Source organism: Rhizobium sp. NXC14 (genome assembly GCF_002117485.1).
In the GTDB taxonomy this organism is placed as follows: domain Bacteria; phylum Pseudomonadota; class Alphaproteobacteria; order Rhizobiales; family Rhizobiaceae; genus Rhizobium.
Genome location: NZ_CP021033.1, coordinates 341521 through 397477, shown reverse-complemented (window position 1 = coordinate 397477; position 55957 = coordinate 341521). Strand labels below are relative to the sequence as shown.

58 protein-coding genes (2 of these 58 running past the window's edge) are annotated in these 55957 nt (G+C 59.9%); 36 read left to right on the top strand and 22 right to left on the bottom strand.

Annotated features, from left to right (window positions below):
• The 5 genes from NXC14_RS29910 to NXC14_RS29890 form a co-directional block, all read right to left on the bottom strand.
• Positions 1-6: the beginning of a metalloregulator ArsR/SmtB family transcription factor gene (locus tag NXC14_RS29910; RefSeq protein WP_085781639.1), read on the bottom strand. The gene continues 348 nt to the left of window position 1, outside the view; 6 of the gene's 354 nt are visible here — the first part of the coding sequence; it begins with the start codon at positions 4-6; its stop codon lies beyond the left edge, outside the window.
• Positions 7-187: 181 nt separating this feature from the next.
• The gene (locus tag NXC14_RS29905) at positions 188-880 is read right to left on the bottom strand and encodes a response regulator transcription factor (protein ID WP_085781638.1); all 693 of its coding nucleotides are present in this window, start codon (positions 878-880) and stop codon (positions 188-190) included.
• A gap of 1 nt (position 881) precedes the next feature.
• Positions 882-1259 carry a response regulator gene (locus tag NXC14_RS29900; RefSeq protein WP_085781637.1) on the bottom strand — a complete coding sequence of 126 codons (378 nt, stop codon included), beginning with the start codon at positions 1257-1259 and terminating at the stop codon, positions 882-884.
• Between the two features lie 2 nt (positions 1260-1261).
• A complete protein-coding gene (locus NXC14_RS29895; protein ID WP_085781636.1) occupies positions 1262-1903 on the bottom strand; it encodes a response regulator in 642 nt (213 codons plus the stop codon).
• A complete protein-coding gene (locus tag NXC14_RS29890) occupies positions 1900-5538 on the bottom strand; it encodes a PAS domain-containing protein (protein ID WP_085781635.1) in 3639 nt (1212 codons plus the stop codon). The genes NXC14_RS29895 and NXC14_RS29890 overlap by 4 nt, the downstream gene beginning before the upstream one ends.
• Positions 5539-6029: 491 nt before the next feature.
• On the opposite strand from NXC14_RS29890, the gene NXC14_RS29885 reads away from it, so the two are divergent.
• Together NXC14_RS29885 and NXC14_RS29880 are read left to right on the top strand one after the other, a co-directional pair.
• On the top strand, positions 6030-6263 hold the full coding sequence (locus tag NXC14_RS29885) for an AbrB/MazE/SpoVT family DNA-binding domain-containing protein (protein ID WP_064693019.1): 234 nt from the start codon (positions 6030-6032) through the stop codon (positions 6261-6263).
• On the top strand, positions 6260-6664 hold the full coding sequence (locus NXC14_RS29880) for a type II toxin-antitoxin system VapC family toxin (protein ID WP_085781634.1): 405 nt from the start codon (positions 6260-6262) through the stop codon (positions 6662-6664). The genes NXC14_RS29885 and NXC14_RS29880 overlap by 4 nt, the downstream gene beginning before the upstream one ends.
• A 199-nt stretch (positions 6665-6863) precedes the next feature.
• Here the strand turns inward: NXC14_RS29880 and NXC14_RS29875 are convergent, their stop codons facing one another.
• Positions 6864-7967, bottom strand: a complete 1104-nt coding sequence (locus tag NXC14_RS29875) for a LacI family DNA-binding transcriptional regulator (RefSeq protein ID WP_085781633.1) — start codon at positions 7965-7967, stop codon at positions 6864-6866.
• Between the two features lie 324 nt (positions 7968-8291).
• Here NXC14_RS29875 and NXC14_RS29870 point away from each other — a divergent pair, with 324 nt between their 5' ends.
• The 6 genes from NXC14_RS29870 to repC all read left to right on the top strand — a co-directional run bounded on the left by NXC14_RS29870 (position 8292) and on the right by repC (position 16106).
• Positions 8292-9254, top strand: coding sequence for a sugar-binding protein (locus NXC14_RS29870; protein WP_085781632.1), 963 nt, complete (start codon positions 8292-8294; stop codon positions 9252-9254).
• Between the two features lie 73 nt (positions 9255-9327).
• Positions 9328-10869 carry a sugar ABC transporter ATP-binding protein gene (locus NXC14_RS29865; protein WP_085781631.1) on the top strand — a complete coding sequence of 514 codons (1542 nt, stop codon included), beginning with the start codon at positions 9328-9330 and terminating at the stop codon, positions 10867-10869.
• Between the two features lie 38 nt (positions 10870-10907).
• The gene (locus NXC14_RS29860) at positions 10908-11933 is read left to right on the top strand and encodes an ABC transporter permease (protein ID WP_085781630.1); all 1026 of its coding nucleotides are present in this window, start codon (positions 10908-10910) and stop codon (positions 11931-11933) included.
• A gap of 517 nt (positions 11934-12450) precedes the next feature.
• Positions 12451-13644 (top strand): plasmid partitioning protein RepA, encoded by a 1194-nt coding sequence (gene repA / locus NXC14_RS29855; protein WP_085781629.1) that lies wholly within the window; start codon positions 12451-12453, stop codon positions 13642-13644.
• A gap of 1 nt (position 13645) precedes the next feature.
• Positions 13646-14647, top strand: a complete 1002-nt coding sequence (repB, locus tag NXC14_RS29850; protein WP_085781628.1) for a plasmid partitioning protein RepB — start codon at positions 13646-13648, stop codon at positions 14645-14647.
• 154 nt (positions 14648-14801) lie between these two features.
• A complete protein-coding gene (gene repC, locus NXC14_RS29845; protein ID WP_085781627.1) occupies positions 14802-16106 on the top strand; it encodes a plasmid replication protein RepC in 1305 nt (434 codons plus the stop codon).
• 44 nt (positions 16107-16150) lie between these two features.
• On the opposite strand, the gene NXC14_RS29840 is transcribed toward repC, so the two are convergent.
• Entirely contained in the window at positions 16151-17164 is a 1014-nt protein-coding gene (locus NXC14_RS29840) for a substrate-binding domain-containing protein (protein ID WP_085781626.1), read from the bottom strand.
• Between the two features lie 269 nt (positions 17165-17433).
• Between NXC14_RS29840 and NXC14_RS29835 the strand changes: the two genes are divergently transcribed.
• From NXC14_RS29835 to NXC14_RS29810, 6 genes are all read left to right on the top strand, one after another.
• Positions 17434-18696, top strand: a complete 1263-nt coding sequence (locus tag NXC14_RS29835; RefSeq protein ID WP_085781625.1) for an ABC transporter substrate-binding protein — start codon at positions 17434-17436, stop codon at positions 18694-18696.
• Between the two features lie 66 nt (positions 18697-18762).
• Entirely contained in the window at positions 18763-19749 is a 987-nt protein-coding gene (locus tag NXC14_RS29830; protein WP_085781624.1) for a sugar ABC transporter permease, read from the top strand.
• Complete coding sequence (locus NXC14_RS29825; RefSeq protein ID WP_085781623.1) at positions 19749-20579, top strand: carbohydrate ABC transporter permease; 831 nt, start codon at positions 19749-19751, stop codon at positions 20577-20579. The genes NXC14_RS29830 and NXC14_RS29825 overlap by 1 nt, the downstream gene beginning before the upstream one ends.
• A gap of 11 nt (positions 20580-20590) precedes the next feature.
• Entirely contained in the window at positions 20591-21616 is a 1026-nt protein-coding gene (locus tag NXC14_RS29820) for an ATP-binding cassette domain-containing protein (protein WP_085781622.1), read from the top strand.
• Positions 21617-21678: 62 nt separating this feature from the next.
• Entirely contained in the window at positions 21679-22464 is a 786-nt protein-coding gene (locus tag NXC14_RS29815; RefSeq protein WP_085781621.1) for a ThuA domain-containing protein, read from the top strand.
• A 27-nt stretch (positions 22465-22491) separates the two neighbouring features.
• Positions 22492-23529: a Gfo/Idh/MocA family oxidoreductase gene (locus NXC14_RS29810; protein ID WP_085781620.1), complete on the top strand. Its 1038-nt coding sequence runs from the start codon at positions 22492-22494 to the stop codon at positions 23527-23529.
• Between the two features lie 28 nt (positions 23530-23557).
• On the opposite strand, the gene NXC14_RS29805 is transcribed toward NXC14_RS29810, so the two are convergent.
• Both NXC14_RS29805 and NXC14_RS29800 read right to left on the bottom strand, forming a co-directional pair.
• A complete protein-coding gene (locus tag NXC14_RS29805) occupies positions 23558-23950 on the bottom strand; it encodes a DUF4112 domain-containing protein (RefSeq protein ID WP_085781619.1) in 393 nt (130 codons plus the stop codon).
• A 144-nt stretch (positions 23951-24094) separates the two neighbouring features.
• Positions 24095-25912, bottom strand: a complete 1818-nt coding sequence (locus NXC14_RS29800; RefSeq protein WP_085781618.1) for a HAMP domain-containing methyl-accepting chemotaxis protein — start codon at positions 25910-25912, stop codon at positions 24095-24097.
• A gap of 243 nt (positions 25913-26155) precedes the next feature.
• Between NXC14_RS29800 and NXC14_RS29795 the strand changes: the two genes are divergently transcribed.
• Complete coding sequence (locus NXC14_RS29795; protein ID WP_085781617.1) at positions 26156-26404, top strand: type II toxin-antitoxin system VapB family antitoxin; 249 nt, start codon at positions 26156-26158, stop codon at positions 26402-26404.
• Positions 26401-26814, top strand: a complete 414-nt coding sequence (locus NXC14_RS29790; protein ID WP_085781616.1) for a type II toxin-antitoxin system VapC family toxin — start codon at positions 26401-26403, stop codon at positions 26812-26814. Before NXC14_RS29795 ends, NXC14_RS29790 begins: the two co-directional genes overlap by 4 nt.
• A 105-nt stretch (positions 26815-26919) precedes the next feature.
• Here NXC14_RS29790 and NXC14_RS29785 read toward each other — a convergent pair whose 3' ends face one another.
• From NXC14_RS29785 to NXC14_RS29750, 8 genes are all read right to left on the bottom strand, one after another.
• Positions 26920-27168: a hypothetical protein gene (locus NXC14_RS29785; protein ID WP_085781615.1), complete on the bottom strand. Its 249-nt coding sequence runs from the start codon at positions 27166-27168 to the stop codon at positions 26920-26922.
• A 242-nt stretch (positions 27169-27410) separates the two neighbouring features.
• Entirely contained in the window at positions 27411-28514 is a 1104-nt protein-coding gene (locus NXC14_RS29780) for a DUF5666 domain-containing protein (RefSeq protein WP_085781614.1), read from the bottom strand.
• Positions 28511-29404, bottom strand: a complete 894-nt coding sequence (locus NXC14_RS29775) for a DUF6502 family protein (RefSeq protein ID WP_085781613.1) — start codon at positions 29402-29404, stop codon at positions 28511-28513. Before NXC14_RS29775 ends, NXC14_RS29780 begins: the two co-directional genes overlap by 4 nt.
• A 152-nt stretch (positions 29405-29556) precedes the next feature.
• Positions 29557-29931 (bottom strand): hypothetical protein, encoded by a 375-nt coding sequence (locus tag NXC14_RS29770; protein ID WP_085781612.1) that lies wholly within the window; start codon positions 29929-29931, stop codon positions 29557-29559.
• A gap of 10 nt (positions 29932-29941) precedes the next feature.
• Complete coding sequence (locus NXC14_RS29765; RefSeq protein WP_085781611.1) at positions 29942-30988, bottom strand: flagellar hook-associated family protein; 1047 nt, start codon at positions 30986-30988, stop codon at positions 29942-29944.
• Positions 30989-30990: 2 nt separating this feature from the next.
• Positions 30991-32451, bottom strand: coding sequence for a flagellar hook-associated protein FlgK (gene flgK, locus NXC14_RS29760; protein ID WP_085781610.1), 1461 nt, complete (start codon positions 32449-32451; stop codon positions 30991-30993).
• A gap of 13 nt (positions 32452-32464) precedes the next feature.
• The gene (locus NXC14_RS29755) at positions 32465-33757 is read right to left on the bottom strand and encodes a flagellar hook protein FlgE (protein ID WP_085781609.1); all 1293 of its coding nucleotides are present in this window, start codon (positions 33755-33757) and stop codon (positions 32465-32467) included.
• Positions 33758-34074: 317 nt separating this feature from the next.
• Positions 34075-34938: an EF-hand domain-containing protein gene (locus NXC14_RS29750; RefSeq protein WP_085781608.1), complete on the bottom strand. Its 864-nt coding sequence runs from the start codon at positions 34936-34938 to the stop codon at positions 34075-34077.
• 161 nt (positions 34939-35099) lie between these two features.
• On the opposite strand from NXC14_RS29750, the gene NXC14_RS29745 reads away from it, so the two are divergent.
• From NXC14_RS29745 to NXC14_RS29695, 11 genes are all read left to right on the top strand, one after another.
• Positions 35100-35747, top strand: a complete 648-nt coding sequence (locus tag NXC14_RS29745) for a TetR/AcrR family transcriptional regulator (RefSeq protein WP_085781607.1) — start codon at positions 35100-35102, stop codon at positions 35745-35747.
• A gap of 208 nt (positions 35748-35955) precedes the next feature.
• Positions 35956-38139 carry a DUF1217 domain-containing protein gene (locus NXC14_RS29740; RefSeq protein ID WP_085781606.1) on the top strand — a complete coding sequence of 728 codons (2184 nt, stop codon included), beginning with the start codon at positions 35956-35958 and terminating at the stop codon, positions 38137-38139.
• 357 nt (positions 38140-38496) lie between these two features.
• Positions 38497-39336, top strand: coding sequence for a transporter substrate-binding domain-containing protein (locus NXC14_RS29735; RefSeq protein ID WP_085782050.1), 840 nt, complete (start codon positions 38497-38499; stop codon positions 39334-39336).
• Positions 39337-39499: 163 nt separating this feature from the next.
• Positions 39500-40162 (top strand): amino acid ABC transporter permease, encoded by a 663-nt coding sequence (locus NXC14_RS29730; RefSeq protein WP_085781605.1) that lies wholly within the window; start codon positions 39500-39502, stop codon positions 40160-40162.
• Positions 40163-40167: 5 nt separating this feature from the next.
• Positions 40168-40827, top strand: a complete 660-nt coding sequence (locus NXC14_RS29725; RefSeq protein ID WP_085781604.1) for an amino acid ABC transporter permease — start codon at positions 40168-40170, stop codon at positions 40825-40827.
• A gap of 11 nt (positions 40828-40838) precedes the next feature.
• Positions 40839-41609 carry an amino acid ABC transporter ATP-binding protein gene (locus tag NXC14_RS29720; RefSeq protein ID WP_085781603.1) on the top strand — a complete coding sequence of 257 codons (771 nt, stop codon included), beginning with the start codon at positions 40839-40841 and terminating at the stop codon, positions 41607-41609.
• 156 nt (positions 41610-41765) lie between these two features.
• Entirely contained in the window at positions 41766-42515 is a 750-nt protein-coding gene (locus NXC14_RS29715) for a GntR family transcriptional regulator (protein ID WP_085781602.1), read from the top strand.
• Between the two features lie 4 nt (positions 42516-42519).
• A complete protein-coding gene (locus NXC14_RS29710; RefSeq protein WP_085781601.1) occupies positions 42520-43305 on the top strand; it encodes a transporter substrate-binding domain-containing protein in 786 nt (261 codons plus the stop codon).
• Between the two features lie 77 nt (positions 43306-43382).
• The gene (locus NXC14_RS29705; RefSeq protein ID WP_085781600.1) at positions 43383-44054 is read left to right on the top strand and encodes an amino acid ABC transporter permease; all 672 of its coding nucleotides are present in this window, start codon (positions 43383-43385) and stop codon (positions 44052-44054) included.
• Positions 44051-44710 carry an amino acid ABC transporter permease gene (locus NXC14_RS29700; protein WP_085781599.1) on the top strand — a complete coding sequence of 220 codons (660 nt, stop codon included), beginning with the start codon at positions 44051-44053 and terminating at the stop codon, positions 44708-44710. Before NXC14_RS29705 ends, NXC14_RS29700 begins: the two co-directional genes overlap by 4 nt.
• Positions 44688-45413, top strand: a complete 726-nt coding sequence (locus NXC14_RS29695) for an amino acid ABC transporter ATP-binding protein (protein WP_085781598.1) — start codon at positions 44688-44690, stop codon at positions 45411-45413. Before NXC14_RS29700 ends, NXC14_RS29695 begins: the two co-directional genes overlap by 23 nt.
• Positions 45414-45655: 242 nt before the next feature.
• Here NXC14_RS29695 and NXC14_RS29690 read toward each other — a convergent pair whose 3' ends face one another.
• Positions 45656-46393, bottom strand: coding sequence for a PspA/IM30 family protein (locus NXC14_RS29690; RefSeq protein ID WP_085781597.1), 738 nt, complete (start codon positions 46391-46393; stop codon positions 45656-45658).
• The gene (locus NXC14_RS29685) at positions 46390-46836 is read right to left on the bottom strand and encodes a YjfI family protein (RefSeq protein ID WP_085781596.1); all 447 of its coding nucleotides are present in this window, start codon (positions 46834-46836) and stop codon (positions 46390-46392) included. The genes NXC14_RS29690 and NXC14_RS29685 overlap by 4 nt, the downstream gene beginning before the upstream one ends.
• Positions 46837-46940: 104 nt before the next feature.
• On the opposite strand from NXC14_RS29685, the gene NXC14_RS29680 reads away from it, so the two are divergent.
• The 5 genes from NXC14_RS29680 to NXC14_RS29660 are packed head-to-tail and all read left to right on the top strand — an operon-like array spanning position 46941 to position 50863.
• Positions 46941-47996: an ion channel gene (locus NXC14_RS29680; RefSeq protein ID WP_085781595.1), complete on the top strand. Its 1056-nt coding sequence runs from the start codon at positions 46941-46943 to the stop codon at positions 47994-47996.
• A complete protein-coding gene (locus NXC14_RS29675) occupies positions 47993-48652 on the top strand; it encodes a YjfK family protein (RefSeq protein ID WP_085781594.1) in 660 nt (219 codons plus the stop codon). The genes NXC14_RS29680 and NXC14_RS29675 overlap by 4 nt, the downstream gene beginning before the upstream one ends.
• A gap of 33 nt (positions 48653-48685) precedes the next feature.
• Positions 48686-49087, top strand: a complete 402-nt coding sequence (locus NXC14_RS29670; RefSeq protein WP_085781593.1) for a DUF350 domain-containing protein — start codon at positions 48686-48688, stop codon at positions 49085-49087.
• A gap of 11 nt (positions 49088-49098) precedes the next feature.
• Positions 49099-49704, top strand: a complete 606-nt coding sequence (locus tag NXC14_RS29665) for a DUF1190 domain-containing protein (protein WP_085781592.1) — start codon at positions 49099-49101, stop codon at positions 49702-49704.
• A 1-nt stretch (position 49705) separates the two neighbouring features.
• On the top strand, positions 49706-50863 hold the full coding sequence (locus NXC14_RS29660; protein ID WP_085781591.1) for a glutathionylspermidine synthase family protein: 1158 nt from the start codon (positions 49706-49708) through the stop codon (positions 50861-50863).
• A 41-nt stretch (positions 50864-50904) separates the two neighbouring features.
• Here the strand turns inward: NXC14_RS29660 and NXC14_RS29655 are convergent, their stop codons facing one another.
• The 3 genes from NXC14_RS29655 to NXC14_RS29645 form a co-directional block, all read right to left on the bottom strand.
• On the bottom strand, positions 50905-51237 hold the full coding sequence (locus tag NXC14_RS29655; RefSeq protein WP_085781590.1) for a type II toxin-antitoxin system RelE/ParE family toxin: 333 nt from the start codon (positions 51235-51237) through the stop codon (positions 50905-50907).
• Positions 51234-51473: a type II toxin-antitoxin system ParD family antitoxin gene (locus tag NXC14_RS29650; protein ID WP_085781589.1), complete on the bottom strand. Its 240-nt coding sequence runs from the start codon at positions 51471-51473 to the stop codon at positions 51234-51236. The genes NXC14_RS29655 and NXC14_RS29650 overlap by 4 nt, the downstream gene beginning before the upstream one ends.
• 136 nt (positions 51474-51609) lie before the next feature.
• A complete protein-coding gene (locus NXC14_RS29645; RefSeq protein WP_085781588.1) occupies positions 51610-52062 on the bottom strand; it encodes a helix-turn-helix domain-containing protein in 453 nt (150 codons plus the stop codon).
• 342 nt (positions 52063-52404) lie between these two features.
• Between NXC14_RS29645 and NXC14_RS29640 the strand changes: the two genes are divergently transcribed.
• The 4 genes from NXC14_RS29640 to NXC14_RS29625 form a co-directional block, all read left to right on the top strand.
• Complete coding sequence (locus NXC14_RS29640; protein WP_085781587.1) at positions 52405-53607, top strand: MFS transporter; 1203 nt, start codon at positions 52405-52407, stop codon at positions 53605-53607.
• A 290-nt stretch (positions 53608-53897) separates the two neighbouring features.
• Entirely contained in the window at positions 53898-54737 is an 840-nt protein-coding gene (locus tag NXC14_RS29635; protein ID WP_085782049.1) for a MetQ/NlpA family lipoprotein, read from the top strand.
• A gap of 88 nt (positions 54738-54825) precedes the next feature.
• Positions 54826-55911: a methionine ABC transporter ATP-binding protein gene (locus NXC14_RS29630; RefSeq protein ID WP_085781586.1), complete on the top strand. Its 1086-nt coding sequence runs from the start codon at positions 54826-54828 to the stop codon at positions 55909-55911.
• Positions 55892-55957 carry the start of a methionine ABC transporter permease gene (locus NXC14_RS29625; RefSeq protein WP_085781585.1) on the top strand. It continues 588 nt past the right edge of the window, so 66 of the gene's 654 nt are visible here — the first part of the coding sequence; the start codon lies at positions 55892-55894; its stop codon lies beyond the right edge, outside the window. Before NXC14_RS29630 ends, NXC14_RS29625 begins: the two co-directional genes overlap by 20 nt.

Below are 55957 nucleotides of genomic sequence, written 5' to 3'. Positions count from 1 at the left end.
GTTCAAGGCGAGATCTCCTATGGGGAACCGAAGCGGTACGGTGTCATATCCCCGAACTTTAATTTAGAGATAACGCAAGCGTGCGGGGCCGAAACCCATTGATGGCGCCGAATCGTCTTTTTTGGCGTGAATCGGATACGGCGTGCATCAAATGGACAGCCGGCGTTCTTGGCGCCTTGATTAAAAGCTAACGCGCCCCCGCCTGACGCATCTGCACTGGCAATGTTTCCCAGGCCCGGATCAGCTCGCCGATAGAGGCGGCCTCCATCTTGTGCATGACGTTGCTGCGATGCAGCTTGACCGTCACTTCGCTGATGCCAAGGTCGAAGGCGATCTGCTTGTTTAGGCGCCCGCGTGCCACTTCGTGCAGAACCTCCCGTTCGCGCTGCGTCAGCGTCTCCAGCCGTTCGATATTGCGATTGGCGATCGCCGCTTCCGCTCGTCGTTCGCCGTCCATTGAAATGGCGGCGGTTACGGCATCAAGCAGCGTCTGATCCCGCGCAGGCTTGGTGAGGAAATCCACGGCGCCGGCTTTCATCGCCTGGACGGTCATCGGGATATCTCCATGGCCGGTCAGGAAGATGATCGGCTTGGCAATGCCGTTCTCGGCCAGATGGCTCTGCAGATGGAGACCGCTTGCCCCCGGCATGCGCACATCGAGGATCAGGCAGCCGGGTCTGTTCAATATATCCGCGTCGAGCAGTTCGCGCGTCGAAGCAAAGCTGACCGGCTGAAAACCGGCCGACAGGATCAGCTCCGACAGCGCCTCGCGAATGGATGCGTCGTCGTCCACGATCATGACGAGCGGCTGATCCTCTTCACGTTCACGCTGCGCTGACAAGGGCGCCGATCTACGAACAAACGGCTGGTCAACCCTCATGTCACCCTCCATTTCTCGATTTGTGTAAGGCATTGGCGATGGCCGCGATCAGGGCCTGGGCATCGAATGGCTTGCGGAAGAATCCGCCGGCGCCTTGAGCGCGGCCCTGATCTGCGATCTCGTGGCGGCCCGTAATCAGGAAAACCGGCAGCTCCGGGCGTGACTTCCTGACGAGATCGCGGAGTTCGAAGCCGTCGATGCCGGGCATTCCGATATCGGTGATGAGCAGATCGAGGTCCGACAGCCCGTTGACGAGCAGCGAGCCTGCCGACGAGAAGCCGCGGGCGACATAGCCCGCCGATTCCAGAAGGTCGCTCATCGATTCAAGAAGTCTTGGATCGTCATCGACAATTGCCACGACATGTCTTGTCTTGTTCATGTTCAATTCCCTCCCACCCGGCGCGAGTGGGTTATCGGTATTTCCAGTTTCTCCGCGATGCGCACGAGGTCGGCGAGCGATGCCGCCGCCATCTTCTGCATCACGTTTCTTCTGTGGATCTGCAGCGTGACTTCGCTGATCCCCAGTTCTGCCGCCGCCTGCTTGTTGAGAAGGCCGCTGACGACGAGCGGCAACACCTCGCGTTCACGCGGTGTCAGGTCGAGATAGTGTTGCCTCAGCATGCCGAGTTCGGCGCGCTCGGTCCTCTTTTCCCGATCCTCGGCAATCGCTGCCTGGATTGCTGTCATCAGGTGCTCGTCGCTGAACGGCTTCGTCAGGAAATCCACTGCGCCGCGCTTGATGGCGCGCACGGAGGAGGGGATATCGCCATGTCCGGTGATGAAAACGATCGGCGGATGATCGCCGTCGGCTATCTGCCTCTGCAGGTCGAGGCCGTTGATATCGGGAAGTTCGATATCGAGGATGAGGCAGGCGGGAACATCCGGCTTGTCCGCTTTCACATAGTTGCAGGCCGACTCGAAGGCGATGGCGCGTATGCCATGCGAGTCCAGCAGCTCGCCGAGCGCCTCGCGAATGCGTTCATCGTCATCGACGATGAAGACAATATGGTCGTCCGCCGTCATGACGCCACCTGTGTTTCAATGGGCAATGTGAAGATCAACGTTGCCCCGCGCGGATTGTTCTGCTCCGCCCACAACCGTCCGCCATGCAGTTCGACAATCGAGCGGCAGATCGCCAGGCCCATGCCCATGCCGTCTTCCTTGGTCGTGAAGAACGGCTCGAACATTTTTTCGGGAAACTCAATCCCCTGGCCATGATCGCTGACTTCCGTCTGTACGGCATTGCCGATGTGACGCACGCGCACCTCGATCACCCTGTCGCCGGCAATGGCCTCCATTGCCTCCATGCCATTACGGATGAGATTGATTAGAACCTGTTGGATCTGGGTGCGATCGACGGAGATCGGCGGGAGGTTGCCGTCGATCTGCAAAACCATGCGGGCGTGACGGCGCGCCATCTCGTCAGCCATGAGGTTGCGCCCTTCGTTGACGATGTCTGGCATCGTCGTATGAACCCTCCTGTCTGCGGATTGTTTGAACAGGGCGCGGATGCGGCTGACGACATCCGCGGCCGAGTTGGCGTCCCGAATGATGCGCTCGATTGTCCTTTGGGCACGCTCCATGTTCGGCGGTTCGGCCATGAGCCAGCGTTGGCAGGCGTGTGAGTTTGCCACGACGGCAGCGAGCGGCTGGTTCACCTCGTGGGCGATGGAGGCCGAAAGCTCGGCAAGGCTCGCGACCTGGCTCGCTCGCGCGAGACCCTCTCGCGCCTGACGCAGATCTTCCTCCGCCCGAACCTCGCCGTCGATATCGAGGCAGATGACATTCCATTGGACGATGGCGCCTTCGGCATTGCGCATCGGCGCAGCGCGCGTCTCGACCCAGCGATATTCGCCATCGAACCGCCGCAGGCGATGCCTGCGCGCATAGGGCTCACCGGTGCGCAATGAATGGGCGTAGTTCTCCTTGACCCCTGCCACGTCGTCGGGATGGACGCCGGCATCGAGCGTGCCGTCCAGCCGGCTTTTTCCCGTTCCATCAAGCGCTTCGAGCCTGTATCCGAGGAAGTCGCGCAGCTGAGGATTGCGATAGACCGGCTCCCCATCCGGCGCCGCGCAATCGATCATTGCCGGCAGCGTTTCAACGATCTGCCAAAGCGAACGCTCTCTCTCGCGCAACTCTTGCTCGATGCGCAATTGATCGTCGATGTCATGCGTCAGGCCATACCACTGAATGATCTGCCCGCTCTCGTCCCTGAGCGGCTCGGCGCTGCCTCTGACCCAGCGATAGACGCCGTCAGCGCGCCGCAGGCGATATTGCTTCGAGAAACGCTCGCCGGTGGCGAAGGAATGCTTCAGCGCCTCGGAAAGGCTCTCCGCATCGTCGGGATGGATGGCGGCTTCTATTATGGCGGACAGCCGGTTCATGCCGGGCTTTTCTGGGTTTGCAATGTCCGGGCCGAGAAAATTGATCAGCCGCTTATTGAAGAAAGTTGGCTCGCCATCCGCATTCAAGCGCCAGAGAAGGCTCGGGACGATGTCGACGAGCTGCGACAGCTCCCGTTCCCGCTCGCGCAGTGCCTGTTGCGCTCGCACCTCGTCATCGATATCGACCGCAGCGGCATACCATTGCACGATAGTTCCATTTTGATCCCGCAACGGCTCTGCGCGCCCCTCCATCCACCGATACGCACCGTCGGCGTGGCGTCGGCGATACTTTATCGTATAGGGCTCGCCGGTCGCGAGCGCACGACCGAGCACCTCGCGCATGCGAGGTCCATCGTCGGGATGCACGGTTGCTCCGATGAGCACCGCCAAACGGCTGAGATCGGGTTTGTCCCAGGCTGCGACATCATCCATCCCGATGGATTGCAGGGTGCGCCTGCTGAAGAAGGTTGGCTCGCCATTCGGCGCCATGCGGGCAATGTGAACCGGAACCATGTCGACGAGCTGTGACAGTTCGCGCTCGCGGTCACGTAGTGCCTCGAGCGCACGCACTTCTTCGTCGACATCGAGGGAAACGCCGTACCATTGCACGACCTTGCCGTCGTCGTCCCGCCGCGGCTCCACCCTGCATTCCGCCCAGCGATAGACGCCGTCCTTTTCAAGCCAGCGAAACCGCATCGCGGTGCCGCTGCCGCTTTCGAAGCATTTGCGCAGCGTGCGCTGAACGTCGGGCGCCTCATCGGGATGGATCAGTTGCTGCAGCAACTCGTCGATGCGGGGTTCGCCGTCGGCGTCGAAATCGGCGATGACGGCGCGGAAGTGATCCTGATAGCGTTTGTTGAAGTAGATTGATCCGCCCGCCGGCTCCACGCTCCAGATGCGGACAGGAACGGCGTCGATCATCTGCTGCAACTGCTGTTCGCTCCGGCGCAGCGTCTCTTCGGCATGGACTTGATCGTCGATATCGTGACAAAGCCCGTACCACTGAACGATGCTTCCCGCCTGATCGCGCATCGGCTCGGCGCGACTCGACATCCAGCGATAGACGCCGTCGGCGCGGCGCAGCCGATACCGCATGGCGAAATTCTCGCCCGTGACGAGGCAATGGCTGAGCGACTCTCTCAACGCCGCGGTGTCATCGGGATGAATGATGGCTTGAAGGACTGCTTCCAGCCGGCTCATATCCGGCTTGTCGGCATCGGCCACGTCAAGGCCGAGGAAATCAACCATGCGCTTGTTGAAGAAGGTCGGCTCGCCCGCGGGCGTCAGACGCCAGACGTGGCTCGGAACCATGTCCACCAGTTGCGATAGCTCGCTCTCCCGTTCGCGCAATGCGTCAACGCTTTGTCGCAACGAAAGCGACGCCAGTTGATGCTGGCGGGATATGGCCGCGACGATGAGCGCCGAAAGCGCCGAGATGGCCAGAAAAAGCTGCAGCATGATCTGCTTGTGCTTCTGGGACTCCGGATCGCCCGCGAATTGACCGGCGCCGGTTATCGTGAAGACCGCCGTAATCAGTGCCAGCAGAACGAGCGATATTGCCGCGCCCTTGAACTCGAAGCGGACCGCCGCCCACAGAAGAGGCGGCATGATGATATAGGCGAACGGAAGGTAGCCGCTCAGGGAAAGCGCGGCGATGGCGAGAAAGATGAGGCCGAGAACGCAAGCCTCCATCCATTGCGTGGTCGACAGCTGCAGTCTGCCCCGCCAGCTGTGGAGCACGACGAGCGCCAGCGGCGCCACGATGAGAACGCCGGTCGCATCGCCGATCCACCAGAGAGGCCATGCCGTCGCAAAGGATTGCGAGAGGATGCTAAACCACGCCAGCGTTGCGCTTCCGATGGTCGCGCTGACGATCGGAGCAATCCCGGCGCCGAGCGCGACGAAAGCGAGCACTTCCTGCAGGCTTTCCAGCCGCACCGGCCGCTGCAGCGTGCGGTTCACGAGCCAGGCTCCCACCACCGCTTCCAGAGCGTTGCCGATATAGATCAGGAATGCGGCGAGCGGTGGACTGTGAAACCACAGGACATTGCTGAACATCTCCGCCAGGCAGCCGCCCAGAACCCACCAGGGCCAGCTGTATCCGGAACTGAGAATGAGCGTTGCGATGAAAAGCCCGCTCGCCGGCCAGATGGAAATGCCGGTTCCAGGCACGATCGCCAGAGCTTGGGCGAAGCCGCAGGCGAGCACATAGGCGAGGAAGAAAAGCCCGAGACGCGGGAATGGCGGGCGGTGCAACCAGACCCTCTCCATCAACCGCTCCGGCCGGACAGGCAAAGCCTGGGGATCGTCAGTGTTTCCTACAGCAGTTGTTTTCCATTTCGGGGCCGGCGCGCTCATATTGAAACCGTAATCTTGCCGCACCACAACCGCAACTCATGGAAATCCATGCATTGCGCGGGAATGGAGCCGATTTTTCGGACCCCGGCGTAGTCTTTGGTGTTTCCGATGAGGCATCCTAAACTTTGGGCTGGCTTCACTATGCCTTGCGTCTCGGACGTTCGACCTCAGGCATGATGGGATGCGCTCGGCGGTCAGGTCATTCTCCGTCGGCGCAAGCACGAGGATGACGCAAAGAGGAGGCCGCCACGACGACGGAGCCGACGCCAATGGCGTCAGCGGCCGTCGACGACCCAGAAGCTCTCCGAGTGGCTCTACCGATCGATGGAGGCTTAGCGGCCATCTTGAATTCTGCCGAATGAAGTAATACCTTCTTCTTGGAGAGTATTACAAAGGCGCTCGCTATGACCACCACCGTTACTGCGAAAGGGCAGGTGACCATTCCGAAGCCTGTACGGGACATGCTCGGCATCGTTCCTGGCAGCCAGGTCGATTTTCATCGTGCTGCCGACGGCAGTGTGGTTCTGACGCGCGCCGACAAGAAGCGGCCGGCGAGCCGCTTTGAGAAACTGCGCGGCCATGCCGGCAAGGGCCTCGATACCGACGCTATCATGGCTTTAACGCGCGGCGAAACGTGACCCTTGTTGATACCAATGTGCTCCTAGACCTCGTAACCGACGACCCGGAATGGTCGGACTGGTCTATTGCGCAGCTGGAAGCCGCGAGTATCGAGGGCCCCCTCCTCATTAACGATGTAGTCTATGCCGAACTTGCGGTTCGATACGACAGGATCGAGGCGCTGGAGGCCTTTGTTGAACAGGCCGTCCTCGAGATGACGCCGATGCCGAGATCCGCTTTGTTTCTCGCCGGCAAGGTTTTCACGCAATATCGCAAAGCAGGCGGTACGCGTACCGGCGTGCTTGCCGATTTCTTCATCGGCGCTCATGCCGCCGTGCAGCAGCTGCCGCTCCTGACGCGAGATGGCGGCCGCTATCGCAGCTATTTCCCCTCGTTGAAATTGATAGCGCCCAGTTCGTGAGGCGAAGACCTGCGTGACGGCAGATTTCAACAAATCTCCTGCAGCGGCGGCTCAAGCTTTTGCGACGGCTCCAACACTGTCGGCCGGTTTGGTCTTCGCACCAAAGGATGAAGCCTATTGAATAACTAGAGAATGATGCAGACCCAGACGCGGGATCATGCTCCATCCGTGCAGTGCTGCGCCGGCTCGACCCTCCAGTCTATCGCGGCCCATGCGCGCCATCGAAGATATGCCGGGCCTTGGTCCTCGGCGCAGCGACGGAATGACGATTGACCAAAGAGCATTCCAGCTTCGTAATTGGATAGCGCTTGCCACGCATGGTCTGCAGGTTGAGATGTTCAATTGCCCACTGACCCATGGCGAGGTGGGGAAGGACCGAAGTGGTCAGTGCCGGTACGAGGTGTCGCGAAATTTCTTCGTCGTCATAACCGACGACCGACATGTCCTGGGGTATGCGCAGCCCGGCATCTTTAAGCGCTTCGTAGCATCCCACGGCAGTGCGGTCGTTCTGGCAGAAGATCGCGGTCGGCGGTTCTTTCAACGCAAGCAATTTCATCGTAGCGGCATAGCCGGCACCGGCCGACCAGTCGCCTTCAATGACTAATTCCGGATCGAAGGGTATATCCGCGGTCGCAAGCGCACGGCGGTATCCCGTCAGCCGGTCTTGCGCAGCCTGCATCCAAATCTCGCCGGTGATCGTTCCGATGCGATGGTGGCCGTGCGTGATCAGATGCCGGGTGGAGCTCTGGCCTCCGGCGATTTCACTTGGCACTACGGCTGGAAAGGCATGATCCGCCGTGTAGCAGTTCAACAATACCGTCGGGATGTTGAGTTCACAGACATAAGAGGGGAGTTGGACCTCTCTGGTATAGATTGTCATATATATGAGTGCGGATATGCCCCCGTTCGTCAGGGCCCTGATTGCTTTTGGCTCCATGACGGGATCACCCAGCGTCTGGGTAACCAACAACACGTTGCCCGTGTTCCAAGAGGCTTGGCGGGCGCCCTCAATCGCCACAATTGCTTCCGGGCTGGTAGCGAGCTGATCCACGGCGAAACCGACCACGTTGTCCAGGCCCGAATAAGAGGCCTTCATGGTATAGCTTGTCCCCATGTAGCCTAGGGCGCGCGCCGCCTCCAATACGCGGTCGCGAGTCTGCTGTGAGATGCGGGTGCCGGGCGTGTCGTTGAGCACGAAGGAAACAGCCGCCTGTGAGCAGCCGGCCGCCGCGGCTATGTCCATCATCGTCACGCGGGCCGGCTTTTCTATTGCAGGCTTCTTTGGGGTCCTGGGCTTACGCATTCGCGGGAACGCTCTCCGATTCTGAGTGTAACAGGCATTTTTTTGATAATAAATATTAGCACTTGTCCGAAAGTGATGGCAATCACGTTAGGGGTTGAAATTCTTGGTCGTCATTGGCGGAAAACTTCATTCGAACCCTTCCCGGATGAAATGTTTTGATGCGCATTGATAATACTATTTACTAATTAAGATTCTTGTATACCGTCAGGGGGCGATCGGAAACAATGCCTAGTCGCTCTGCGACGGCCCTAGGAGGGGGCGCGCATTTGGCCGGCCGTATATCGCAAACGGGCCTGCGCGACCGCGGCCCTCGGGAGGTATGCCATGAAACAGCTGAAATGGAATGCAGCCTTGTTCCTTGCCGGGCTGATAGTGAGCGCGGCGCCACTTGCAGCATCTTATGCCGCCGATAAGCCGACCCTTGCTTTCGTTGTCAACGGAGCGTCTGACTTCTGGAAAGCCGCGGAAGCAGGCGTGAAGAAAGCCCAGGCCGAATTGCCTGACTACCAACTGGAGCTCAAGTACCCTGAACAGGCATCGGTAGCCATCCAGCAGCGCCTGATGGAAGACCTTGTCAGTGCTGGCGTCAAGGGGATCATGGTTTCCGCAGTCGACCCCAAGACCCAGACCGAGGGCTTGAACAAGATCGGCTCACAAACAGCTCTCTTCACGACCGACAGCGACGCGCCGCAGACCAACCGCGTCGCTTATATCGGCTCATCCAATATCGACGCAGGTCTGCAGGCAGCCGAAATCGCGAAGAAGGCAATGCCGGATGGCGGCAAGTGCATCGGTTTTGTCGGGCTCCTCGGCGCCGATAACGCCAAGGAACGCATTCAGGGTATGAAGGACGGACTTAAGGGCACGAAGATCGAGCTGACAGATGTGCGCGGCGACGATATCGACCAGACACGCGCAAAAAAGAATGTCGAGGATGCTCTGGTGGCCAGCCCGGACGTGACCTGCATGGTCGGCTTCTACTCTTATAACACGCCACGCATCTATGAGGCGCTGCGCGACGCCGGAAAGCTTGGTCAGATCACTGTCGTCGGCTTTGACGACGATCCGATCACGCTCGGAGGCGTCAAAGAAGGCACGGTCGCGGCAACCGTCGTGCAGCAGCCATTCGAATGGGCTTATCAGGGGATGAAGCTGATGGCCGCCTACCTCAAGGGCGACAAGTCCGGTATTCCCAGCAACGGCTTGATCATCATTCCGACAGTGATCATCGGCAAGGATGACGTCGATAAATATGCCGCTAACCTGAAGGCCATGGCTGGAAAGTAATTCCCTCTCGCGGCGGGGGTACTCCCCGCCGCGAAATGTTTCTTGCCGCAGCACCCGCAGTCATGGACAGGCAATGAATCATAGCTCAGACATCCCGTCACCGGACGCGCCTGCAACGCCGTTCCTTTCGCTTTCCGGCGTTGGCAAGACTTTTCCAGGCGTCGTGGCGCTTGACGGGTTGTCGCTCGACATCGTGCCGGGAGAGGTCATCGGCTTGGTCGGCGAGAACGGGGCCGGAAAATCGACGCTGATGAATATTCTTGGCGGCGTGATCGCTCCGGATCGGGGCACGATCCTGCTCGATGGCGCAGAGCTTCGCCACCTCACCGTGGAGACGAGCATCGCATCCGGCATCGCTTTTGTGCATCAAGAACTCAACCTTTTTGACAATCTCGACGTCGCCGCCAATATCTTCCTGGGCCGTGAGCCGTTGAAAGCGGGACCTTTCAAGTTTGTCGATCGCGCTCGGCTTCGCGAGATGGTGACCCCGCTCTTGAAGCGTGTAGGGGCACATTTTTCCGCCGATACACCCGTTGCGGCGCTTTCCCTCGCCGAACAGCAGATGGTGGAAATCGCCAAGGCACTGTCGATCAAGGCCAGGCTTGTCATCTTCGACGAACCCACGTCCAGCCTGCCCCTGGCCGAAACCGAGCGGCTCCTGAACATCATCAAATCGCTGAAAGCGGATGGTATCAGTGTGATCTTCATCTCGCACCGTCTCCACGAGGTTGAGCGCGTAGCGGACCGGGTAGTCGTATTGCGCGATGGCACGCTCGTCGGTACGCTCGCCAAGAAGGACATTGGCCATGATCAGATGGTCAAGCTGATGATCGGCCGGTTGCTCGCGGCCCGGACGGCAAAACCGCAGCGTTCGCCAGGCCCGGTCGCATTGAAGGTAAATGGTGTGCGCACCGAGGCCTATCCCAGCCGCCCCGTTGACCTGGAAATCAGGTACGGAGAAATCCTGGGGCTTGCAGGCCTCGTCGGATCTGGCCGCACCGAGCTTGCAAGGGTACTCTTCGGCATCGACCGGAGTTACGGGGGAGCCATTCTGCAGGACGGACGCCAAATTGCGATCGGTTCTGCTCGGGACGCTGTCGCCCGCGGCATCTTTCTGGTGCCGGAGGATCGCAAGCGCAATGGCATTCTTCTTGATCTTCCGATCGCCCAGAACATCACCCTTGCCGATCTTCCCAGGATTTCAAGTCGCTTCATGGTCTCCGCTGAACGGGAGATCGAGGCCGCTGAAAAGCAGCGTGTTCGTCTCGGTATCAAAGCGCCCTCCGTTTCGACGCGAACCGGCACTCTGTCCGGTGGCAACCAGCAGAAGGTGGTTCTGGCTAAATGGTTGTCGATGAGTCCGAGGGTAATGATCTTCGATGAGCCGACACGCGGCATCGATATCGGCGCGAAGAATGAAATCTACGGCCTGATGCGAGCGCTTGCCGATGCCGGTGTCGCGATCCTGATGATCTCCAGCGACATGGAAGAGGTGATTGGCGTTTCTGACCGCATCGCCGTCATGCACGAGGGCCAGATCGCCGGCATTCTCGAAGAGGACGAATTCAGTCAGGAAAGCGTCCTTTTGCTTGCTGTCGGCAAAAGCGTAAAATAGCGGCTGCGGCCATTATGGGTATCGGGGATGGGTCTCGAATGATCAAGAAAGATCTTGGACTGCTGCTTTTGATCATCGTTGTCGGCGTCGTCGTCGCCATCATCAACCCGCGCTTCTTGCTGCCGATCAACCTTGCGAACACCGCCAACCTGATCGGCCTGTTCGGGATCCTGTCGATGGGGCAAGCTTTTGTCATTATTACGGGCGGTATCGAGCTTTCGGTGGGCTCGCTCGTAGCGCTTCTGGGCGTACTGTTCGTCGATTTCATTGCCGTTCAAGATATGCCCTGGACGTTGGCGTTACCGCTCATTCTCTTGCTCGGCGCAGTCATAGGCGCCGTCCACGGTTGGCTCATCACCCGGCTCAACTTGCAGCCCTTCGTCGTCACCCTCTGCGGTCTCCTGATCTATCGCGGGGCGGCGCGCTTCTATACGGCCGACGGAACGGCGGGATTTGCCTTCGGTCAGAATTTTCCGCAGCTTGAGTTTCTGACCGCGGGGCGGTTCTATGGCATTCCGAGCACCTTCATTGCCATGGTCGTCATTGCCGTAGCCATGTGGCTGGTGCTTCATCGCTCTGTCTTCGGACGTTATCTTTACGCGATTGGAAAGAACGAAGAGGCTGCTCGCTATTCAGGTATCCGGACCGACCGTTTGATGATGACGGCCTATGTCATCTGCGGACTGCTTACGGCGCTTTCGGCGATCTATTTCGCCATGTATACGCGCTCGATCTCGCCGGCGAGCCATGGCCAGTTCTACGAGCTTTACGCGATTGCCGCCGCCGTGCTCGGCGGCTTTTCACTCCGTGGCGGTGAGGGATCGATCGTCGGGGTCGTGCTGGGTACCGTCCTACTGCAGGAGTTGCAAAACCTTGTGAACCTGCTCGGCATTCCCTCGTCGCTGAACTTCGCCGTCATGGGTGGTGTGATTCTCATCGGCGTCCTGATCGACCAACAATGGCATTCGATCCGCGCAAAGCGACGCCTCGTCTCCGCCGCACGGCAGACTGAATCCCGTCTTCCAAACGAAGGAAGCCTGCCGGTGGTTGCTAACCGGGACTAAGAAGCAGCCAAGCGGATTGTCGGCTGCTCATCAAGGACATAGTGTCATGACCATCGGTATACCGCCGAAAGGTGGCGTTGGCCGACGCTATTTGGACGAAAGCGATCGCCCATCGCCGCGGTGAAATTGCCGGTTTGCCGTACGAACAGCAAGACGGAAAGCCCACGCATTCTCGAACCGCACGACGCTTTGATGTGTCGTGCTGATCAACGGCAACAAAACCTGAAGGATGAACGGCTACGGTTACCTTGAGCCTGTCTGTGCCGCGGGAGCGTGCCGCAAAAACGCAATGAATTCCAGATCATAACGAGAATGGAGGCCTTGCCCGTCGGCATCGCGGGCGGTGCCAATCACCGCCGTCCAATCCGCCAAACCTCAAGGTTTCGGAGCCCGTTTTACTGGCTCTGATGGGTGTTTTGGTTAAGCGTTTGTAATCCAGCCACGAATCGCGGCATATAGTAACTGCGCAACTGAGGCGCTTTCGTTCAAAATTGCGCAGATATTTGGGAAAACCAATATGCAGCCGAGGCTCGCTCTCCAAGACGATCAAGAGCATCTCCCGTCACTTCTGGCAACAGATGCGCAGGAGTTGTCCTATCAACTTCAGCAGCATCAGGCGAAAATCTTTCCCCCTTTGTCGCAGAAGACGATCAGGACATTTTCTCCGGCGGAGGCTGCGGCCTTCATCGGCATCGGCGAAGGTTATCTCCGGCAGGTGGCCGCTGATGGCCATGGTCCGGATCCGCTGGCAAACGGTCGACGGCTCTATAGCGCAACCGACATGGACCGGATCCGCCGGGTCCTCGACGAGCGGAACGGCACGCCGAAATATGTGCCGGCCCGCAGGCCGGGCGAAAAGCTCCAGATCGTCTCCGTGATGAATTTCAAGGGCGGCTCGGGCAAGACCACGACCGCGGCCCACTTCGCGCAATTCATGGCGCTCCGGGGCTACCGCGTCCTTGCCGTTGACCTCGACCCGCAGGCGTCCCTGTCTGCTTTGTTCGGCCATCAGCCGGAATTCGACGTCGGTGTGGGCGAAACGATCTACGGCGCGATCCGCTATGACGATCCGCGCCCGATCGCCGACATCGTGCGCGCCACCTATACGCCGAACCTGCATCTCATTCCCGGCAATCTCGAATTGATGGAATTCGAGCACGAGACACCGAAGGCCATGACGTCGGGTAGGGCCGAGACGATGTTCTTTGCCCGCATCGGCGAGGTGCTGACCGATATTGAGAGCCTTTACGACATCGTCGTCGTCGACTGCCCGCCGCAGCTCGGCTTCCTGACAATGTCGGCGCTCTGCGCCGCGACCTCGGTGCTGATCACGGTTCATCCGCAAATGCTCGACGTCATGTCGATGTCGCAGTTCCTGACGATGACCAGTGAACTCATGTCTGTCGTCGAGAAGGCCGGCGGGCGCACCAGCTATGACTGGATGCGCTATCTTGTGACGCGGTTCGAACCGAATGACGGGCCGCAAAGCCAGATGACCGGCTTCATGCGGGCGATCTTCGGCAATCGCATGCTCCACAACGCGATGGTGAAATCGACGGCCGTTTCCGATGCAGGCGTCACCAAGCAGACACTCTACGAAGTCGAGCGCTCGCAATTCACACGCGGAACCTATGATCGGGCGCTGGAGTCGCTGAACCTCGTGAATGGTGAGATCGAAGCGCATATTCGCTCCACCTGGGGAAGGAGATAGGATGGCGCGCAAGAACCTGATCGAATTTTCCGCACCGAGTCCGGCAAGGGCGGAAGCGGTCGCGCCGCGCGAAAATCGTCCGATTGCCGGCTTCGTGCCGCAGGAGCGCAGTGGCGGGCCGGTCGGCGGCATTACCAAGACACTCGGCAACATCACCGAGAAGATGGAGCGCGCCAGCGAGCTGGAGCGGCAGCTTGCCGCGGGCCAGATGATCGTCGAGCTCGATCCCGGCCTGATCGACGCGTCTTTCGTCAGCGATCGCCTGGCGATCGATGCTGGCGAGCTCGCCGAGCTGGTCGAACAGATCCGGGAGCATGGGCAGCAGGTCCCGATCCTCGTGCGTCCGCATCCGGAAGCCAAAGGCCGCTATCAGGTCGCCTATGGCCATCGCCGCCTGGCAGCCACGAGAGAGATCGGCATCAGAGTCCGCGCGGTCGTCCGTGACCTGACCGACGGCCAGCTGGTCGTCAGCCAAGGCCAGGAAAACAGCGCCCGCACCAATCTCTCGTATATCGAGCGCGCGCTCTTCGCGTCGCGGCTCGAGGAACGCGGCTTTGCCCGCGACGTCATCATGGCGGCGCTGAGCGTCGACAAGGCGGCGCTGTCGAGGATGCTGATCGTGATACGGCAGGTGCCGTTGGCGCTCATCAACGCCATAGGTGCTGCGCCTGATATTGGCCGGCGGCGATGGCTGGAACTCGGCGAGCAGCTCGAAAATGCCGATGTCGAGAAGATCATCGCGGAGTTGTCCGCGGACGACGCGCGGAAGATGACGAGCGACGAGCGGTTTCACCGGGCATTCGTTCTGGCAAAGAAAAAGGCCGCGGCATCGAAGCCGGCAGTCGTCAAATCCGAGGTCAGCGGCGTGCCGGTGACCGTTAAAAAAACAGCATCCGGCGCAACCTTTGTCTTCGACGGCAAGACTGCGCCCGGTTTCGACCAATTTGTCCAGGAACGGCTACAGGTTCTGTTCCAGGAGTTCAAAAAGCACAGAGGAGCGTAGCGCGCAAAAGAAAAAGGCCCCCAACGACGCCGTCGTGGAAGCCCTTCTCAGATCTTAAGCACATCGAGAATCGCATTTCCACGAATCACAGTCAAGCGTCTTAGGCACCAAAGTGGTGGACTGTTTTCTTTTGCCTGAACGAAGGTGAAGGCAAATGGAGAGTGGATATGTGACGACGCCCTTTGGGCGGCGGCCGATGTCGCTTGGCATGCTGGCAAGCCAGCAACTGGCCGAGAGCATCGAGCCCGGGATAAGACGTAGCAAGTGGAAACTGTTCAGGGCGATTTGCGAGGCGCGGCCGGCGCTTGGTGTGACCGATCGGGCGCTGACGGTGCTCGATGCGCTGCTCACCTTCTATCCCGGTGACGAGATTTCCGAGGAGAAGGGCCTGATCGTCTTTCCCTCGAATGCGCAGCTTTCGCTTCGCGCCCGGGGTATGACGCCGGCGACGCTGCGGCGACATCTTGCCGTGCTGGTCGAGGCTGGCCTGATCCTGCGCAAGGACAGCCCGAACGGAAAGCGCTATGCGCGTCGCGACAGGGAAGGGGAGATCGGTGAGGCGTTCGGCTTCAGCGTCGCGCCACTGCTGGCGCGCGCGGTCGAAATCGAAAACCTGGCCGCCGAGGTGGTTGCCGATCGAGAACTCATCCGGGCGACCAGGGAGCGCCTCACCGTGTGCCGGCGGGATATCTCGAAGCTGATCGCAGCAGCGATCGAGGAAGGTGTGCCTGGCGACTGGGAGCAGATGTCGCTGATGTTTCACGGTCTCGTACGCAGGATTCCACGCGTCGCGGGGGCCGAGGAATTGGCTTTACTGCTCGACGAGATGGGGCCGCTGCGCGACGAAGCCGTCAACCTGCTGGAAAGACATATAAAATTACAAAAATTAGACGCCAATGAGTCTCAAACTGAGCGCCACAAACAGAATTCAAACCCCAACTCCACTTCTGAACTTGAACCAAGCTTCGACACGAAGCAGGGCGCGAAGCCGGCGACCGATAACGACCCGGTCGCCGGACCGCAGGACGAGCGAAGATTGAAACATCCGGCATCGGCCAGCGCAATGAGCGGCAGGAAATCCGGCGCGGCTGAATCGGCGGCGGGACAGACGCTGAAATCCTTCCCGTTAGGCCTCGTCCTCCAGGCCTGTCCGCAAATCCTCGATTATGGGCCGGGTGGAACGATCGGCAATTGGCGCGACCTGATGTCGGCGGCCGTGGTCGTCCGCTCGATGCTCGGCGTCAGCCCCTCGGCCTATGAGGAAGCCTGCGCCGGCATGGGGCCGGAAAACGCCGCGACGGTGATCGCCTGCATTCTGGAAAGGGGCGGGCACATCAATTCGCCCGGCGGTTATCTCCGCGATCTCACCCGTAGGACCGAGAGAGGCGAGTTTGCGATCGGTCCGATGCTGATGGCGCTGGTGCGGGCAAATGGTGGAGTGCGGCGCGATGCCGGCTGATGGACTTCGGCTGCAGCACAGTCGTGCATCGAGTGATTGCTCGGTCAGCGCGGCGGCGTGGTACTTTCCCGCAGGATCAATTCGACGGGCCACAATTCATGGATCTCGTCTGCGGGGCGGCCAGCGATGAGCTGTAGTGTCAGCTCGGCGCAGCGTGCGCCCGCGGCACGCATGGAAGATCGTGTAGTCGAAAGCGACGGGACCATATTCTCGGCCGTCAGATAGGGGAAGACGTCGTCATGGGCGATGACGGAAACGTCCTGTCCGACCGTCATCCCAAGCGAACGGACGGCACGGTAGACACCAAGCGCAGTCATGGTGGAACCGGCAACGATGGCGGTCGGGGCATTGGCGCTCTCCAGAAAAGAGCGGGCGTGGCGAAAGCCGCTCTCGTCGGAAAATTTATCGCAGACCATCAGGCTGGGATCTGCGGTGAGCCCACGCTCCTGATGCGCTATCCGAAAACCCTGTTCGCGATGGATTGAATAGGTTTTGCCACGCAGGCCATTGATCATGCCGATGCGCCGGTGCCCGAGATCGAGCAGGTGTTCGGTCACTCTGCGCACGGCATTTTCATTGTCGATATCGAGCCAGGCATGAACGTGCTCGGTCTCCGAGCGGCCGTGGACCAGAAAAGGCACGCCGAGGCTGTTCAGCATTTCGATCCGCGGATCTCTGGGGCGTGGCGAATGAATGATCACCGCGTCTACCCGGCGGCTTTCGACCAGGCGCCGGTACGCCTGGATCTCGTCTTCGTCATTATGCGCGGTAATAGGTGTGATGAGAATATCCGTATCGGTCGTTTCCAGGCGCTGCGCCATCCCCGACACGAATTCGGCAAAATGAATTTCTCCTGAACGCCCCATCATGACGCCGATCGCTCCGGCTCTTCCAGTCTTCAGGCGCACGGCATTGATATCGGGGCGATAGCCAAGCCGCATTGCTTCGCTCGCAACCCGGGCGCGCGTGGCTTCGCTCACCTCCGGATAGCCGCTAAGTGCGCGACTGACCGTGGTCGGAGAAAGCCCAAGCTGCTTTGCAAATTCACGAAGTTTCATCGATGTCTTCTTTGTCCGGGAAATCAATGGACGATGCGTTGATGATGCGCAACGGGCAAGTGCTGATTCAGTTCAAATTGAAAACGGTTTCAATTATGTGACGTTGAAATGTCGGCAGCGGATGCCGGATATACGCCCTTATCCGCGCAGCATGGCTATTATTATCATACAAATACAACCTCCAGAAGCCGGTTTTGGTGTCTTGACGTCATCAAAGCCTTCTGCGATGTTGCGTTTGCCAAATCGATTTCAATTTCTGGGAGGAGATTATGAAAAACTTTGCTCTGGCCTTATCCGCGATTGGACTTGCTCTCGCGGCCGGCCCCATCCACGCCGCAGAAATTTCGTTTGCCGCGAACACCACCGGGAAAAACGTCGAATTCCTGAACAAGCAGCTCGCGATTTTTGAGAAGGAGACCGGCAATCAGGTGAAGCTCGTCACCATGCCATCGTCGAGCAGCGAACAGTTCTCGCAGTATCGCTTGTGGCTTGCCGCGGGGAACAAGGACATCGACGTCTATCAGACCGATGTCATCTGGGCGCCGCAGCTTGCCGACCAGTTCATTGATCTGAAGGAGGCCACCAAAGATGTGGCTGGCCAGTTCTTCCCGTCAATCATCGCTTCGCAGACCGTCAATGGCCGGCTCGTGGCGCTGCCGTTGTTTACCGATGCTCCGGCGCTGTTTTACCGAAAGGACCTGCTCGAGAAATATGACAAGCTGCCGCCGAAGACCTGGGACGAGATGGCCGCAACCGCCAAGGAGGTCCAGGATAAAGAGCGTCAGGCCGGCCAGAAGGACCTTTGGGGCTACGTCTTCCAGGGCAATTCCTATGAGGGGCTGACCTGCAACGCGCTGGAATGGGTGAAGTCGTCGGGGGGCGGCCAGATCGTCGAGCCGGACGGCACGATCTCGATCAACAACGAGAAGGCGGCGGCAGCGCTCGAACGCGCCAAGGGATGGATCGGCACGATTTCGCCGCCCGGCGTGCTCGCCTATCAGGAAGAAGAATCGCGCGGTGTCTGGCAGACCGGTAACGCTGTCTTTATGCGCAACTGGCCATATGCCTATTCCCTCGGCAACGGCGCCGATAGCGCCGTGAAGGGCAAGTTCGACGTGATGACGCTGCCGGTTGCGGCCGCCGGCGACAAGCCATCCTCGACACTCGGCGGCTGGAACCTGGCGGTGTCGAAATATTCGGAAAAGCAGGAAGCAGCCATCGCGCTCGTCAAATTCCTGGCGTCGAAGGACGTGCAAAAGGCTCGCGCCATCGAGCTGTCCAATCTGCCGACACTGACCGACCTTTATGACGACAAGGATATTGCCGCCGCGCAGCCCTTCATGCCCAACTGGAAACCCATCTTCCAAGATGCGGTGCCGCGTCCTTCGGCGACAGCCAAGGTGAAATACAACGAAGTGTCCTCCAAGTTCTGGACGGCAGTGCACAATACGCTGTCCGGCAGCGGCTCGGCCGCCGAGAACCTCGAGCTCCTGGAAGCCGACCTGACGACCCTTAAGGGCGACGCCTGGTGAGTAGCGGGACCGGCGGCCGAGAGGGCGTCGGTCCAGTCTCCGGAGGGCTAAACGGAAAGGCGTTTCATGACTGAAATCGTAGTTCCACAAGCAATTGAACCCAAGGTTTCCAAGCTCAGAGCCTCTACCGAGCTGCGATCCGAGCGCGTCCGGTCCGCCTGGATTTTTCTGGCGCCGACGCTGTTGATCCTGGCAGTTGTCGCGGGCTGGCCGCTGTTCAGAACCATCTATTTCAGCTTTACGAATGCGTCGCTCAACGACCTTGGCAATGCTGAGTTTGTCGGCTTTGCCAATTATTTGTCGTGGGTGACGCTGAAGAGCGGAAAGACCATCTATCGCGGCCTGCTGGCCGATCCGATCTGGTGGACTGCCGTCTGGAACACTGCCAAATTCACCCTCCTTTCGGTCGCGATCGAGACCATACTCGGATTGATCGTCGCGCTGGTGCTCAACGCGCAGTTCGTCGGGCGTGGCATCGTTAGGGCCGCAATCCTCATTCCCTGGGCGATTCCGACCATCGTCTCGGCCAAGATGTGGGCCTGGATGCTCAGTGATCAGTTCGGAATTCTCAATGATATTTTGCTCGGCTTCGGCCTGATCAGCGAGAAGATCGCCTGGACCGCAAATCCGGAAACGGCGATGGTCGCCGTGCTGATCGTCGACGTCTGGAAGACGACGCCCTTCATGGCGCTTCTGATCCTTGCCGGACTGCAGATGGTGCCGGGAGATATTTATGAAGCGGCCAAGATCGACGGCGTCAATCCGGTCAAGGTTTTCTGGCGTCTGACGCTGCCGCTGATCCGGCCTGCCATCATGGTTGCCGTGATCTTCCGGATGCTGGATGCGATGCGCATCTTCGACCTGATCTATGTTCTGACGCCCAACAATGCGCAAACGAAGACCATGTCGGTCATGGCGCGCGAGAACCTGTTCGACTTCGACAAGTTCGCCTATGGCGCCACCGCCTCGACGGTGCTTTTCCTTATCATCGCCTCTGTCACCGTCCTCTATATCTGGTTCGGCCGCGTTAAGCTCGGCGGGGAGGAACGCTGATGCTGCTTTCGATCACCAGGAACACGCTTTTCTACCTGCTCGTTACGATCATCGTCATCATTGCGGTTTTCCCGTTCTACTATGCGATCCTCACCAGCCTGAAGACCGGCACGGCCCTTTTCCAAGTCGATTATTGGCCGACCTCGATCTCCTTCAGCAACTATGCTTCCGTCATGGGGCAGGGCAGTTTCGTTCGCAGCCTTGCGAATTCCGCGATGATTGCCTGCGTCGTGGTTTCAGCATCGCTGCTGCTCTCGATCACCGCTTCGTTCGCTTTGGCCAGGGTTCACTTCCGCGGACGGGCACTCTTGATGTTGACCATCCTGTCGGTGTCGATGTTTCCTCAGATTGCCGTGCTTGCAGGCCTCTTCGAACTGATCCGCTGGATCGGCATCTTCAACACACCCTTCGCGCTGATCTTTTCCTACGTGATTTTCACGCTGCCATTCACTGTCTGGGTGCTGACGACCTTCATGCGGGAATTGCCGATCGAGATCGAGGAGGCGGCGATCGTCGACGGCGCCTCGCCATGGGTCATCGTCACTCAGGTCTTCATGCCGCTGATGTGGCCGGCGCTGGTGACAACAGGGCTGCTCGCTTTCATCGCCGCCTGGAACGAGTTTCTTTTCGCGCTGACGTTCACATCGTCCGATACGCAACGGACGGTGCCGGTCGCCATCGCCCTGCTTTCGGGCAACAGCGCGTTCGAAATTCCCTGGGGCAACATCATGGCGGCTTCGGTGATCGTCACCGTGCCGGTTGTCGTGCTTGTTTTGATATTCCAGCGCCGGATCATTTCGGGGCTGACTGCCGGCGGCGTCAAGGGTTGAGGGAGAAGGACATGGCAGAGATCCGACTGGAGAACATCCGCAAGAGCTTTGGCGCTTTCGAGGTGATCAAGGGCGTGACGATGGAGATCCGCAGAGGCGAGTTCATGGTGTTCGTGGGGCCGTCCGGATGTGGCAAGTCTACGCTGCTCAGGCTTATCTCCGGGCTCGAGGACATCACCTCGGGAACCCTCGCCTTCGACAATGAGACGGTAAACCGGCACGCGCCGTCGAAGAGAGGGATCGCCATGGTCTTCCAGTCCTACGCGCTCTACCCGCATATGACGGTCTTCGACAACATGGCGTTCGGCATGAAGCTTTCCGGGAGCAACAGAGACGAATGCCGCCGGCGCGTCGAGCAGGCGGCCGGCATGCTGCAGCTCTCATCCTATCTGGACCGCTTGCCGCGACAGCTTTCCGGCGGGCAGCGTCAGCGTGTCGCAATCGGCCGGGCGATCGTGCGCGATCCCAAGGTCTTTCTCTTCGACGAGCCGCTGTCCAATCTCGACGCGGCGCTTCGCGTCGCGACGAGGCTTGAGATCGCCAAGCTTCATCGCAGCATGCACGGTACGACGATGATCTATGTGACGCATGATCAGGTCGAGGCCATGACGCTGGCCGATCGAATCTGCGTGCTGAGGGACGGCGTCGTCGAGCAGATCGGCACGCCGCTGGAACTTTACGAAAGCCCGAACTCGGTCTTCGTCGCCGGCTTCATCGGTTCGCCGAAAATGAATTTCCTGTCGGGCGGGCTGGCACAGCCCTATGACAGCCATACGATCGGCGTGCGCGCAGAGCATGTTCGCATCTCGCCCGAGTCAGGGGTTTGGAGCGGCACGGTCATCCATTCCGAAATCCTCGGCTCCGATAGCTTCGTTTACTTGGATATCGGGGCGGATGAGCCGCTTGTCGTGCGGGAGGCCGGCGTCGCCCGTCATGAGCCGGGCCATACGCTTGGCCTGGCGCCACTTGCCGGGCACATCCACCGTTTCGACCGGTCGGGCCGGGCGCTCGAACGTGAATCCATGCGGGCAGCCTGATCTTCCAGGCATCGATGTCTTTCCCGAAGCTCGATCCGCGTCAACTACAAGGAGAAAACGACGTGACCATACGCACCGTTGTCTGGGGTGAAAACATTCACGAGAATACCAATGCGATCGTCCGGGGCATCTATCCGGAAGGCATGCATACGACGATCGCCAATGCACTGAATACCGATCCCACCATCTCCGCCACCACGGCGACGCTGCAGGAGCCGGAGCACGGGCTGAGCGAAGCCCGGCTTGCCGAAACCGATGTCTTGACCTGGTGGGGCCACAAGGATCACGGCGCGGTGTCAGACGTCGTCGTCGAGCGCGTCGCCAAACGCGTCTGGGAAGGCATGGGCCTTCTCGTGCTGCATTCCGGCCATTTCTCGAAAATCTTCAAGCGCCTGATGGGAACGCCCTGCGCGCTGAAATGGCGCGAGGCGGGCGAGCGCGAGCGGCTGTGGACGATCAACCCGCGCCATCCGATCGCCGCCGGCATCGGCGAGCATTTCGAGCTTGAGAACGAGGAAATGTATGGCGAGCAGTTCTCGGTGCCGGAGCCGCTCGAAACGGTGTTCATCTCCTGGTTCCAGGGCGGGGAAGTGTTCCGCTCGGGCCTGACCTGGCGCCGCGGCGCCGGCAACATCTTCTATTTCCGCCCAGGCCATGAGACCTATCCGACCTATCACGACGCCACCGTCCAGAAGGTGCTGATCAACGGCGTCAAGTGGGCCTACAACCCTGAAGGCGCGTTGACTGGCATTGCCGACGCTCCAAATGTGCCGGTGGAAAAGGCATTGGAGCCGATCGTCGAACGCGGCCCGAAACTGCACCAGGCCGGCGAAGCCGGTTATCGCTGAATTCGATAGAGGACCATGAGGATAAAAATGCGCTTGATCATTCTCGGAACCGGAGGATGGGCAAATACCCATGCCATGAATTTTTCGGAAATCGCCGGCGTCAAAATTGTTGCTGCCGTCGATACAGACGAGGTCCGGCTGCGGGCCTTCGCGCTCAGGCATGGCATCCCGCTTACTTTCACATCGCTCGATGACGCCCTTGCCTGGGGGGAGTTCGACGCCGTGACCAATGTCACGCCGGATCGAGCGCATTATTCCACGACGATGAAGATACTCGGCGCCGGCAAGCATGTGCTCTGCGAGAAGCCCCTGGCGGTCAACTACCGCGAGGCCAAGGAGATGGCCGACGCCGCGGCGGCGTCCGGAAAGGTCACGATGGTAAACCTTACCTATCGTAATGTGGCGCCGCTGCAGGCGGCGCGAAAGATGGTGCTGGATGGCCGTCTCGGCGCAATCCGCCACTTCGAAGCGTCCTATCTCCAAAGTTGGTTGGTGTCCAAGGCTTGGGGCGACTGGACCAAAGAGTCGCAGTGGCTTTGGCGTCTGTCGACAAAGCACGGCTCCAACGGTGTACTGGGCGACGTTGGTATCCACATTCTCGACTTCGCGGTTTTTGCCGCCGGCAGCGACGTCAAGGCGGCGGCATCGCATCTCAAGGTTTTCGACAAGAGCCCCGGGAACCGGATCGGCGAATACGAGCTCGATGCGAATGACAGTTTCCTGATGATGGCCGAGCTCGAAAACGGTGCGGCCGGCGTCATCCATGCAACGCGCTGGGCAACCGGCCATCTGAACGAATTGCGCCTGCGCCTGCATGGAGACAAGGGGGCGCTGGAGGTGGTGCATACGCCTGAAGGTTCGACCCTCAGGGCCTGCGAAGGCGCCGATGCCGACAAGGCGATCTGGCGCAAGATCGAGGTCGAACCGGTCATCACCAATTTCCAGCGATTTGCAAACGCCGTGGAAAAAGGGAAGCCGGATGAGCCGGGTTTCGGCCATGCCGCCAAGCTGCAATTTGTTCTTGATCACGCAGTCAAGACGGCCGGCGCCCTGACTGAGCTTTAGACAGGTTCCTCGGAGGGGCCGAGCATCGTCAGAGGCGCTGGTTCAGCTCGTCTTCGCTGATGCCGAAATGCTCGAGGATGATGCCGACGTTCCGGCGGTGAGATTTGAAATAAACGTCGAAGAGATCGCCGACCAGCGGAACCGTGCCGCAGGCGGCGTCGACGCCGAGATTGACCGCCATGCGGGCGAGCTTATGGGCAGGAAGGCCGAGACGCCTTGCTTCATCGATGATGAAGAGACCGATGAGGGATCCGGCAACGTCGCCGACGGCTGGGATGAGGCCGAGAACCGAGTCTGCGCCGATCCGTACGCCGAAAGGCAATCTTACTGCGGTGTCCATGAGCCGAGCGATCGCGGCAGCGCGTCTAATTCTTTCGCGTGCGAGCGCCGTGAGGCGTTCCCTGTGGACAGAGGCTGGCATCAAAACCCTTGCGGCATTGGGATCGCAGCGCGCGATCCTGATCCAACGAAGGTGCGGCGTCGCGATCGAGATGTTCCATTGCCGTGAAACGCCGAAAGTCTTAATAGGTTCGCCGGCCGCGTGAGGATTTACGCCTGAGCCGCGTCAGGCGGCTCTCTGCGATCTTGACCCGCCGGCCGGTGCATTGATCTGAAAACGGCCGACCACGCCCTCCAGCGTCTGCGTCTGCCCGCCGAGCGCACGGCAGGCTGAGACCGTTTCCGCGGCCATCGCGGCATTGCGCTGCGTGACCTCATCGAGTGCATTGACGGAGGCATTGATTTCCCCGATTGCCACCGCCTGCTCGGAGGAAACCGAAACGATGCGGGCGATCAGGCCGGCGACCTGCTCGACCTGGCCTTCGATTTCCATTAGCGCCTTGCCGGTGCGGTTGACGAGCTCTACGCCGGTGGAAACCTGAGACGATGACGTGGAAATCAGAGATCTGATCTCCTTGGCGGCATTGGCCGAACGGAGGGCGAGCTCACGTACTTCCTGCGCTACAACGGCGAAGCCTTTGCCCGCTTCGCCTGCTCGGGCAGCTTCCACACCGGCGTTGAGCGCCAGAAGGTTGGTCTGGAAGGCGATCTCGTCGATGACGTTGACGATATCGCCGATCTGAGCGGACGAACCCTCGATCTTCTGCATGGCGGCGATCGCATCGCGAACGATGGCTGCCGAATGTTCGGCGCTGCTGCGCGTCTCGACCATCATACCAGTCGCCTTGCCGGCATGGTGGGAGGCGTCATTGGTTTTAGCGTTCATCTCCTTGAGCGCGGCGGTGGCCTCTTCTAGCATAGCCGCCTGCTGCTCCGTGCGCGATGCGAGACTGTCGGCGGCATTGGTGATGCCGGTCGAGGAACTGCCCACCTGCCGGGAGGTCTGGGCGACCTCCGCCATTGAGGCGGAAAGAGCATCCAGGCTGTCGTTGAACTTGGCGCGCAAGCTCTCATAGGCGGCGGCAAAGGTTGTCGTGATACGGCAATCAAGATTGCCGTGCGACAGCTGGTCCAGGCCATATGTCAACTCGTTGATAACCGTTTCGCGTGTCCGCTCCTCGGCCGCCTTTTCGGCCATCTGGCTGCGCTCGCGCTCGAATTCGGCATCGCGAAGCGCCGTTTCCCGCTTCTGCGCGTCCTGCCGTTCCAGCGCATTATGGCGGAACACCGCGACCGCCTTGGACATGGCGCCGATCTCGTCGGAACGGTTCGCATAGGGAACTTCGGTCGAAAAATCGCCTTCGGCAAGATTGCCCATATAGGCCTTCATGCCATCGAGCGGCACGATTGCCCGGCGGCGCAGAAGATAGAGTCCCGCCAGCAGCAGAGCGAAGGAGCCGAAGCCTGCAGCTCCCGCATAGATCGTCCAGGTCACGATTTCCGAAGCTGCGTTCTTTTCCTCGCCCTTCAGGAAAGCGTCGGAATTCGCGACGAGCTTCTCCACAGCATCCTGGTGAGTATGGAAGGCGACGCGCAACTGCTCGATCGCGCCGTGCGCCTTGTCTTCGTCCTTTGCTTTCAGCGCCGGAATGATCTCGCGGTTCATCACGTCCCAGAATGCATCGCCCTTGGTCAGCACATCGTTTTCGAGCTCGTCCTTCAAAGCCTGCGGCAGCCGGGTGGACTTCCAATAGGCGCGGCGGTCGTCGTAAGCGGCCTTCAGATTGGCGATCTTCGCCAGATTGGTCTCGGTGAGTTCGGGAAATTTGCTCGCCTCGAAGGAGAGCATGTAGGATTCGACCACGAAGAGCGGCGGCGGCAATATGTCGGCGATGAGATCCTTGCCGTAGACCACCTGCTCGTAAACCGGCCCGTTGACTTTCAGCCTTTCAAGCGCCGATTGCTGCAATCCAATCGACATGAAAAGACCGGCTGAAACGGCGATGCCAAACGCCACCAGGCTGCGCGCAATGGTAAATGCCAAGACTCTCTCCAAATAACTTTGCGGCTCTCTTCTTCAATTCGCCGGATTTATACGGAGCATTATTTCTCAAGAACCCTGACATATGGTTAATTCTTTAGAATGTGTGAGGCTCCAAAAGATCTTCCCAGACTGCCCAAAATTGGGGTGGTTCATGAAACGTGAGCTATTTCAGGTATCAAGCCATCAATTGCCATCTTGATGGCTTATGGAGAGCGCACTATATCTGTCGTAAAGGAAATTAAGATGGCCGAACCCCAGCTTTCCGTACGAAGTGCAAGGGCACGTGACCTTGCTCATCGACTCGCCCGCCGCGAAAACCGCTCGATAGCCGATATCGTCGAGCGGGCGCTCGAATCCTATGAAATACGCGAGGCCGGCCGTGAGCCGGCATCGTCTTTCTACAGCAGGCTGTCGCAACAAAGTGGGACGGATATTGACCTTGAGGCCGTCCTGAAGGAAGACCGGCAGGCGCACAAAGGCATCGAGCTTTGATTTTTCTCGATACCAACGTCGTTTCGGAGACGTTGAGAAAATCGCCTGATAAAGCGGTAATCGCATGGCTGGTTCGTCATGATGCTGAACTGGCACTGCCCACGGTGACGATTGCCGAGATCGCTTTCGGTATCCAGAAGATCCGGCCCGACCAACGAGCCGAACGCCTCGAACAGGGACTTTCCGACTGGCGGCGCCGCTTCGCGGACCGGATTTTTGGCCTGACCGAGGAAGCCGCTCTTGCCTATGGCGAGATCATGGGGACCGCAGCTCATCAGGGGCGCGGCATGTCAGCGCCGGACGGCATGATCGCAGCTATTGCGAGGGTTAATGGCGGTCGGCTCGCGACGCGAAACCTGAGCGATTTCGTGACCGCGGACCTTGAATTGATTTCCCCGTGGGAGTTTTGATCAGAGAAGCACCGCAGCCACGAACCTGAAGCCACGCCGACCAGTTTTGTAAATTGCAGAGAGACGATTGCGATCGTCGCAATACTTCATTGACAACGGCGCCACTCAAGCCAATCGCATCAGCATGTCGTTGAGGTTGCCGATCTCTCGCAGCAGTTCGATCAGCCTGTCCGTGTCGTCCTGGCTGAGCCGGCCGCTGCCGCCGCTTTTATCCCAGAGATCCTGGAATTCCTGGCTCATCTCACGCGCGCTATGCATGATTTCGATGATTTGCGTGCGGTTTTCCCAGGTTGTAACGACGGTCGGTTCGTCCATCTCCATCGGCGTCTCGGGTTCGCGTTGCAGCAAAAGCAATGTCTGTTTCCTCTTGGGCGCCGAGGGTTTGGTTCGGATCGGCCTTAGGCGGCCATTCATCGTGAGCTTACGCGGGAACGCGGTATTCGCTTGAAAGCAATGAGAAATGAACGATTGGCTAGCGGGTGTGGGGCGGTACCCGTTAGCCAATCGGCAAGCCCTGTTTCGGAATCATCCGAACGAAGGATCGCAGGTCCAATAAATGGGAAATTTTCCCATTTGTCAAATGTTCAATTACACCGTTAGGGCTGGCCCGGAAAATCCGGTGGCGGCCCCGGCGGCGGGCCCGGCGGCGGACCATTCGGTCCCGGGCCCGGCCCTGGTCCCGGTCCCGGTCCCGCTCCGCCCGGGCGGGAAAAGCCGTCAGGACCGGCTCTGCCAAAGGGCGGGTGATCATGCGGCGGACCATCCCAGAAGCCGCGTGGCGGCCGGGCATCGATGCCCCCGGGAGGACGCGGGTTCGGAAAGCCGGTGATTCTGTTCGAATCCCGCACGCCGATATCAACGAAGCCGTGACCATCCGGGGATTGCCGCATCGTCCCGAAGGGCGGCGAACCCCCGGGGCCCGACCTCGGTCTGTCCCTGTCGGTCGCCCGGAAAGTCTCGATGTTGACGGTACCGCGTTTGAGGCCCGGCACTATGGGTTCCGGCTGAATGCGGGTGATCGCCAACCGATCAGCCGCTGTCTTGAGATGCACGACGGTTTGCTTGCCGACCAGTCGGCGGTGCGCGCCTCCGAGCGAAAGGCCGCCGATCAGGATGCGATTGTCGCTCTTGACGGGGATCCCGCGGACATGGTCGCCATCCGAGACGGAGCGGGATTCGATGCGCCGGGCAACGATCGTGCCGTCTGGTTTGCGGATGCCGAAGACGGCGACCCGCTTGCCTTTCCGCAGGCCCTTCGTCGCCAGACCGGATATGTCTACGGTTTGCGAAAGGATCGTTATCGAAGCCTTGCTAAACCGGTCGATGCGCCCCTGAACCTCGCTGACGATCGTGATGCGGGCGGCGCGCTTTCCCTTCAGCAGCACACGGACGACATGACCGACCTTCATCGCGCTCGCGGGAACATGCCGTCCATCGATCTCGATCGGTGTCGTCGCGCTGAAAGGTATGTGGATGTCGTTGACGATAATACTTCCAAAACCCTGGATGGTCCCGACGATGCCGGTTCCGCCGATGCCGTGGTCTTCATTCTCGCCGCCGCCCTGGATGGAGGTGCCGGACCCGCCGATCCCATGGTCGTGGGTACCTGTCGACTGCGCCGCGACAAATTCCGGCTTCAGGATCCGAAGTGCTATGCCGGCCAGCAGAAACTGTCTTCTCGAGATCATCGATGGGCTCATTCGTCCGCCTTCGTCTTGGAAGCAGCGTCTGCCCGGGAATCCGTCTCACCCTCTTCGGTCATGACGTAAAGCCCCGCGATCCAGCGGCTGTTGCCGCCGGGATCGTCCTTGATCGCCTGATGGGCGACCTTGTTGAGCTTCAGGAGCAGCGCCATCGCTTCCTCGCGCGCGAGCACGTCGAGTCGGGCGGCCAACGCGGGCGATATGCCGTCATAATGAACCGCGCGTTCGAAATAGGGCGGAGGGTCGTTCATCAGGTTCGTGACGGAGGCCTGCACGTGGTCGCGCAGGTTGCGGGTGAAATAATGCCGGCGGGCGTCTTCGCCGGCATTCGGGACGATCGATGAGAGGTCGAGCCGGACACGGCCGTCCTCATCGAGAACGACGATGCCTCTGTCCAGCCAGTCGTCCAGGATGGAGCGGGGATGGACATCCTTGGTGATATCGCTCACCAGGCTTTCGAATGAAGGGCTGCCGTCGCTTGTGGTTCGGGGCAGGGCGCTCGGCCTGTCCTCGGCATCGCAATAGAGCGGGTCCGCCAGCCATCGGGCCAGGATGCGGCTTGTTTGCGAAACGCCGACGGTCAGCAATGATGTCGAAATCTCCTGTCCGCGCAGCCGGTTGACGTCCTTGCGGTGGACGCCTGTCAGAAGCGAGATGCGGCTGTCCGTCTGCTGTTTGTTCGGCAGCGCGAATTCCTTCTCGGCAACCTCGATATAGAGCCGGCGAAGAATTGCCGAAAAGGCGGTGAAGTTGAAGCCGCAGGCGAGCGCGAGCCTGACCAGCGGGCGCAGAACGCGGACGAGCATGGCCTGCAAGGTCTCTTCGGAGAAGGGTAGCTTCGCGCGCGGCTTCGACATCAAGAACACACTCGGTCTCTGAAAGACCATTGCCGGCAGACTTCGATAGCCGCCTTCACTCTCCTATGGCAAAGTCCGGAATGCCGCAACGGACTAGCCCCATGCAAGATCGGCCTAGGCCGTACGTCCGACCAACTTGGCCGCGATCGTGCCGCCAAAGGAAAGATATTTCGCGCCTTCTGTCAATGCGTTACCGGATGCGGCTCGGGCGAGAGCACCGCCCCATGGCTCCAGTCGATCAGCCGGTCGATCCGAGCAATCTTGTGGAAAACCTCGAAGACGTCGAATGCCGCACCCTTTTCGATGTGGCCTGCCAGCAGCTCGCAAAGCTCGAATATTTCAGGCGGCGTGGTGGTCATTTCGACGCCGTCATCGGTGAAGACACCGGAACGCGGCCACGCCCGCGCCTGCTGCTCATCGAGCTTGCAACCGATGAATGGGATCGTGTCGATGATGCCGGAGGCAAGCGCGAAGGCTGCTTCCGCCACGATTTCGGAGCAGGACGTGTTTGGCTCGTTTCTTAAGGCCGGTATCTGCGGCCGCTTGAGTTCGCGCATTTTCAATCCGTCAGAGATAGTTGACCAGGCTGAGATTCTGGAGTTTCGAGACGAGCGTGTAGGCGGTTTCTAGCTGCGTCTGCAGCTGATTGACGAGCGTCGAAGCCTCGTAGGTGTCGACGCCCTGAAGGTCGACGAGCTTTCCCTGCAGCAGGCTAGACTGTGCGTCGAGCGCGTCATTTGCCTTTTCGAGCCGCTCCTGCGAGAGGCCGAGCTCGCTCTGCTGCGTCACCATGCCCGAAGTCGCCTGGGCCGCGTAGCCTATCGCCTTGGATGCGACGGTGCTCTGCGCGTCCGAGCTCAGATCCTGGCCGAAGAGGGCCGAGACGACGACGGAGGCAAGTGCCAGGTAACGCATGCCTTCGGAATTGGCGTTGGTCGACGAGGTGATGGTTTCCGATGCGCTGATCCGGCTGGTCATGTCGGTGCTGGATGCGCTCGACCATCCGCTCGAAGCGTCCGTCCAGCTGCTTTCGGAGAACATCGGTTCGACCGTATCGGTGATGAAGCTGCCGATTTCCTCGCCCGTCAGCTCGCTGACGTCTTTTCCGAGACCGGTTGCATAATCGGTGAGCGCCGTGACGATCGTATCCGAGACTGCGGACGACTGGTCGGTCAGGGGCTGGCTGTCGAGGTTCGTTCCGCCGAACAGGAACTCGCCATTGACCGAGGTGTTGACCGTCGAGATCAGCTGCGAAATCGTGGAGCTTGCCGATTGCAGGGCAACAGCGATGCTCGTCGTATCCTGGCTTGCCTGAAGCGCGGTCAAGTTGGAAACCAGGCTGTCGCCGGCATCCTTGAGGCTGGAAAGAGCAGTTTGCGACGCTTCCATGCGCAGCGCGACGACGGAATTGCTCGTCTTGAACGAGGCGGCCTGGACGATCGCGCTGGTGAGATTGATCGATTTTGCGGCGCCGCTCCCAAGAGAAACGCCGATATCGGCGTAAGTTCCTGTGGTCGCCTCCGTCGAGGCCTGCTGCAGCTTGTTCTGGGACTGGCTGATGGTGAGCCGCAAAACATTCTGCATCGCCGATGATGAGACAAAAGATGCTTTCATGACTAGCTCGCTATGTCGAGGAGCGACTGGAACATCTCGTCGATGACGTTCAGGATCTTCGTCGCTGCCTTGTAGGATTGTTCGATGTCGAGAAGGAGCGTCAGCTCCTCGTCGAGATTGACGCCGGTTTCGTTGGAATAGGCCTCGTCGGAGCGAGATAGCGCGGCGGCCGTGGTTTCGGAGGCAGACGTCGCATCGCTTCGATATTGTTCGAGCCAGCCGATGGAGGCGCTGGCATAGTCCGTCACGCTTTGCGTTGCTGAGAGACCGGCGTCGGCGGAGAACGAGCGTTGTTCCGTCAGTGCCTGATAGAGGGCGTCGAGATTGTCGGAGAAACCGCTGTCTCCGGAGGTGTTGAGATCGGTGATGCCGCTGATGGTTCCGTCGCGCAGCTTGGTCGCATCGCCGCCTTCGCTCGTGACGACGGCAAGATTGACCGAGATGGTGGAGGCAATCCCGGTGATATCGTCGGTATCAGACGGTGTTTCTCCCGTTGTCCCCGATGCTGTCGTCCAGGTAAAAAGTCCCGGCGCGCTCGTACTGCCGTCGGTTTCCGAGAAGATCTGGACGAGGGCCTTGGCCATCTGGTCGAGCTGGTCCTGAAATGTCGGGCCGATCTCGTCGCGGAGCTGCAGCAGCGCCTGCAGGCTGCCCGAGGCGCTCGTCGTCGAACCCTCGCCGGCATCGAGCGCCACGCCGTCGATATAGATGGCATTGCCCTCGGTTCCCGCGACATAAGTTGCCGTCGACGCGAATGTGACGGTGCGCGGTATGGTCTCGAACAGCACGGTGCCGTCCGAGGTATAGAGCGCCATGTCGTTATTGTCGCGCACGACGGAGGTGACGCCGACGATCGAGAAGATCTGCTTCAGGAGTTTCTCGCGCTCGTCGAGCGCCGAGGATGTATCGGCGCCGGTCGATGTCGCGAGCTTAACCGCGTTGTTGGCCGCCTCGAACTGTGACAGCAGCGTATTCAGCGTGGAGACCTGCGTGGCGATCTCCGCATCCGCCTCGGCCCTGATCGACTGGACGCCGTCGCTCGCGGTATTCAGCGAGTTGGCGAGATCCTGCGCGGCGGTGACGGCCGATTGCGCGGCGGTCGTATTGCTCGGCGACGTCGCATATGTCTGGAGCGCCTCCTGGAAGGCTGCGAGATAGGTGCTCGGCGATGTCTCGTAGTCATTGCCGTCCATCAGCGACTGCAGGCTTTCGAGGCCGGTCACGAGCGTCTGCTGGGCGCTGTCCTTGGCGTTGGATTGCAGGTATTGGGCGAGCAGCGCAGTTTCTTGGGCCCGGCTGATGCTGACGACCTGAGCGCCGGAAAGAGACGTCGTAATCGACGCCTCCCGCCTGACATAGTCGGAATTTCCGACATTGGCGATGTTGGTCGAGACGACGCTGCTCTGCTGGCCGGTATTGTTGAAAATACTCTGCACGCTGTTCAAGGCTGACGTGAGCGACATCCAGGCGTTCCCTCTATCGTTTCAGGTTGACGAGGACATCCATGATGTCGGAGCCCGTCTGAAACACCTTCGAATTGGCGGTGTAGCTGCGCTGCGCCTCGATCATCTCGGTCAATTCGCCGGCGAGATCGACATTCGAGCTTTCGAGCGCGCCGGACTGGATGGAGCCGAGCCCGTTCGTCTGCGGAAAGCCGGTGACGGTGACGCCGGACATGCCGTTGGCGGTGTAGACGTTGCCGCTGAGCAGCGTCAGATTGTCGGGGCTTGCGACCGTCGCGAGAGGGATCTGATAGAGGGATTTCGTCGTGCCGTTGGCATAGGAGACCGACACCACGCCGTCCGTGCCGATCGAGACTGAGCTCACCGCGCTTGCGGCCTGGCCGTCGGCGGAACCTGTCGCCGAGAAGTCGGAGGCAAGCTGGGTGAAATCCGAATATTCCATATCGATCGTCTGTGCCGTGGTCGGATCGACGATGTCGGTGTTTGCCTGCGACGTCAGCTGGCCGTCGGCGTCGAAGGAGAGCGTCGCGACACTCACGGCGTCGGAGGAATAGGGGAAGGACGTCGTGCCGCCGGTAGATGCATCGGCATTGCGGTAGACCGCGACCTCCCAGGTGCTGCCGGTGACCGCGCCGTTGGCATCCGTGGTCACGCCCGTCTTGGTGAAATAGTAGTCGTACTGGACGGTGGCGCCGAGGCTGTCATAGGCGACCAGTGACATTTTCTGCGTGTCGTCGGTGACATCGGACGTGTTGGCGCTCGGCAAGGTCGTCGAATCGATGACGACGGTCGCTTCGGAGTTCAGGTTGCCGCTGAAATAGGCGCCGGTCGAAGCGACCGCGCTCAGGCCCGATTGGGCTACGTTGACCGGCACTAGGCCGTCGAAGCCGTTGACAACAACCGCCGGCACGCCGGAATCATAGGAATAGCCCATCAGCGTGTAGCCGGCGCTGTTGACGAGATTGCCGTCGCTGTCGACCGAGAAATCGCCGGCCCGGGTGAGTACCGGCGTACCGTCGGCGCCTTCCACGATGAAGAAGCCGTCTCCGGAGATCGCCAGATCATAGGCCGAGGTGGTGTAGGAAATGTCGCCCTGCTCGGAAATCGCCTGGCGCACGGATGTCTGGACGCCGCCGGAATTGTAATTGCCCGAGGAAGAGGGCAGGACCAGCGACGAAAAGGAGGTGGAAACGGCCTTGTAGCCGACGGTGTTGGCGTTGGCGATGTTGTCGGAAACCGTGCTCAGACGGTTTGCCTGGGCGCTCATGCCGGAGACGGCGGTTTTCATGCTTCCAAAAATGCTCATGGCTTGATCCTTAAAGGTTTGGGAACATGCCATGTGACGACAGGCTTCCAGGGCCCGGATTGCGGGCGCAGGACATCGTCAGGCGCCGGCCATAGGCCGGCTCCGGCCGATAATCTGATTGTCTGGACTGACCCCGTGATGGCTCTCGTCGCGTCGGTTCATCCGAGCGTGTGACATCGTGCGCCTGATGCAGCGCACCATTCGAATAATAAGAAGCGGCCCGGCCGAAGGCTCTGCCGGCTCAATTGCCGGGCCGCTTCAGACCGTCGCCATTGCAGTCCTCCAGAAACCGTAACGGCGACGACGTCTTGCCGGCGTCAGGCCGCGGACTGTGTGGACAATGAACCGGTGCCTGAGGTGTCGAGCAGGTCGAAGAGCTGGCTCGCCTGGCTTTCGGTGACATTGTCAGGCTTGCCGGCCATGAATTCGTCGAGGCTCACCACCCCATCTCCATTCGTATCGAGATCGGAAAGCAGGGAGGCGAACTCGTCTTCGTCCTCGGACGGCGGCGGTCCCTGGGGACGTTCCGACTGCTGGGCGGACATGGCCTCGGACAGCGCATCGACCGAGAGCGAACCGGCGCCCTCACTGTCAAAGCTGTCGAACAGCGTTCCTGCCTGATCTTCGCTGACATCGGACGGACGGCCTGCGACGAATTCGGCCTTGCTGACGAGTCCGTCGCCATCGGTATCGAGGTCGGAGAGCATGGGCGCCAGCTGATCATCGTCGTCTGGCGGGGGCGGGCCATTGGGACGTTCCGATCGCTGGGCAGACATCGCCTCGGCGAGTGCATCGACCGACAGCGAACCGGCGCCTTCGCTGTCAAAGCTGTCGAACAGCGTTCCGACCTGATCCTCGCTGACATCGGACGGCCGGGCCGCGACGAACTCGGCCTTGCTCACATAGCCGTCGCCGTCGGTATCCAGATCACCAACATCCATGCCTGTGCCGCCGTCCCCTTCGCCGGTGGGGCCGGACTGGTCGAAACGGTTCATTGCCAGCGTCATCAGCTGTGCCATCAGTTTGTCGGCGCTGCTCGACGTGTCTTCGTCGAGCTGCCCGCTTGCGGTTGATTTTTTCGCTGAATCTGTACTACAGGATAGGATGTCCTGGGATGCGGATGTCGAGCTCTTGTTGTAGGAATAGGAAGAGACTGACGTGGCGGCCGAAATGGTCGTCATAAGCGCTCCATCGCTTGAGGGTGGGATGCAACGCATTACAGAACTGATGAGTTCTCTAAATCGAAATTGCTAATGCCACAACCCAAAAAATCACCCCTCAGAAATAACAGGCTACTTTTCACGATCGTCGGCATGCGCGTCGGCAAAGCGGTCTGATCGTCATGGATATCGTCGACGAGCCCGCAGATGAGCCGCGCAAAAGAGGCCGGCCTAAAGTCTCCACCGATGAAGACAAGCGGACGCATATCGTCGAGGTCGCCCGCAGCGTTTTCGTAAAATACGGCTATGCCGGAAGCACGACCGCAGTCGTCGCCTCGGAGGCGGGTGTTTCCAAGCAGACGCTCTACAAGCTGTTTCAGAGCAAGGAAGAGCTGTTTGCCGCCGTCGTCGGCGCGCATCGGCGGCTGATGCTCGACCTGCCGAGGCCCGCCGAAGAGATCTCGATCGCCGAGAGCCTCGAACGTATCTTCATGATCGACATGGACGAGGAGATGGATGCGGAACGCGCCGGTTTCCTGCAGCTCGTCTTTCGCGAAGCCGCGCAGTTTCCCGAGCTTATCGATATTCTCCAGCGCGAAGGCATACTCGCCAGCCGGCAGCATCTGGCCGACTGGCTGAGCGATCGCCGGGCGGAGGGCAGGCTGTCGCTGGATGATCCGGAGAGCGGCGCCCGCATGTTGATGGATATGATCTTTGGCGGCATGGGCCCGCCGGAAGGCCGCATGCAAGCCTGGCCCGACCGGGCCCTGATGTTGGCCCATCTTCACCGCTGCATCGCGATCTTCGCCGCCGGCGTCGGGGCCGCTTGAACTGATGGTGTAGAACCTCCATTTCAAGCTTCCAATTCGCGATTGAATGATTTATAGAACTATATAGTTCCATTAAGTCGATTCGGCCACGTGTAGGTGGCTGTGCTTCGCCATGACCGGCGACGACATTCCCCTAAAGACGAAAAGTTCCACCGTGGCTGCCGGCAGGCTTTCGCGCGCGTCGACGCGCCTATGAAGAGGACAGACGTTGGTTTCAACCTATGTAAGCTATCTCGCGGTCGGGCGGAATCTCAACGCCAGTCTCTCCAGTGTGGCTTCCCAGGCAACGGTTGCCCGCGACAGCGCCTATTACAAGGAAAACATCGACAAGGTCACCACCGTCGACGAATTCATGAGCGATTACAAACTCTATTCCTACGCCATGAAGGCCTACGGCCTCGAAGACATGACCTATGCCAAAGCCTTCATGAAGAAGGTGCTGGAGAGCGACCTCAGCGATTCGTCGAGCTTCGCCAACAGCTTGAGCGACGGTCGTTATGCCGAGTTCGCCGCCGCCTTCAAATTCTCCGGCGAGACGAAGACGGCGCAATCAGATGCGCAGCGGGACAGCCTGCTTGACGCTTACGAGGAGTCCTTCGATACCGAGGCCGAGAACATCGAGGATGAGACCGATTATTTCGAGGAGAATATCTCGTCGATCACATCGGTCGACGATTTGCTGTCGAGTTCGCGGCTGAAGAACTACGTGCTGACGGCTTTCGGCCTCAGCACCGAATATACTTCGGCCAGCTTTCTGAAGAATGTTCTGACGAGCGATCTCGACGACTCCGAGAGTTTCGTCAACCAGCTCGACGACGATGTCTATGTCAGCCTGGCAGAGGCCTTCAATTTCAGCGACGACGGCTCGGTCGACGGCGAGGTGATGTCGGACGACCAGCTCTCGCTGGTGACGAGCGCCTATGCGGTGGCCTCGTCGACGATCGCTTCCACCGAGACCGGGGAGGCTTATGACACTTATTTCGCTGCGGAGATCGGAAACATCACCTCCGTCGACCAGTTGATGAGCGACGACAAGCTCGTCTCCTATCTCCGGACCGCCTACGGTCTTTCCGACAGCGAAACCGACAACTTCATCTCCGCGGCCCTGAAAAGCGCCGACCTCGCCGAGGCGATCGGCTTGTCCGACCTGCACGACGCCTTCAATTTCGATGAGGACGGCGCGCTTGCCGACGGCGACACGGCCCAGACGTCGGAGCAGACGGCCGCGACCACGGCGGCCTTCGATGAAAACTACCAGGCGCTGATCGCCAACACCGACACGGAGGACGCGGTCGACAACTATACGACGCGCATCGCCAGCGTCACCTCGATCGACGATTTCCTGGTGTCGAACGCCGATGACGACGATGACGACAACGACGATCTTCCGGAAATGTGGGAAATGGCGCTGCGCGCCTTTGGCATAGACTCCGGCGAGGTTTCGAAAAGCGAAGTCCGGAAAATTCTCGAAAGCGATCCCTTGGACTCGAAAAGCTATGTCAACAGCCTCGATGATGATCGGCTCGTCGCCTTTCGCAAGGCATTCAATTTCGACAGCGAAGGCGACGTGACCGTTCCCCTGCAGGCCATGTCGGAATCCGTCGTCGACGACTATGCCGCCTATTACAAGCAGAACAAGATCCGATATCTCGAAGGCGAGGAACTGACCGAGGCGACCGACGCCGCGGACGAGGAGATCACCTATTTCCGCGACCAGATGGCGACGATCACCTCTGCCAGCGAGTTTCTCGCCGACGACCGGTTGGTTGCCTTTGCGCTCGAGGCGAAGGGCTTGGATCCGGAGGACGTCACGTCGGACGGCCTGGAGAAGATGTTTTCCTCCGATCTCGATGATGAGGACAGCTACGTCAACAATCTGGACGACAATCGTTTCGCCGAACTAGTCGGTGCGTTCAATTTCGATCAGGACGGCAATATTTCGGCGGACCCCACGGGGACGGTGCAGCAGCGCGGCGATGTGCTGGAGACGGTCGACGCCTATGTCAGGCTGACGCTCGAGGATGATCAGGGTGACAGCAATACCGGCGTTCGCCTCGCACTTTATTTCGAACGCAAAGCGCCGGAGATCTCGAGTGCCTACGACATTCTGGGCGACAGCGCGCTGTTCGAATTTTTCACAACGAGCTTCAATCTGTCCAGTTACGTCTCGAACATGGATGTCGATAAACAGGCCGAGATGATCTCGAATTTCGTCGACATCAAGGACCTCACCAATCCGGACAAGGTGGACGATCTGATCAAGCGCTTTACCGCCATGTACGACATGGCCAACGGCACAGGCACCACGTCGACGGCACTTTCCATCCTGACCGGCTCGGCGACGATCAGCGCCGATACGCTGCTTGCGATGGCACAATTGAAAAGCGGCTGAGAAAGTCGCTTCTCCGTTAACACCCCTTCAAAAGAGACCGCGTGGTTAAACCCCATCAAGGGCCAGTGAATACTCGCGCTGCACGCCGGCCTGGCGTGCGATGACGCCGATTGCGGTGCCTGAAAGGCTTCCGCTTCCTATATCCTGCCGCGTGGTGCTGGGCGCCGCTGGTGAGGGTTATCCAAAAAACAACCGCAAAATGCTGCGCTGCCGAAAAAATCGCCAAGCACTCTGCTGCGCGTTTTTTCGGCATGCCCCATTGACAATTCACCGCCGATAGCACTTGATATCGAAATCCAATAAAATAGACAGATGTCCGGTATATTGGATCATCGAAACATCTACAAGGGGAACGCCATGATCATTTCCTTTCGCGCCGGCCTGATCTCGCTGGCCGTCGCCGCCCTGGTGTCGACGCCTGTGCTCGCCGAGGGCAGCAAGCTCGACGAAGTGCTGGCCCGGGGCCATCTCGTGCTCGGCACTGGCAGCACCAATGCGCCCTGGCACTTCAAGAGCGCGGACGACAAGCTTCAGGGCTTTGATGTCGACATGGGCCACATCGTCGCCAAGGCCCTGTTCGGCGATCCGGATAAGATTGAGTATGTCAACCAGTCTTCGGATGCCCGCATTCCGAACATCACCACCGATAAGGTCGACATCACCTGCCAGTTCATGACTGTTACGGGCGAACGCGCCCAGCAGGTTGCCTTCACCATTCCCTATTATCGTGAGGGCGTCGGCCTGATGCTCAAGGCGGACGGAAAATATGCCGATTATGCCGCCCTGAAGGCTGCCGGCTCGTCGGTCACCATCTCGGTTCTCCAGAACGTCTATGCCGAGGCTATGGTGCACGCGGCATTGCCGGAAGCGACCGTCGACCAATACGAATCTGTCGACCTGATCTATCAGGCGCTGGAGTCCGGGCGCGCCGATGCCGCCGCCACGGACCAGTCGTCGCTCGCCTGGTACATGACGCAGAACCCGGGACGCTACAAGGATGCTGGTTACGGCTGGAACCCACAGACCTATGCCTGCGCCGTCAAGCGCGGTGATCAGGACTGGCTGAACTTCGTCAACACCGCTCTTCACGAAGCAATGACCGGTGTCGAATTCGACTTTTACGCCAAATCCTACAAGACCTGGTTCGGCAAGGATCTGACGCCGCCGCAGATCGGCTTCCCCGTCGAATTCAAGTGACCGCGATGCGGGACGGGAGTTCGCTCCCGCTCCGCTGGAACAGAAAGATCTTGGTCCAGGTCGGGCCAAGATCCGAATCCGCTTCTGAATCGAATGGTTGGAGTATGACGCTGTCCGGGCCGCTCGCAGGTTCGGCGGCGTGCTCCGGTCTGAAAGGACCCGCATGGGTTACACGCTGAATTTCGCTGCCGTCTGGCGCAATTTCGACTTTCTCTTAAGCGGACTTGCCCTCAGCCTCGGCCTTGCCGTGATCTCGATCCTGATCGGGGCCGCAATCGGCCTTGTCGTGGCTTTCGCGCTGACGTCGAGGAGCCGCTTCGCGCTCGTGCCGGCGCGCATCTATGTCACTATCATTCGCAACCTGCCGATTCTCGTCCTGGTGCTTTTCGCCTTTTTCGCGCTGCCGCAGATGGGCTTGCGCCTCGACAAGATGAAAAGCTTCGTGCTGGTTCTCTCGCTCTATTCCGGCGCCTATCTGGCCGAGGTGTTCCGCGCCGGACTGCTGTCGATCCCAAGAGGACTGACGGAAGCCGGCCTCGCCATTGGCCTGACGGCAATGCAGATCCGAAGCTCGATCATCGCACCGCTGATGTTGCGCAACGTGCTGCCATCGCTCTCCTCGACCATCATCTCGCTCTTCAAGGACACCTCGCTCGCCGCCGCCATTGCCGTGCCCGAGCTGACCTTTGCCGCCCGCAAGATCAATGTCGAGAGCTTCCGGGTCATCGAAACATGGCTGGTTACATCAGCCCTCTATGTCGCCACCTGTTTCCTCATCGCAGCCTTGATGCGCCTCGTCGAGCGCCGTCTGGCCCTGCCGAGATAATTCCGATGTCTCACACCTTTCTCGAACAACTCTGGATCGCCCGTTACGTCATCATGAACGGCATCGCCATGACCGTGTCGATCTCGCTGCTGGCCATTCTCGCCGGCTCCGTTCTCGGGGTCTTTGTCGGACTGGCGCTGGTTTACGGCGGCATTGTCTTACGTCTCCTCGTGCGAGCCTATACGGATATCATCCGCGGCACGCCGGTGCTCGTGCTCGTACTGGCAAGCTATTACGTCTCCGCTGCGGTCGGTCTTGATCTCGGACCGTTCTCCGCCGGCGTCCTCGCCCTTGCCGTCTTCTGCTCTTCCCATGTCGGCGAAATCGTGCGCGGAGCGCTTCAGGCGATCCCGAAGGGGCAGACCGAAGCCGCTAAGGCGATCGGTCTGACCTTTACCCAGACCTTCACCTCGGTGCTGTGGCCGCAGGCCATGCGCCAGTGTCTGCCAGCCTGGGTGAATACGGCGGCCGAGATGGTGAAAGCCTCGACTCTGCTCTCCGTCATCGGCGTCGCCGAGCTTCTCCTGCGCACGCAGGAGATCATTTCCCGCAATTTCATGAGCCTGCAGTTCTATTTTCTGGCCGGCGGTCTCTATTTCATCGTCAACTACGGCATCGAGCACTTCGGCAAATATGTCGAGCGCAAGACCGCCCTGCCGTCCTGAGGAGCCTACCGATGGCCAAGACCATTCTCGACATCAAGGGTCTGCGTAAGACTTACGGTATCCACGAAGTTCTCAAGGGGGTCGATTGCGCCGTGCAGGAAGGCGAAGTCATCTCCATTATCGGCTCATCCGGCTCAGGCAAGACCACCTTGCTGCGCTGCGTCAACATGCTCGAGGAATTCCAGGGCGGCACGATCAGACTCGACGGCGAGGAAATCGGCTATCACGTCGACGGCGCGTCGCGGCGGCGCAAGAGCGAGAAGGAGATTGCGCGCCAGCGCGCCCTGACCGGCATGGCTTTTCAGCAGTTCAATCTCTTCCCGCATATGAGTGCGGCCGAAAACGTCATGCTCGGCCTCGTCAAGGTGAAGAAGATGACGAAGCCGGACGCCCGCATCATTGCTGAAAAATGGTTGGACCGGGTCGGCCTCGCCGCCCGCGCCAACCATTATCCCGGTCAGCTCTCCGGCGGCCAGCAGCAGCGTGTCGCAATTGCCCGCGCCATCGCCATGTCGCCGCGGCTGATGTTGTTCGACGAGGTCACCTCAGCCCTCGACCCGGAACTGGTGGGCGAAGTGCTGCAGGTGATCAAGGGGCTGGCCGCCGACGGCATGACCATGCTGCTCGTCACCCACGAGATGCGTTTCGCCTATGAGGTTTCATCCCGCGTTATCTTCATGAACCAGGGCGTCATCTGCGAGGAGGGCGATCCGAAGGAAATGTTCCTGCGTCCGAAGACCGAACGATTGGCAGAATTTCTCAAAACATCGAGCTTCAATTAGACGACGGCGCGGCGATAGGGCAGGGGGAGGGGGGCGCGCTCGCCCAAATTACGTTCAGTCTGCATCCCCGGCAGGCAGATTTCCCGCCAAAAGTCCGAGACAGCTTGATGATCCAGAGCGGGGGGTTTTTGGCACGGGCTTTGCTTTCTGCCTTGTATGCAAGAGAGCCACACATCCGAGACCACGCAGAAATCCATTGAGGCAACGATCGTCTCCGGGATCCTTTCTGCCAAGATCCGGCCGGGCACTCGACTTGGCGAAAATCAGCTGGCAGCGCTCTTCGGCGTGTCGCGAACCCGCGTCCGTGAAGCGATGATGCGTCTGGAGACGCGCGGCATCGTGCATGTCAGCCCCCGGCGCGGCTGGTTCGTCGTCGAGCCCTCCGCTGAGGATGCGATCGCCGTCTATGAGGCGAGGCGTGTCGTCGAAGCTGGATTGCTGCGCAGCATGGCAGTGCTGACGGAGGAGGGACGCAAGGCTCTCGACGCCCATCTGAATGAGGAGAGGAATGCCATGGCGGCTGGCGACCGCCAGCGCCTGACCTATTTGATGGGCGATTTCCATATCCGCATCGCGGAATTGAGCGGGAACCCGATCATCGTCGATATCCTGCGCGACCTGACCGCGAGGACGATCCTCATTTCGATGCTCTATCAATCCGAATTTCATGCGGCGCAGTCTCACGGCGGTCACTGCCGCATTTTCGAGGCCATGCAGACAGGTGATTTCGTCAGAGCTGCGGAGCTCTCCGTCCAACATCTTGATGAGGTGGAAATGGGCCTCGACCTGACGGCGCGCCCAGATCCGCTTTCGGATCTGCGCAGTTCCCTGTCGCTTCCGCTAAAGGCCGCATCCTCCATCGCCCGGCAATCGGACCCCAAAACCACAACTTCAAAGGAGCAATGAACACATGCTGACAAGACGGATATTCTTCGCAATCGCAGCCCTGACCGCGACCTTCAGCTTCACCTCGCCGTCTCACGCCGATGCTCTCGCCGACATCACGGCGCGCGGTACGCTGCGCGTCGCAGTCCCGCAGGATTTCCCACCTTTCGGCAGCGTCGGCACCGATATGGCGCCGATGGGCTACGATATCGACATGGCCAACCTCATTGCCGAAAAGCTGGGCGTCAAAGCCGAGCTCGTGCCGGTTACGAGCGCCAACCGCGTCCCCTATCTACAGACGAACAAGGTCGATCTTGTGATATCGAGCCTCGGCAAGAATCCGGAGCGCGAAAAGGTGATCGATTTCTCGGTCGCCTACGCGCCCTTCTTCAACGGCGTCTTCGGGCCGGCCGATCTTTCGGTCGCCAAGGCGGAGGATCTCGCGGGCAAGAGCATCGGCGTCACGCGCGGCGCCGTGGAGGATCTCGAGCTGACGAAGATCGCGCCGGCCGACGCAACGATCAAGCGTTACGAGGACAATAACGGCACCATCTCGGCCTTCCTCTCCGGCCAGGTCGACATCATTGCCACCGGCAATGTCGTGGCGGCTGCCATCCTCGCCAAAAATCCTCCCAAGCGCCCCGAGCTGAAGTTCCTCATCAAGAACTCGCCCTGCTACATCGGTCTCAACAAGGAACAGTCCGCGCTTCTGGAGAAGGTGAACGGCATCGTCGCCGCCGCCAAAGCCGATGGCAGCTTGAATGCCATCTCGCAGAAGTGGCTCGGCGCCGATCTGCCGTCCGATCTTTAAGGAAATCCGGGTCTCGCGCATGTCATCCCGCCTCCGCGGGATGACATGCGCTCCGTCACCGCAAGAGGGGACATTCCTTGAGTTACCATTTCGAATTCGGCTGGCTGCTTGAATATTACCCCCAGATCATTAAGGGCATACTGATCACCCTGGAGCTTATCGCGATTGGCGGTGTGCTCGGCATTTCGCTCGGCATCGTCTGCGCCTGGGTGCGGGCGCTCGGCCCGGTCTGGCTGAAGCCGGTCGTCGCGGCCTATGTCGAACTGATCCGCAACACTCCATTCCTGATCCAGCTTTTCTTCATCTTTTTCGGTCTGCCATCGCTCGGCCTCCAGCTCTCCGAATTGACGGCCGCTAATCTCGCAATGGTCGTCAACCTCGGCGCCTATAGCTGCGAGATCATTCGCGCGGGCATCCAAGCAACGCCGAAAGGCCAGTTCGAGGCGGGCGAGAGCCTCGCCATGACGCGCTTCGAGACCTTCCGCCATGTCGTGCTCGTGCCGTCGCTGCAGCGCATCTGGCCGGCACTGTCGTCGCAAGTGGTCATCGTAATGCTCGGCTCAGCGGTCGTATCGCAGATCGCCGCCGAGGATCTGACTTTCGCCGCGAATTTCATCCAATCGCGAACCTTCCGAGCCTTCGAGGCTTACATCGTCTCGACATCAATCTATCTCGCGCTGGCAATCCTGCTCCGGCAGGTGCTGGGCCTGGTTGGCTGGTTCATCTTCCCGAGGAGAGCAGTGCGATGATCACCTTCACGCTTTGGGACATCCTGCGCAACCTGCTGCTCGCCACTCGCTGGACCATTCTTCTATCGCTCGTCTCGTTCATCGGCGGCAGCGTGGTCGGCCTCGGCCTGCTATTCCTACGCATCAGCAGGCGCAAGGCCGGTCGGGCATTTGCGAAATATTATATCGAGCTCTTCCAGGGTACGCCGCTGCTGATGCAACTCTTCATCGCCTTTTTCGGTCTCGGGCTCTTCGGAATAGACGTCCCGGCCTGGCTGGCGGCAGGACTGGCGCTGATCCTATGGAGCGCCGCCTTTCTCACCGAGATCTGGCGAGGCTGCGTCGAAGCGGTTGCGAAGGGGCAATGGGAAGCCTCCGCCAGCCTCGGCATGGGGCGTCTGCAGCAGATGCGCTACGTCATCCTTCCGCAGGCGCTGAGGATCGCCATACCGCCGACCGTCGGTTTCTCCGTTCAGATCATCAAGGGCACGGCGCTGACCTCGATCATCGGTTTCGTCGAATTGTCGAAGGCCGGCACCGTGGTCACCAACGCCACCTTCCAGCCCTTCACCGTCTATGGGCTCGTCGCGCTCATCTATTTCGCCCTTTGCTGGCCCTTGTCGAAAAGCAGCCAGATCCTGGAGAGGAAGCTCAATGTCGCTCATCGAAATCACTGACGTCCGCAAGAGCTACGGATCCAACGAGGTGCTGAAAGGCATTAACCTGAATGTCGAACCTGGCGAGGTCATTGCCATTATCGGCAAGAGCGGTTCCGGCAAATCGACCCTGCTTCGCTGCATCAATGGTCTTGAGACCATTACCAGCGGTTCCATCTCAGTGGCCGGCGCACAGCTCATCGATGACGAAGTCCATTTAAAGGCGCTGCGCCTGAAGGTCGGCATGATCTTTCAGCAATTCAATCTCTTCCCGCATCTGACTGCCGGCGGCAACGTCGTGCTGTCGCAGGCGGTGGTCAAAAAGACACCCAAGGCCGAAGCCGAGGCCAACGCCCGCAAGATGCTGGAGCGTGTGGGGCTGGGTCACAGGTTCGACGCCTATCCTGACGAGCTCTCGGGCGGACAACAGCAGCGCGTCGCCATCGCCCGCGCGCTCGCCATGCAGCCGACCGCCCTTCTTTGCGATGAGATCACCTCGGCGCTCGATCCGGAACTGGTCGCCGAAGTTCTGGCCGTCGTGCGCGAACTTGCCGCCGAGGGAATGACGCTGCTGATGGTCACGCACGAGATGCGGTTCGCCCGCGACGTCTGCAGCCGCGTCGTCTTTATGCATCAGGGCCGAGTCCATGAAGCAGGCCGGCCGGAGGACGTCTTCGCCAATCCGCAGACTGCCGAGTTAAAGCAGTTCCTCGGAGTCAGCTAAGTTTATGCAGTGGGATTTCGCCACATGCTGGCGCATGAATGGCCTGATCGAGTGTCGCAGGAACAGTCCGATGGCCCAGCCTGCGACCAGCTAGGCCGAGCTGGTCGCTGTGAACAAGCTCGATCGGGCAGAGGGAGTGCCCGGATCTGAGATCCGGACGTTCCTGGGACAGCGTGGTGACTTTCCGCGTGCGGCCTCCGTCTTCAGGAATAAATCCGCCGACAGGGCCGCGGCTCCGGATATTATCGGTCCTTGTCGCCGGGGGGCGGGGGGAGCAAGACGGGCTCGGCCGAGTGCTTTGGTGCCATCAGCTGTGCAAGAATGTCGTCGGCCGATTCACTTGAACCGCCAATGCCGGCCTCGCGCAGCTGACGATCGAGATCGCTGCCGTTTTCCAGCGCGGCCAGTTCCGCGCCGGCCTCAATGCGCCCGGCCGTCATTTCCTGGCGCTTTTTGATGCGTTCGAGACTTTGGACGGCGCTGCCGAGACGGGTATTGATGCCCGACTGGTTATGGGCAATCGCCGACTGAGCGCGCAGCAGCGACTCGTTGGCTTTGACATTCTCCACCTCGCGTTTCATCTGGGCAATGCGCGATTCGGTTTCCTGAATCGTGCGCAGCATCTGCTGCTGGCGGGGCAGCAGCCGATCGAGCTCTTCCTGGTCTCGCTGCGTTTCGGCGCGAATGTTGGCAATGCGCTGAGCGAGACCCTGCGCCAGATCCGCGCGGCCCGCAGAGATCGCCGCGCGGGCGCTGTCGGTGTCCTTGGCTTCCTTCGCGCGGTTTTCTTCAAGCCGGCGCATGACGCTCTTGTTCGACGCCATGATGCCGGCCAAATCGGATCGCGCCCGCCGCAGCGACTGTTCGGCATCGCGGATTTCCTGGTCGAGAATGCGCATCGACTGGCTATCGGCGGCCGCTTCCGCTGCCTCGTTAATGCCGCCGCGAATGGCGGTGAAAATCTTTCCCCAGGTGCTCACGCTGCGATCTCCCCGCTTTTCCATTCTTCAATCATGTGTGCCGCGTCGACCGCATTGGCAGCCAGAATGGCGACTTCCTCGACCACGGTCTCGGCCGACGAGCGTGCCGACAGCGAGCCGAACAATTCATACCATTCCTCACCGTCAATCGTGGTGATGCCGAAGCTCGACAGCGGCACGAACTTGTGGGTCTTGAGAACCATCCGCTCGAAGGCCTCCCGCTTCGGCACCTCCTTGCATGGCACCAGGACAACGCTGACAAGAATATCGCGCTCGCCGCTCACCGCGACGAAGACGTCGAGATCGCCTCTCTCCTTGAGAGTTACGCAGATGACGTCCCCATGTTCGGGCACGGCCACATCCACATCGCCGAGCGCTTCCGGGTCGGCCGCAAACAGGCGCGTTAAAGTGGTAAGGCTCCAGGTCTCCAAAAAGTCCTCCATCGGTTAGAGCGTCGCAAATATCTGGGTAATCAGTTTACAACTTAAAGGTCTGGCGCGCGAAATTAATTTCGGTAGGGTAGGGGTCAGCAAAGGGGGCGAATCGCTTGCCATTTATCGCTTCATTACTGCGGCGTGTATATCTGTCGCTTGGCGAATTGGCGTGGTCAGCCCTTCTTGTTATCCTCGTTGTGCATCTGATTATTTCTTATCTGCTCTTTAGACTGGCCGGCGAAGGGGATCTCGTCGGCAATCCGGTCGACTTTCTTTACTATTACATGGTTACGGCAACGACTGTCGGTTATGGCGATCTTTCCCCAAAATCGGGCCTCGGCCGGGTCGTTACCGTCCTGGTGGTTCTTCCTGGCGGCATTGCCATCTTTACCGCTGTTCTTGGCAAGTTGTTGACAGCGATCGGTAGGATCTGGAGAAATCGCATGCGCGGATTGGGTGACTACAGCGAACGCACCGGTCATATTATCGTTTTGGGTTGGCAAGACGGCCAGACATACCAGACGTTGCGGCTGCTGCACTCCGAACGGCATGCCAACGAGCCGATGACGGTTCTGGTCGCCAAGGACCTGCCGGAAAATCCCGCCAGCAATTATGCCGACTACGTCCGCACGGAACGGCTTGCCGATGCCGACGCTTTGCTGCGGGCCGGAGTGGCCCAGGCGCGGGCAGTCATCGCCCGCGGCGCAAATGACGACGAAACGCTGGCCGCGGTGCTGATTGCCGAAGATCATGCGCCCAATGCCCATATCGTCGCCTATTTTGCCGACGATCGCACAGCACAGATGGTCAAGCAGCGTCGGCCGCGTGTCGAGGCGGTGGGTTCGCTTGCCGAGGAGCTTCTGTCGCGTTCCGCACGTGATCCGGGTTCTTCGGAAATCGCCGCGCGGCTGTTGTCCGCCGCCTCCACCGACACGGCCTTTTCGCTGGCGGTGCCGGCCTTGCAGACGCCGCTCTCCTATGGCGACGTGTTTTTAGGCCTCAAGCGTCGGCATCATGTGACGCTCGTCGGCATGCTGAGCCAAGGCGTAACCGACCTTAATTGCCGGGACGAGACGCTGATGCGGGGCGGCGAGACGCTTTACTACATCAGCGAAATTCGGCTAGATCCCGCTGCCATCGCCTGGGCTCGAATGGGAGACGTGACATGATCGGCTGGTTCGGCGGAAACAAGAACGAGGGGGCTTTGCCTGAAGAGCTCGGCCCCTTGAGCGCGGCCATCGGCGGGGCGCTCGAGATTGATTTCCTCTCGCTCGAAGCCGATGCTTTGGCCGGCGAGCCGGCCATGCCGCTGCCGCGAAGCGGGCCGTTCATCATTGCCGGCTACGGTGAGGTTTCGCTCGACGCCTCGACCGTTCTGTCGCGCTACTACGATGAAGAGAACCGGATGATTCAGGTGATGTCCGCGTCGGGTAAGCCGGGTGAGGCGATCGACGACATCAGCTTTTATCACCCTTGGGACAGCGTCGTGCCCGCCGGCCAGAGCGAATGGAACCGCTGGACCGGGCCGGGCGGCCTGATCGGCCAGCCATCCTATGATGCTGACGGGATCCTCTATAACCGGTTCTGGGGCGACGGCCCGGAGCGGGCGCAATTGGTGGAATTTGTCGAAAAGGTCAGCGATGGTGAAACGCAGCACTCCATCCATCAGACCTGCATGCTGTACTACCGCCCGCTTGGCTCGACGCGCGAAATGCTTCTGATCAATGTCGAGCGCGACCTCGATTTCGGACAGGCCCAGGCGGGCAGCTCGGTAGAATTTCTGATCGGTTATGGATTGGCTCCGGCCGACGTTCGTCGCGTCTGAGAGACCTATCAATTTCAACGGAGGACATTTTCGATGCTCGACTACGTGGCGGGCCTGCCTGCTTTCCTTGGTTATTTCGCCATCGGGCTCGCCGCCTACGGCGTTTTCGCGGTGATCTACACCTGGTTGACGCCGCAACAGGAGGTCCAATTGATCCGGGCGGGCAATCTTGCCGCCGTGACTGCGTTCCTGGGCGCGCTTGTCGGCTTCAGCCTGCCTCTGGCTTCGGCCGCAGCCAACTCCGTCAGCGTCGTCGATTACGTCATATGGGCTGTCATAGGCACTCTGGCGCAGATCCTCGCTTTCTACATCGCGAACTTCACCATGAAAGACCTGCATGAAAAGATCACTGCCGGTGAAATCGCTGCGGGAATATGGGGGGGCGGAATTGCGCTCGTCGTCGGTATTCTCAACGCTGCCTGCATGACCTATTGAGGGAGGGAAAGATGCGCAGACGCATGAGCGGGCACAGGCGACCTTTCCTGGCCCTTGGCACCATCGCTGCCTCGACCCTGGCGCTGTCCGGCTGCGGCGAGGAGGCTCCTTCGGATATAATGTTCACCTCCGTCGACCAATGCGTGGCGGCGGGCATGGATCGGCAGGTCTGCCAGGCCAGCTATCAGGATGCGATGCGTGCCCATCTCGCCACCGCGCCGCGTTTCAACGGCATGGCCGCCTGCGAGGCAGAATACGGGACCGGCCAATGCACGGAACAGCCGTCGAACGCTGTCCCTAACAACAATACCGGTGGAGGCGGAAACTTCTTCGTGCCGTTCATGGCCGGCTACGTGCTGTCTTCGGCACTCAACAACATTGGCGACTATTACGATTATCGCCGGCGCCAAGAAGAGATCGGCTACTATTACGGCTCGACGCCGATCTATCGCAACCGCTCGGGGCAGACGGTCACAACCACCGTTCGCTCGGGCGGCACGCGCATCGACAGCGTGACGGCGCCCTCGCGCCAGACTGTCAAGCCTGTCAACGTCAATACCCGCACCGTTGCCCGGCAAGGCTTCGGCGGCCGTTCGTCCTTCAGTTTCGGCGGCTGACATGAAGCGCATCACCCTTCCGGCGCGTCCTGACTGGCGTGACAAGGCGCAGGCCGTGGGTTTCGGGTTTCACGTCATGTATGGCGAGCCTTACTGGCTCGACGATGCTGCCTATACGTTCACGCTCGAGGAGATCGAGAAGCAGATCGAGGAGCCGAGCCAGGAACTGCATGATATGTGCATGGATCTGGTCGGCGAGATCGTCGGCAGTGAAGAGGCGCTCGACAGGTTGGCCATTCCGGAAGACCTGCGCGATGTGGTGCAGCGGTCCTGGCAGCGCCGCGACCGGCACCTTTATGGCCGTTTCGATCTTGCTTATGATGGCAATGGCCCGGCCAAGTTGCTCGAATACAATGCCGACACCCCGACTTCAGTGTTCGAGACGGCCTATTTCCAGTTCAACTGGCTGACCGATCAGATCGCTTTGGGTGTTCTGCCCAAAGATGCGGACCAGTATAATTTCCTGCAGGAAAGTCTTGTCGAGGCGTTCGATCAATTTCCCAAGGAGCCGATCTTCCATTTCGCCGCGATAACCGACAATGAGGAGGATCGCGGCACGACGGTCTACCTCATGGACTGTGCGGTGCAGGCCGGCCATCGCGTCGAACTGCTGGACATTCGGGAGATCGGCATCGATGCGCAGGGCCGCTACACCGACCTCAAGGATCGGGTGATCGACCGCTGCTTCAAGCTATACCCATGGGAATTCATGCTGCGCGAGCCTTTCGCTCGCGAACTTGCCCGCTCGGGCGATGTTTTCGTCGAGCCGGCCTGGAAGGCTGTGCTCTCCAACAAGGGGCTTCTGCCGCTGCTGTGGCAGCGCCACCCCCATCACCCCAACCTGTTGCCGAGTTATTTCACCGACGACCCGGCGGCTTCGGCCTTGACCGACTACGTGCGCAAACCATTGTTGTCGCGCGAGGGCGAAAACGTCACGATTTTTCGAGATGGGCGGGAAGCGTTTTCCGCACCGGGCGATTACGGCGACGAAGGTTTTGTCATCCAGGCCTATGCCCCGCTTTTCGAAAGCGATAACGGCTTTGCTGTGCTCGGCAGCTGGGTTGCCGGTGATCGCGCCTGCGGTCTTGCCGTTCGCGAAGACCGCTCGCGCATAACGGCCAATCTATCCCGTTTCGTGCCGCACGTTATAATGGAATAACATTTACACCCGTCTGGCGTGTAGCAATCAGATACGCCGAGCTAATCCGATGCTCCTAAATCCTGCAGCCACGCTGGAATATCCTGCTTGACGTGCAGAACCCGCCACACGTCGACGTGGTCGGCTCGTTCAAGATAGAAGATCACATAAGGAAAACCCTTCAGCGTCGTACAGCGCAGATTGGGCAGACCGAGTTCATATGAGTAGCGCAGTGAACCCGATGCAGGATGCTCTGCGATCAAAGTATAGGTCGATTGCAGTGCATCGATGAAGCCTACCGCTATCTGCGATCCCGCCATGTGAGCGTAATAGTCCACGGCATTCTCGACATCCCCGCGAGCCGACTGGCGGGGGACGACAGGTTTCGCGGTCACTTGGAGCTTTGTTTCGTTGCGCGCTCGCGCAGGCTATCGAAATAGCTGGCATCGATGGGCTCGGTGGTCTCGGACGACGCACCCTCTAGCAGAAGATTGCGCAACTGCTGCCGATCCCTGTCGCGACGGATGAGTTCGCGCACATACTCGCTGCTCGTGCCATATCCTCGACCGGCGACCTGCTGGTCGACGAAGTGCTTCAAATTGTCCGGCAGCGAGATATTCATAGTGCTCATGGGACCAGGTTAGCGAGCATGGCAAAATTTGACAAGGCCTGGCCTTCGTTCAGCAGACCAACGGTCTCGACGAGATCCGCCGTTCCTTGCCAGATCACTCGAGCCCGAGCTCACAGGAGAATTGTCACTTGGCCAGCTACTCCAGAGGCGGACGGGTGATATCCGCTATCGAAGGCAAAGCCGGACCGCTTTCCGCCTGAGCCATCGCTTTCACCAATGCGATGATCGTTTCACGAATATTGGGGTCGGCAATCTTCAGAAAGGCGCGGTTAAGCACCAACCCCTCTTTCGTTCGCAGGAATTCTGCGACGGGGTCGGCATTGTCCGGCAGCGTCAACCCCTGAAGGCTCAATGGCTGCGACTCGTTCTGCTCGAAGAAGAAGCTCGGAGAGGTGTGAAGCACTTCGGCGATTCGCTGCAAACGGCTCGCACCAATGCGGTTGATGCCCTTCTCGTATTTCTGAACCTGCTGAAAAGTCACGCCGATCTGGTCGGCGAGCCGCTCCTGGCTCATTCCAAGCAGCTGCCGGCGTGCTCTGATGCGCGCGCCGACGTAACTGTCTATGGCATTCGGTGTCTTGACATTCATCGCGTGTTTTCAGCCTCGATCATTTCAATCGGCGCAGCTGTAGTACCCCTGTAAGCAGTTTTCCACGGTTGTTTTCATATAGTATAGCATGCATGCGATGATCTCGGCTGACTGTGATATGAAAACCCGCGTCCAACACACGGCCAGCGACGCAAGAGCCGGTCGGGCATAGGCAAATCAAACAAAAGCCGTACCGATCCTGGCCAAACCGGGCTGGTGATCGTTGCCCGGCCTGCGGTAAATATCTTTCAGCGACCGTCGCTCGACAGTCTTGCCAGCCCCGATCGCCCAATCCATCGAAAACGACGCGGCACTGATCGTGCCTGTGCAGGAGGGATATTGATGGCAACCGTTGCCGAGCGCGCGCCCCGTTTCGAAAAGACGACGATGTCCATTCTGATGGCCGTCAGCTTCTGCCACATGCTGAACGACATCATGCAGTCACTGCTCGCCTCGCTCTATCCATTGTTCAAGGCGAATTACGATCTCGATTTTGTCCAGATCGGCCTCCTGACCATGACGTTCCAGGTCACGGCGTCTCTGCTGCAGCCGGCGGTCGGCATCGTCACCGATCGCTGGCCGATGCCCTATTCGCTGCCGGTCGGCATGGCGAGTACCTTTTGCGGCCTCATTCTGCTCGGCAATGCCGGCAATTTCGCGCTGCTGCTGGTCGCGGCAAGCCTGATCGGTTTTGGCTCGGCGGTCTTCCATCCGGAATCCTCGCGTGTTGCCCGTCTTGCCTCCGGCGGCCGCCACGGTTTCGCGCAGTCCTTTTTCCAGGTCGGCGGCAATGCCGGCCAGGCGATCGGCCCGCTGCTCGCCGCCTTCATCGTGCTGCCGCTCGGGCAACACAGCGTCTCCTGGTTTGCCGCCATCGCCATGATCGGCATGGTCGTGCTGAGCTGGGTGGGCAGCTGGTATATGAGCCACAGGCGTCAAAACGCCAGCAAACCGGCTGTCAGCCGAACTCTGCCGCTGCCGCAGAACCGGGTCATCTGGGCGCTGCTGATCCTCGTGCTGCTGACGGCGACGAAGAATGTCTACATGGCGAGCGTGTCGAGCTACTTCACCTTCTATGTCATCGACAGGTTCGAACTCAGCGTGCAGCAGGCGCAGCTGATGCTTTTCCTGTTTCTCGGCTCGGTCGCCGTCGGCACGTTCCTCGGCGGACCGATCGGCGATCGATTCGGTGCCCGTTTCGTCATCTGGTTTTCGATCCTCGGCGTCATTCCCTTCGCGTTGCTGCTGCCCTATGCCGATCTTTTCTGGACAGGCGTGCTCAGCATCGTCATCGGCCTGGTGTTCGCGTCGGCCTTTTCAGCGATCGTCGTCTTCGCGCAGGAACTGGTGCCCGGCCGCGTCGGGCTGATTGCCGGAGTCTTCTTCGGCTTTGCATTCGGGGCAGGGGGGTTAGGGGCTGCGCTGCTTGGCGATTTTGCCGACACTCACGGCATTGCCTTCGTCTACCGCATCTGCTCCTACCTGCCGCTGCTCGGCCTGCTGACCGTCTTCCTGCCGCGCATTCCGAAACACACGCGGGCCTGAGGCCATCCTCGACGTCGCGATTGGCATATCGAGCTCCGGAAGTGGCTCATCCTTTGGCCGTCGTGGATGGAAGGCGACCGGAGGCGCGTTTTCCTTCTTTAGAATCTGCTCACAAGCCGCAATTAATCCATAAATTCGATGGAAAATTATGCTGCCAGTATTGATGGCACGGCAAGAGTTTTTCCGACCCTTCCTGGACATCAGACATTCTTGCTTCGCCCGCGATGCAGCCTTTTGACATGATCAGCCGGCTCGGGGCGCTCGGCCTCATCAGTCAGACGGGATATAAAATGACCAAGAACAAAAAACTTCACGGCCTCCATTTTTCGCGCCGCGCGGCTCTTGCGGCCGCCGCTGTTTCCGCAGCTGCCCTTTTTATCTTTGCCGCACCGGCACCCTCCTTTGCCGAGGACAAGTCGATCAAGGTCGGAATCATGGCCGGCGAGGATGAGGATGTATGGCGGGTGGTGACCAGCGAAGCCGCCAAAAAGGGCCTCAAGATCGAGACCGTCATCTTCAACGACTACACTCAGCCGAACGAAGCGCTGGAGCGCGGCGAGATCGACGCCAATGCCTTCCAGCACAAGCCCTATCTAGACAACCAGGTTCAGCAGCACGGCTATCACATCGTCCCCGTCGGCTACACTGGCGTCTGGCCGATCGGCCTTTATAGCAAGAAACACAAGGCCGTCGCCGAGATCCCCGAAGGCGCCGTCATCGGCGTGCCGAACGATCCCTCGAACGAAGGTCGGGCGCTGCGGGTTCTCCAGAATGAAGGCCTGATCAAGCTGAAGGACGGCACCGGCATTCTCGCAACTGTCGCCGACGTCACCGACAATTCGAAGAAAATCGAGATCAAGGAACTCGATGCCGGCATCGTCGGCCGTTCGATCGACGATCTCGACGCCGGCGTCGTCAACACCGACTGGGCGCTGAAGAGCGGACTTTCTCCGGCCGAGCGTATCGCGCAGGAGCCGATCGCCGACAACCCCTACCGCAACTTCATCGCCGTCAAGGAAGAGAACAAGGATGCGGACTGGGTCAAAACGCTGGTATCTTCCTACCAGAACGACACCGTCAAAGCCGAGTTCGACAAGGTATACAAGGGGACAGGTCTCAGCGCCTATTGATCCGAAACTGGGCCGCGGTTAAGGCCGGCCGAAAGGCGGCCCGGGCGTTCCTGCCGGGGCCGCCTTCAATATTTGCAGGGATAAGTACATGAACTCCGTTGTTTCAAGGGCGACGATCGAGCCGCGGCCGCAGGCGGCAGCCGAAGAGGTGGTGAGGCTTATCGACGTGAAGCGTCGGTTCGGGACCACGCCGGCACTTGACGGTATTTCACTGAGCGTGATGAGGGGCGAGATCCTCGGCATTATCGGCCGTAGCGGCGCCGGCAAGTCGACGCTGATCCGCTGCCTGAACGGGCTGGAACGCGCCGACAGCGGCGAAATCCGCATCGACGGCCGCGATATAACCGGGCTTCAAGAGCAGGAACTGCAGCCGCTGCGCCGCCGCATCGGCATGATCTTTCAGCACTTCAACCTGCTTTCGGCCAAAACGGTGGAGGACAATGTTGCCCTGCCGCTGAAGATCGAGGGTATTGCCAAGGCCGAGCGCCTGAAGCGCGCCCATGAACTTCTCGAGCTCGTCGGTCTTGCCGACAAGGCGCAAGCCTATCCCGCCTCGCTATCCGGTGGGCAGAAACAACGCGTCGGCATCGCCCGGGCGCTGGCGGCGCGCCCGGCGCTACTTCTCTCGGACGAGGCGACATCGGCCCTCGACCCTGAGACAACACGATCGATCCTGACCCTGCTCAAGGATATCAATCGTAAGCTCGGACTGACCATTCTCCTGATCACGCATGAGATGGAAGTGGTGCGCGGCATTGCCGATCGCGTTGCGGTCATCGATGCCGGACGGATCGTCGAGGAGGGCCAGGTCTGGTCGGTCTTCGCCAATCCGCAAACTGACATCACCAGGAGCTTGCTTGGCGGCATCCGCCCGCAACTTCCCGATCACATTCTCGGCCGGCTGTCGGCGACGACGGGCAGTGAAGTGATCCTAAGTGTCGATCTTGCCGGGCCGCAAGCGCAGGGGGCGCTGTTTGCCGAACTCTCCGCGGCTCTGCCGCATTCCTTCCGCCTCGTCCATGGCGGCATCGACCATATCCAGAACCAGCCGGTGGCGCGGTTCTTCATCGCCGTTCCCGCGCGCGACCCAGCGCTTGCCGGAAAGGTCGAACAATTCCTGACGGCCCGGTCCGCCCGGGTGGAGGTGCTTGGCTATGACACCGATCATGCTTGAACTGCTTCTTCGCTCGCTTTGGGAGACGGTCCTGATGACTGTCGCC

Coding starts and splice junctions, on each gene's coding strand:
- NXC14_RS29905 (WP_085781638.1), bottom strand. CDS start 880: ATGAGGGTTGACCAGCCGTTTGTTCGTAGATCGGCGCCCTTGTCAGCG.
- NXC14_RS29900 (WP_085781637.1), bottom strand. CDS start 1,259: ATGAACAAGACAAGACATGTCGTGGCAATTGTCGATGACGATCCAAGA.
- NXC14_RS29895 (WP_085781636.1), bottom strand. CDS start 1,903: ATGACGGCGGACGACCATATTGTCTTCATCGTCGATGACGATGAACGC.
- NXC14_RS29890 (WP_085781635.1), bottom strand. CDS start 5,538: ATGGAGAGGGTCTGGTTGCACCGCCCGCCATTCCCGCGTCTCGGGCTT.
- NXC14_RS29885 (WP_064693019.1), top strand. CDS start 6,030: ATGACCACCACCGTTACTGCGAAAGGGCAGGTGACCATTCCGAAGCCT.
- NXC14_RS29875 (WP_085781633.1), bottom strand. CDS start 7,967: ATGCGTAAGCCCAGGACCCCAAAGAAGCCTGCAATAGAAAAGCCGGCC.
- NXC14_RS29870 (WP_085781632.1), top strand. CDS start 8,292: ATGAAACAGCTGAAATGGAATGCAGCCTTGTTCCTTGCCGGGCTGATA.
- NXC14_RS29865 (WP_085781631.1), top strand. CDS start 9,328: ATGAATCATAGCTCAGACATCCCGTCACCGGACGCGCCTGCAACGCCG.
- NXC14_RS29860 (WP_085781630.1), top strand. CDS start 10,908: ATGATCAAGAAAGATCTTGGACTGCTGCTTTTGATCATCGTTGTCGGC.
- repA (WP_085781629.1), top strand. CDS start 12,451: ATGCAGCCGAGGCTCGCTCTCCAAGACGATCAAGAGCATCTCCCGTCA.
- repB (WP_085781628.1), top strand. CDS start 13,646: ATGGCGCGCAAGAACCTGATCGAATTTTCCGCACCGAGTCCGGCAAGG.
- repC (WP_085781627.1), top strand. CDS start 14,802: ATGGAGAGTGGATATGTGACGACGCCCTTTGGGCGGCGGCCGATGTCG.
- NXC14_RS29840 (WP_085781626.1), bottom strand. CDS start 17,164: ATGAAACTTCGTGAATTTGCAAAGCAGCTTGGGCTTTCTCCGACCACG.
- NXC14_RS29835 (WP_085781625.1), top strand. CDS start 17,434: ATGAAAAACTTTGCTCTGGCCTTATCCGCGATTGGACTTGCTCTCGCG.
- NXC14_RS29830 (WP_085781624.1), top strand. CDS start 18,763: ATGACTGAAATCGTAGTTCCACAAGCAATTGAACCCAAGGTTTCCAAG.
- NXC14_RS29825 (WP_085781623.1), top strand. CDS start 19,749: ATGCTGCTTTCGATCACCAGGAACACGCTTTTCTACCTGCTCGTTACG.
- NXC14_RS29820 (WP_085781622.1), top strand. CDS start 20,591: ATGGCAGAGATCCGACTGGAGAACATCCGCAAGAGCTTTGGCGCTTTC.
- NXC14_RS29810 (WP_085781620.1), top strand. CDS start 22,492: ATGCGCTTGATCATTCTCGGAACCGGAGGATGGGCAAATACCCATGCC.
- NXC14_RS29805 (WP_085781619.1), bottom strand. CDS start 23,950: ATGCCAGCCTCTGTCCACAGGGAACGCCTCACGGCGCTCGCACGCGAA.
- NXC14_RS29795 (WP_085781617.1), top strand. CDS start 26,156: ATGGCCGAACCCCAGCTTTCCGTACGAAGTGCAAGGGCACGTGACCTT.
- NXC14_RS29780 (WP_085781614.1), bottom strand. CDS start 28,514: ATGAGCCCATCGATGATCTCGAGAAGACAGTTTCTGCTGGCCGGCATA.
- NXC14_RS29775 (WP_085781613.1), bottom strand. CDS start 29,404: ATGGTCTTTCAGAGACCGAGTGTGTTCTTGATGTCGAAGCCGCGCGCG.
- NXC14_RS29770 (WP_085781612.1), bottom strand. CDS start 29,931: ATGCGCGAACTCAAGCGGCCGCAGATACCGGCCTTAAGAAACGAGCCA.
- NXC14_RS29765 (WP_085781611.1), bottom strand. CDS start 30,988: ATGAAAGCATCTTTTGTCTCATCATCGGCGATGCAGAATGTTTTGCGG.
- flgK (WP_085781610.1), bottom strand. CDS start 32,451: ATGTCGCTCACGTCAGCCTTGAACAGCGTGCAGAGTATTTTCAACAAT.
- NXC14_RS29755 (WP_085781609.1), bottom strand. CDS start 33,757: ATGAGCATTTTTGGAAGCATGAAAACCGCCGTCTCCGGCATGAGCGCC.
- NXC14_RS29750 (WP_085781608.1), bottom strand. CDS start 34,938: ATGACGACCATTTCGGCCGCCACGTCAGTCTCTTCCTATTCCTACAAC.
- NXC14_RS29745 (WP_085781607.1), top strand. CDS start 35,100: ATGGATATCGTCGACGAGCCCGCAGATGAGCCGCGCAAAAGAGGCCGG.
- NXC14_RS29735 (WP_085782050.1), top strand. CDS start 38,497: ATGATCATTTCCTTTCGCGCCGGCCTGATCTCGCTGGCCGTCGCCGCC.
- NXC14_RS29730 (WP_085781605.1), top strand. CDS start 39,500: ATGGGTTACACGCTGAATTTCGCTGCCGTCTGGCGCAATTTCGACTTT.
- NXC14_RS29725 (WP_085781604.1), top strand. CDS start 40,168: ATGTCTCACACCTTTCTCGAACAACTCTGGATCGCCCGTTACGTCATC.
- NXC14_RS29720 (WP_085781603.1), top strand. CDS start 40,839: ATGGCCAAGACCATTCTCGACATCAAGGGTCTGCGTAAGACTTACGGT.
- NXC14_RS29715 (WP_085781602.1), top strand. CDS start 41,766: ATGCAAGAGAGCCACACATCCGAGACCACGCAGAAATCCATTGAGGCA.
- NXC14_RS29710 (WP_085781601.1), top strand. CDS start 42,520: ATGCTGACAAGACGGATATTCTTCGCAATCGCAGCCCTGACCGCGACC.
- NXC14_RS29700 (WP_085781599.1), top strand. CDS start 44,051: ATGATCACCTTCACGCTTTGGGACATCCTGCGCAACCTGCTGCTCGCC.
- NXC14_RS29695 (WP_085781598.1), top strand. CDS start 44,688: ATGTCGCTCATCGAAATCACTGACGTCCGCAAGAGCTACGGATCCAAC.
- NXC14_RS29685 (WP_085781596.1), bottom strand. CDS start 46,836: ATGGAGGACTTTTTGGAGACCTGGAGCCTTACCACTTTAACGCGCCTG.
- NXC14_RS29675 (WP_085781594.1), top strand. CDS start 47,993: ATGATCGGCTGGTTCGGCGGAAACAAGAACGAGGGGGCTTTGCCTGAA.
- NXC14_RS29670 (WP_085781593.1), top strand. CDS start 48,686: ATGCTCGACTACGTGGCGGGCCTGCCTGCTTTCCTTGGTTATTTCGCC.
- NXC14_RS29665 (WP_085781592.1), top strand. CDS start 49,099: ATGCGCAGACGCATGAGCGGGCACAGGCGACCTTTCCTGGCCCTTGGC.
- NXC14_RS29660 (WP_085781591.1), top strand. CDS start 49,706: ATGAAGCGCATCACCCTTCCGGCGCGTCCTGACTGGCGTGACAAGGCG.
- NXC14_RS29650 (WP_085781589.1), bottom strand. CDS start 51,473: ATGAGCACTATGAATATCTCGCTGCCGGACAATTTGAAGCACTTCGTC.
- NXC14_RS29645 (WP_085781588.1), bottom strand. CDS start 52,062: ATGAATGTCAAGACACCGAATGCCATAGACAGTTACGTCGGCGCGCGC.
- NXC14_RS29640 (WP_085781587.1), top strand. CDS start 52,405: ATGGCAACCGTTGCCGAGCGCGCGCCCCGTTTCGAAAAGACGACGATG.
- NXC14_RS29635 (WP_085782049.1), top strand. CDS start 53,898: ATGACCAAGAACAAAAAACTTCACGGCCTCCATTTTTCGCGCCGCGCG.
- NXC14_RS29630 (WP_085781586.1), top strand. CDS start 54,826: ATGAACTCCGTTGTTTCAAGGGCGACGATCGAGCCGCGGCCGCAGGCG.